The organism is Jeotgalibacillus sp. ET6 (assembly GCF_029667115.1).
Lineage (GTDB): Bacteria > Bacillota > Bacilli > Bacillales > Jeotgalibacillaceae > Jeotgalibacillus.
In genome coordinates this window covers 865,072-922,742 of record NZ_JARUIU010000001.1, presented here as the reverse complement: position 1 = coordinate 922,742, position 57,671 = coordinate 865,072, and the positions used below count along the sequence as shown (strand labels likewise).

General features: G+C 42.4%; 56 protein-coding genes, 2 tRNA genes, 1 riboswitch and 3 other annotated features (2 of these 62 only partly in view). Of the genes, 52 read left to right on the top strand and 6 right to left on the bottom strand.

Annotated features, from left to right (window positions below; genetic code table 11):
- The 5 genes from P6709_RS04680 to thrS form a co-directional block, all read left to right on the top strand.
- On the top strand, window positions 1-331 hold the 3' portion of the coding sequence (locus P6709_RS04680) for a hypothetical protein (protein ID WP_278239713.1). It extends 53 nt beyond the left edge of the window; 331 of the gene's 384 nt are visible here — the last part of the coding sequence; its start codon lies off the left edge, out of view; the stop codon is at window positions 329-331.
- Between the two features lie 68 nt (window positions 332-399).
- Complete coding sequence (gene nrdR / locus P6709_RS04675; protein WP_278239712.1) at window positions 400-861, top strand: transcriptional regulator NrdR; 462 nt, start codon at window positions 400-402, stop codon at window positions 859-861.
- 65 nt (window positions 862-926) lie between these two features.
- On the top strand, window positions 927-2,336 hold the full coding sequence (locus tag P6709_RS04670) for a replication initiation and membrane attachment family protein (protein ID WP_278239711.1): 1,410 nt from the start codon (window positions 927-929) through the stop codon (window positions 2,334-2,336).
- Complete coding sequence (gene dnaI / locus P6709_RS04665) at window positions 2,336-3,271, top strand: primosomal protein DnaI (RefSeq protein WP_278239710.1); 936 nt, start codon at window positions 2,336-2,338, stop codon at window positions 3,269-3,271. The genes P6709_RS04670 and dnaI overlap by 1 nt, the downstream gene beginning before the upstream one ends.
- A gap of 79 nt (window positions 3,272-3,350) precedes the next feature.
- Window positions 3,351-3,584, top strand: a binding site (T-box leader).
- A 66-nt stretch (window positions 3,585-3,650) separates the two neighbouring features.
- On the top strand, window positions 3,651-5,585 hold the full coding sequence (gene thrS, locus P6709_RS04660; RefSeq protein WP_278239709.1) for a threonine--tRNA ligase: 1,935 nt from the start codon (window positions 3,651-3,653) through the stop codon (window positions 5,583-5,585).
- 287 nt (window positions 5,586-5,872) lie between these two features.
- On the opposite strand, the gene P6709_RS04655 is transcribed toward thrS, so the two are convergent.
- Entirely contained in the window at window positions 5,873-6,343 is a 471-nt protein-coding gene (locus P6709_RS04655; protein WP_278239708.1) for a YusW family protein, read from the bottom strand.
- A 189-nt stretch (window positions 6,344-6,532) separates the two neighbouring features.
- Window positions 6,533-6,677, top strand: a sequence feature (ribosomal protein L20 leader region).
- A gap of 77 nt (window positions 6,678-6,754) precedes the next feature.
- On the opposite strand from P6709_RS04655, the gene infC reads away from it, so the two are divergent.
- The 4 genes from infC (at window position 6,755) to P6709_RS04635 (ending at window position 8,309) form a co-directional block, all read left to right on the top strand.
- Window positions 6,755-7,270, top strand: coding sequence for a translation initiation factor IF-3 (gene infC / locus P6709_RS04650; protein WP_041060427.1), 516 nt, complete (start codon window positions 6,755-6,757; stop codon window positions 7,268-7,270).
- A gap of 21 nt (window positions 7,271-7,291) precedes the next feature.
- Complete coding sequence (gene rpmI, locus P6709_RS04645) at window positions 7,292-7,480, top strand: 50S ribosomal protein L35 (RefSeq protein ID WP_104057088.1); 189 nt, start codon at window positions 7,292-7,294, stop codon at window positions 7,478-7,480.
- A gap of 42 nt (window positions 7,481-7,522) precedes the next feature.
- Window positions 7,523-7,882, top strand: a complete 360-nt coding sequence (gene rplT / locus P6709_RS04640; RefSeq protein WP_278239707.1) for a 50S ribosomal protein L20 — start codon at window positions 7,523-7,525, stop codon at window positions 7,880-7,882.
- Between the two features lie 148 nt (window positions 7,883-8,030).
- Window positions 8,031-8,309: a DUF1294 domain-containing protein gene (locus tag P6709_RS04635; protein WP_278239706.1), complete on the top strand. Its 279-nt coding sequence runs from the start codon at window positions 8,031-8,033 to the stop codon at window positions 8,307-8,309.
- A 211-nt stretch (window positions 8,310-8,520) separates the two neighbouring features.
- On the opposite strand, the gene P6709_RS04630 is transcribed toward P6709_RS04635, so the two are convergent.
- The gene (locus P6709_RS04630; RefSeq protein WP_278239705.1) at window positions 8,521-8,928 is read right to left on the bottom strand and encodes a sigma-w pathway protein ysdB; all 408 of its coding nucleotides are present in this window, start codon (window positions 8,926-8,928) and stop codon (window positions 8,521-8,523) included.
- A gap of 137 nt (window positions 8,929-9,065) precedes the next feature.
- Between P6709_RS04630 and P6709_RS04625 the strand changes: the two genes are divergently transcribed.
- The 3 genes from P6709_RS04625 to P6709_RS04615 all read left to right on the top strand — a co-directional run bounded on the left by P6709_RS04625 (window position 9,066) and on the right by P6709_RS04615 (window position 11,251).
- Complete coding sequence (locus tag P6709_RS04625; protein WP_278239704.1) at window positions 9,066-9,551, top strand: dUTP diphosphatase; 486 nt, start codon at window positions 9,066-9,068, stop codon at window positions 9,549-9,551.
- 90 nt (window positions 9,552-9,641) lie between these two features.
- Window positions 9,642-10,727, top strand: a complete 1,086-nt coding sequence (locus P6709_RS04620; RefSeq protein WP_278239703.1) for a M42 family metallopeptidase — start codon at window positions 9,642-9,644, stop codon at window positions 10,725-10,727.
- A 68-nt stretch (window positions 10,728-10,795) separates the two neighbouring features.
- On the top strand, window positions 10,796-11,251 hold the full coding sequence (locus P6709_RS04615) for a small multi-drug export protein (protein ID WP_278239799.1): 456 nt from the start codon (window positions 10,796-10,798) through the stop codon (window positions 11,249-11,251).
- 147 nt (window positions 11,252-11,398) lie between these two features.
- Here P6709_RS04615 and sspI read toward each other — a convergent pair whose 3' ends face one another.
- Window positions 11,399-11,608 (bottom strand): small acid-soluble spore protein SspI, encoded by a 210-nt coding sequence (gene sspI, locus P6709_RS04610; protein ID WP_278239702.1) that lies wholly within the window; start codon window positions 11,606-11,608, stop codon window positions 11,399-11,401.
- Between the two features lie 114 nt (window positions 11,609-11,722).
- Between sspI and P6709_RS04605 the strand changes: the two genes are divergently transcribed.
- The 3 genes from P6709_RS04605 (at window position 11,723) to pheT (ending at window position 16,304) form a co-directional block, all read left to right on the top strand.
- The gene (locus tag P6709_RS04605) at window positions 11,723-12,475 is read left to right on the top strand and encodes a TrmH family RNA methyltransferase (RefSeq protein ID WP_278239701.1); all 753 of its coding nucleotides are present in this window, start codon (window positions 11,723-11,725) and stop codon (window positions 12,473-12,475) included.
- Between the two features lie 54 nt (window positions 12,476-12,529).
- Window positions 12,530-12,763, top strand: a binding site (T-box leader).
- A 62-nt stretch (window positions 12,764-12,825) separates the two neighbouring features.
- Window positions 12,826-13,869: a phenylalanine--tRNA ligase subunit alpha gene (gene pheS, locus P6709_RS04600; protein ID WP_278239700.1), complete on the top strand. Its 1,044-nt coding sequence runs from the start codon at window positions 12,826-12,828 to the stop codon at window positions 13,867-13,869.
- A 20-nt stretch (window positions 13,870-13,889) separates the two neighbouring features.
- Window positions 13,890-16,304, top strand: a complete 2,415-nt coding sequence (pheT, locus tag P6709_RS04595) for a phenylalanine--tRNA ligase subunit beta (RefSeq protein WP_278239699.1) — start codon at window positions 13,890-13,892, stop codon at window positions 16,302-16,304.
- A 112-nt stretch (window positions 16,305-16,416) separates the two neighbouring features.
- On the opposite strand, the gene rnhC is transcribed toward pheT, so the two are convergent.
- Window positions 16,417-17,346 carry a ribonuclease HIII gene (rnhC, locus tag P6709_RS04590; protein ID WP_278239698.1) on the bottom strand — a complete coding sequence of 310 codons (930 nt, stop codon included), beginning with the start codon at window positions 17,344-17,346 and terminating at the stop codon, window positions 16,417-16,419.
- Between the two features lie 110 nt (window positions 17,347-17,456).
- Between rnhC and zapA the strand changes: the two genes are divergently transcribed.
- From zapA to P6709_RS04525, 13 genes are all read left to right on the top strand, one after another.
- The gene (gene zapA, locus P6709_RS04585) at window positions 17,457-17,732 is read left to right on the top strand and encodes a cell division protein ZapA (protein ID WP_442905292.1); all 276 of its coding nucleotides are present in this window, start codon (window positions 17,457-17,459) and stop codon (window positions 17,730-17,732) included.
- Window positions 17,733-17,739: 7 nt separating this feature from the next.
- Complete coding sequence (locus P6709_RS04580) at window positions 17,740-18,279, top strand: CvpA family protein (protein WP_278239696.1); 540 nt, start codon at window positions 17,740-17,742, stop codon at window positions 18,277-18,279.
- A gap of 107 nt (window positions 18,280-18,386) precedes the next feature.
- Window positions 18,387-20,099, top strand: coding sequence for a DNA polymerase/3'-5' exonuclease PolX (gene polX / locus P6709_RS04575; RefSeq protein WP_278239695.1), 1,713 nt, complete (start codon window positions 18,387-18,389; stop codon window positions 20,097-20,099).
- A gap of 12 nt (window positions 20,100-20,111) precedes the next feature.
- Entirely contained in the window at window positions 20,112-22,475 is a 2,364-nt protein-coding gene (locus P6709_RS04570) for an endonuclease MutS2 (protein ID WP_278239694.1), read from the top strand.
- 29 nt (window positions 22,476-22,504) lie between these two features.
- On the top strand, window positions 22,505-22,912 hold the full coding sequence (locus P6709_RS04565; RefSeq protein WP_278239693.1) for a DUF350 domain-containing protein: 408 nt from the start codon (window positions 22,505-22,507) through the stop codon (window positions 22,910-22,912).
- A 305-nt stretch (window positions 22,913-23,217) separates the two neighbouring features.
- Window positions 23,218-24,912, top strand: a complete 1,695-nt coding sequence (locus tag P6709_RS04560) for a long-chain-fatty-acid--CoA ligase (protein ID WP_278239692.1) — start codon at window positions 23,218-23,220, stop codon at window positions 24,910-24,912.
- Between the two features lie 165 nt (window positions 24,913-25,077).
- On the top strand, window positions 25,078-25,659 hold the full coding sequence (locus P6709_RS04555; protein ID WP_278239691.1) for a TetR/AcrR family transcriptional regulator: 582 nt from the start codon (window positions 25,078-25,080) through the stop codon (window positions 25,657-25,659).
- 13 nt (window positions 25,660-25,672) lie between these two features.
- Window positions 25,673-26,446, top strand: coding sequence for an enoyl-CoA hydratase (locus tag P6709_RS04550; RefSeq protein WP_278239690.1), 774 nt, complete (start codon window positions 25,673-25,675; stop codon window positions 26,444-26,446).
- A 26-nt stretch (window positions 26,447-26,472) separates the two neighbouring features.
- Window positions 26,473-27,246, top strand: a complete 774-nt coding sequence (locus P6709_RS04545; RefSeq protein WP_278239689.1) for an electron transfer flavoprotein subunit beta/FixA family protein — start codon at window positions 26,473-26,475, stop codon at window positions 27,244-27,246.
- Window positions 27,247-27,284: 38 nt separating this feature from the next.
- Window positions 27,285-28,259 (top strand): electron transfer flavoprotein subunit alpha/FixB family protein, encoded by a 975-nt coding sequence (locus P6709_RS04540; protein WP_278239688.1) that lies wholly within the window; start codon window positions 27,285-27,287, stop codon window positions 28,257-28,259.
- A gap of 420 nt (window positions 28,260-28,679) precedes the next feature.
- Complete coding sequence (gene trxA, locus P6709_RS04535; protein WP_041059927.1) at window positions 28,680-28,994, top strand: thioredoxin; 315 nt, start codon at window positions 28,680-28,682, stop codon at window positions 28,992-28,994.
- A 151-nt stretch (window positions 28,995-29,145) separates the two neighbouring features.
- Window positions 29,146-30,918, top strand: coding sequence for an excinuclease ABC subunit UvrC (gene uvrC / locus P6709_RS04530; protein WP_278239687.1), 1,773 nt, complete (start codon window positions 29,146-29,148; stop codon window positions 30,916-30,918).
- Between the two features lie 66 nt (window positions 30,919-30,984).
- Window positions 30,985-31,165: riboswitch (Lysine riboswitch) on the top strand.
- Between the two features lie 130 nt (window positions 31,166-31,295).
- Window positions 31,296-32,537 carry an aspartate kinase gene (locus P6709_RS04525; protein ID WP_278239686.1) on the top strand — a complete coding sequence of 414 codons (1,242 nt, stop codon included), beginning with the start codon at window positions 31,296-31,298 and terminating at the stop codon, window positions 32,535-32,537.
- Window positions 32,538-32,781: 244 nt separating this feature from the next.
- On the opposite strand, the gene P6709_RS04520 is transcribed toward P6709_RS04525, so the two are convergent.
- Window positions 32,782-33,225, bottom strand: a complete 444-nt coding sequence (locus P6709_RS04520; protein ID WP_278239685.1) for a DUF2507 domain-containing protein — start codon at window positions 33,223-33,225, stop codon at window positions 32,782-32,784.
- 349 nt (window positions 33,226-33,574) lie between these two features.
- Between P6709_RS04520 and P6709_RS04515 the strand changes: the two genes are divergently transcribed.
- The 12 genes from P6709_RS04515 to P6709_RS04460 all read left to right on the top strand — a co-directional run bounded on the left by P6709_RS04515 (window position 33,575) and on the right by P6709_RS04460 (window position 41,780).
- Window positions 33,575-34,183 (top strand): succinate dehydrogenase cytochrome b558 subunit, encoded by a 609-nt coding sequence (locus P6709_RS04515; RefSeq protein WP_278239684.1) that lies wholly within the window; start codon window positions 33,575-33,577, stop codon window positions 34,181-34,183.
- Window positions 34,184-34,255: 72 nt separating this feature from the next.
- The gene (sdhA, locus tag P6709_RS04510; protein ID WP_278239683.1) at window positions 34,256-36,016 is read left to right on the top strand and encodes a succinate dehydrogenase flavoprotein subunit; all 1,761 of its coding nucleotides are present in this window, start codon (window positions 34,256-34,258) and stop codon (window positions 36,014-36,016) included.
- A gap of 20 nt (window positions 36,017-36,036) precedes the next feature.
- Window positions 36,037-36,801, top strand: coding sequence for a succinate dehydrogenase iron-sulfur subunit (gene sdhB, locus P6709_RS04505; protein WP_278239798.1), 765 nt, complete (start codon window positions 36,037-36,039; stop codon window positions 36,799-36,801).
- Between the two features lie 233 nt (window positions 36,802-37,034).
- The gene (locus tag P6709_RS04500; protein WP_278239682.1) at window positions 37,035-37,502 is read left to right on the top strand and encodes an acyl-CoA thioesterase; all 468 of its coding nucleotides are present in this window, start codon (window positions 37,035-37,037) and stop codon (window positions 37,500-37,502) included.
- A gap of 87 nt (window positions 37,503-37,589) precedes the next feature.
- On the top strand, window positions 37,590-37,814 hold the full coding sequence (locus tag P6709_RS04495; protein ID WP_278239681.1) for a helix-turn-helix domain-containing protein: 225 nt from the start codon (window positions 37,590-37,592) through the stop codon (window positions 37,812-37,814).
- A gap of 119 nt (window positions 37,815-37,933) precedes the next feature.
- Window positions 37,934-38,386, top strand: coding sequence for a MarR family winged helix-turn-helix transcriptional regulator (locus P6709_RS04490; RefSeq protein ID WP_278239680.1), 453 nt, complete (start codon window positions 37,934-37,936; stop codon window positions 38,384-38,386).
- A gap of 17 nt (window positions 38,387-38,403) precedes the next feature.
- Window positions 38,404-39,207, top strand: coding sequence for a glutamate racemase (gene racE, locus P6709_RS04485; protein WP_278239679.1), 804 nt, complete (start codon window positions 38,404-38,406; stop codon window positions 39,205-39,207).
- 146 nt (window positions 39,208-39,353) lie between these two features.
- Window positions 39,354-40,118: a ribonuclease PH gene (rph, locus tag P6709_RS04480; protein ID WP_278239678.1), complete on the top strand. Its 765-nt coding sequence runs from the start codon at window positions 39,354-39,356 to the stop codon at window positions 40,116-40,118.
- Complete coding sequence (locus tag P6709_RS04475; protein WP_278239677.1) at window positions 40,115-40,711, top strand: XTP/dITP diphosphatase; 597 nt, start codon at window positions 40,115-40,117, stop codon at window positions 40,709-40,711. Before rph ends, P6709_RS04475 begins: the two co-directional genes overlap by 4 nt.
- Before the next feature lie 9 nt (window positions 40,712-40,720).
- Window positions 40,721-41,227: a metallophosphoesterase gene (locus tag P6709_RS04470; RefSeq protein WP_278239676.1), complete on the top strand. Its 507-nt coding sequence runs from the start codon at window positions 40,721-40,723 to the stop codon at window positions 41,225-41,227.
- A gap of 106 nt (window positions 41,228-41,333) precedes the next feature.
- Window positions 41,334-41,407 (top strand) — tRNA-Arg (locus P6709_RS04465).
- 299 nt (window positions 41,408-41,706) lie between these two features.
- A tRNA-Arg gene (locus P6709_RS04460) sits at window positions 41,707-41,780 on the top strand.
- A gap of 63 nt (window positions 41,781-41,843) precedes the next feature.
- Here P6709_RS04460 and P6709_RS04455 read toward each other — a convergent pair.
- Window positions 41,844-42,977 carry a CapA family protein gene (locus tag P6709_RS04455; protein WP_278239675.1) on the bottom strand — a complete coding sequence of 378 codons (1,134 nt, stop codon included), beginning with the start codon at window positions 42,975-42,977 and terminating at the stop codon, window positions 41,844-41,846.
- 931 nt (window positions 42,978-43,908) lie between these two features.
- Between P6709_RS04455 and P6709_RS04450 the strand changes: the two genes are divergently transcribed.
- The 12 genes from P6709_RS04450 to hemB all read left to right on the top strand — a co-directional run.
- The gene (locus P6709_RS04450) at window positions 43,909-44,466 is read left to right on the top strand and encodes a sigma-70 family RNA polymerase sigma factor (protein WP_278239674.1); all 558 of its coding nucleotides are present in this window, start codon (window positions 43,909-43,911) and stop codon (window positions 44,464-44,466) included.
- Window positions 44,467-44,685: 219 nt separating this feature from the next.
- Window positions 44,686-44,979 (top strand): hypothetical protein, encoded by a 294-nt coding sequence (locus tag P6709_RS04445; RefSeq protein ID WP_278239673.1) that lies wholly within the window; start codon window positions 44,686-44,688, stop codon window positions 44,977-44,979.
- A 163-nt stretch (window positions 44,980-45,142) separates the two neighbouring features.
- Window positions 45,143-46,114, top strand: a complete 972-nt coding sequence (locus tag P6709_RS04440) for a hypothetical protein (RefSeq protein ID WP_278239672.1) — start codon at window positions 45,143-45,145, stop codon at window positions 46,112-46,114.
- Between the two features lie 153 nt (window positions 46,115-46,267).
- The gene (gene tig, locus P6709_RS04435) at window positions 46,268-47,560 is read left to right on the top strand and encodes a trigger factor (protein WP_278239671.1); all 1,293 of its coding nucleotides are present in this window, start codon (window positions 46,268-46,270) and stop codon (window positions 47,558-47,560) included.
- A 269-nt stretch (window positions 47,561-47,829) separates the two neighbouring features.
- Window positions 47,830-49,101, top strand: coding sequence for an ATP-dependent protease ATP-binding subunit ClpX (gene clpX, locus P6709_RS04430; protein ID WP_278239670.1), 1,272 nt, complete (start codon window positions 47,830-47,832; stop codon window positions 49,099-49,101).
- 197 nt (window positions 49,102-49,298) lie between these two features.
- A complete protein-coding gene (gene lon / locus P6709_RS04425; RefSeq protein ID WP_278239669.1) occupies window positions 49,299-51,623 on the top strand; it encodes an endopeptidase La in 2,325 nt (774 codons plus the stop codon).
- On the top strand, window positions 51,620-52,210 hold the full coding sequence (gene yihA, locus P6709_RS04420) for a ribosome biogenesis GTP-binding protein YihA/YsxC (protein ID WP_278239668.1): 591 nt from the start codon (window positions 51,620-51,622) through the stop codon (window positions 52,208-52,210). The genes lon and yihA overlap by 4 nt, the downstream gene beginning before the upstream one ends.
- A gap of 555 nt (window positions 52,211-52,765) precedes the next feature.
- A complete protein-coding gene (hemA, locus tag P6709_RS04415) occupies window positions 52,766-54,121 on the top strand; it encodes a glutamyl-tRNA reductase (RefSeq protein ID WP_278239667.1) in 1,356 nt (451 codons plus the stop codon).
- 14 nt (window positions 54,122-54,135) lie between these two features.
- Window positions 54,136-54,969 (top strand): cytochrome C assembly family protein, encoded by an 834-nt coding sequence (locus tag P6709_RS04410; RefSeq protein ID WP_278239666.1) that lies wholly within the window; start codon window positions 54,136-54,138, stop codon window positions 54,967-54,969.
- 111 nt (window positions 54,970-55,080) lie between these two features.
- Window positions 55,081-56,013 carry a hydroxymethylbilane synthase gene (hemC, locus tag P6709_RS04405; protein ID WP_278239665.1) on the top strand — a complete coding sequence of 311 codons (933 nt, stop codon included), beginning with the start codon at window positions 55,081-55,083 and terminating at the stop codon, window positions 56,011-56,013.
- Window position 56,014: 1 nt separating this feature from the next.
- Complete coding sequence (locus tag P6709_RS04400) at window positions 56,015-56,800, top strand: uroporphyrinogen-III synthase (RefSeq protein ID WP_278239664.1); 786 nt, start codon at window positions 56,015-56,017, stop codon at window positions 56,798-56,800.
- A 12-nt stretch (window positions 56,801-56,812) separates the two neighbouring features.
- A protein-coding gene (gene hemB / locus P6709_RS04395) for a porphobilinogen synthase (protein WP_278239663.1) crosses the window boundary here: on the top strand, window positions 56,813-57,671 show its 5' portion. 119 nt of this gene lie beyond the right edge of the window; only the first 859 of its 978 coding nucleotides appear in the window; it begins with the start codon at window positions 56,813-56,815; its stop codon lies off the right edge, out of view.

Sequence of the window (57,671 nt, the reverse complement as noted above, 5' to 3'; positions counted from 1 at the left end):
AGATCAGCATAGAGAAGAGGAGCTGCAAACACATTATTTTAAGGCATCTTTTGATAAAGCCTTTAGTGAGGTGGAAAAATTTTATTCTTCACCAGGCTATACCATTACTTCAGAGTCAAAAGAGCACGGTGAAATGATGATTCAGAAATCGAGCAATCCTAAAATGTTTATTATAGCGACCATTGTAAGCACCAGACCTTTACATACTGCCGTGGACATTAAAGTTTCAGCTGAATCCACCATCATCGGCGGAGCGTATCCAAAATTAAAACAGGAGATTTTAAAGTGCTATGCCTACTTAGGCAAGGAGCTTAGAAAAGATCAGCGATGAGCCTTCTTGTGCTTTGACCCTATTTTTATTATGATAGAAGCAAATAATCACGTTGTGGAGCTGGTTTTATGAAATGCCCGTCGTGTCATGAAAATACGACAAGAGTCATTGATTCCAGACAAATCGATGAAGGAAAAGCAATCCGCAGAAGAAGGGAATGCGAATCCTGCCACTATCGATTCACTACCTTTGAGAAAGTGGAAGAGATCCCTTTGATTGTAGTGAAAAAGGATGGAATACGTGAAGAGTTCAGCAGGGAGAAGATCTTAAGAGGCCTTATTCGTGCGTGTGAGAAGCGGCCGGTCCCTTTTGAGGAATTAGAGAAAATATCTTCCTCAATCGAAAGAGAACTCCGTAATCAGGGGATTTCTGAGACGCCTTCCGTCGATATTGGAGAACTCGTAATGGACAGGCTGTCGAAAGTGGACGAAGTTGCTTATGTCCGATTTGCTTCCGTTTACCGGCAATTTAAAGATATAAATGTTTTTATTGATGAATTAAAAGAAATAATTAATAAAGAACGAGCATAAGGGAGCTGAAGCGATGCCTTAGCTCTTTTTTTGTCTATTGCATGAAAAGGAAGGGCCGATTTATCATGACAAATATGTGGAGAGAAGTACAGCCCACAGACGACTACCGTGTTCAATTAAATGGACTGTTACACGAAACGGACAGGTCGATTATTCAGTCTCTTTACCAGCCGCTGGTCGGGTCTTCATCCATCAGTATGTATTTTATGCTTTGGGAAGAAGTACAGCATCATAAGCTTGAAAGCGATCCTGTCACTCATGCAACGCTGCTTGGTATGCTGAATGTTTCAATTGATCAGATCTTTGATGCCAGAATCCATCTGGAAGGGATGGGTCTTCTTAAAACGTATGTCAAAGGTGGAGAATCAAAAGAATTTTTATATCAATTGCAGCCTCCGCTCCAGGCAAATGAATTTTTTGAGGACCCCATGCTCAGTGTTTTCCTTTACAGGCAAGTGGGCAATACTCAGTTTCAACGGCTGAAAAAGAGGTTTTGTGTGCCCTTTGAAGAGCTGACTTCTTACAGAGAAGTGACCCGCTCCTTTCAGGATGTCTACGCATCTGAAGCATTCATGAACAGAATGCCAGAAGACAGCCGTCTGCCTGGTGAAAATGAATCGCTGCTTTTTGCTGGACAGAATCCTGGTATTCAAACTGATTTTTCAACATTTGATTACCATTTGCTTCTCGCAGGTCTGTCTGAAAGAATGGTGCCAAGAAAAGCGATAAACTATAAAGTCAAAAGTATGGTATCAAAGCTTGCCGCTTTATATGGATTAAACGAGATGGACATGAAAAATGTCGTACTCTCTGCAGTTAACGAGGAAAATGAGATTGATTTAGAGGTTTTAAGAAAATCTGCAAGAGATTTTTATCAGCTGAATCGAAGTCAGAATCTCCCCGGCCTTGCATCGGCTGTTAAAAAGCCGGATGCTCCAGCTAACCGTTCCGTCCGTTCAGACTCTGAAGATGGAGAGCTGATGGATTATCTTGAAAAAGCCTCGCCGGTGCAGGTTTTAAAAGATGCCTCTAATGGAGTGGAACCATCCAAATCAGAGCTGGCGCTAATAGAGGACTTGCTTTATAGCAAAAAGCTGCCCCAGGGAGTGGTCAATGTTCTCCTTCAATTCGTCCTGCTTCGAACAGGGATGAAATTAACGAAAGCATTTGTTGAGCAAATTGCCACCCACTGGGCGCGATCGAATATTACAACTGTTGAATCTGCTATGGATTTAGCAAAAAAAGAACACAAGAAATACATGGAGTGGAAAGAAGAAACAAATAATGGCACAAAAAAACGAAAAAGCAATAAGACGATTCGAAAAGAGCAGCTTCCTGAATGGTTTAAAAACAGACAGCAGGAAGAAAGCCCGAATCTATCTGATGAGGAACTGCAGGATCCTGATTTTGAAGAAAAAAAACGCAGGTATTTGGAAAAGCGTCGTCAAAAGAAGCTTGAGGCAGGTGATCAATAATGGATCCAATAAACCGCACACTGAAGAAACTGGCAGGATCTGATCGTTTTCAGGAAAGATACAACGAAATGAAAAAACAAATCACTTCCAATCCTGAAGTGCAGCAGTTTTTTGAAGATCATAAAGAAGAACTTGCACCCAACGCGCTCGATCAGGGGATGATTAAGCTATATGAATTTATTAATCGTTCCCATGCGTGCAAAAGCTGTCCAAGTCTTGAAGGCTGTATAAACACGATGGCAGGATTTGAGCCGAAAATTATTATTCAAAGCGGCCTTATTGACCTGGAGTACCACAGATGTCCAAGGAAGCGGTCACATGATGAACAGCGCCGAACTGAAACCCTTATTCAAAGCATGTACGTTCCCAAAGATGTTTTAAGGGCAACACTCGATGATGTGGACCTTGATAGCGATGACCGCATGCGTGTTCATGAAATGGCGGATGATCTGGTGGACAGATTGATCAAAGATCCGGAGCATTATAAAGGATTATTTATTCATGGTGAATTCGGTGTAGGGAAAAGTTATATCTTAGGAGCTATTGCAAATGAGCTGAAAAAAAATAATCGTGCAAGCTTTATTCTTTACTTCCCAGAGTTCCTTCGGGAAATGAAACAGTCTCTTGGAGATCAGTCTTTTCACAGCAAAATGGATGCGGTGAAAAAGAGCTCCATTCTTATGCTTGATGATATAGGGGCTGAATCATTATCCAGCTGGGCAAGAGATGAAGTGCTTGGTACGATTCTGCAGTATCGCATGGCAGAAGAGCTTCCTACTTTTTTTACATCTAACTTTGATTACAAAGGGCTTGAACATCATCTTACGTATTCACAAAGAGGAGAAGAAGAGCCGGTTAAAGCAGCGAGGATTATGGAGCGGATTAAGTTTCTGACGATTCCGGTTCATATGAGCGGGAAAAATCGGAGAAATTAATTGCATCCCTGAAAAGAGACTTGCTTTTCTAAAGGCTTTGCTCTAAAATGACATCAAACGAAACACATTAATTCCATATCAAAAAGTATTGATAAGGACATGTATGGTTACGACGAATTCCAAGAGAAAAAGGGGCATAGGCTGAAACCCCTTTAATTACGAGTAACTGATTCACCCCCTTTGAACTGTATGAGCGAAGTCACAGTAGTTCATATCGGATGCAGCCCGTTAGCTGAACCAGAGATTCTAATCAGACGATTGATTAGAAAGAAGGGTGGAACCGCGAGTTTGCTTACTAAGCCTCGTCCCTTTCCGGGGATGGGGCTTTTTTGTGTTTAATTTAGCCTGTAAACGGCACCTAAACTAAGGAGTGAGAATAATGTCAGAAGTCATCAACATTACATTTCCTGATGGCAATTCCAAAGAGTACCCGGCAGGAACTTCAATTGAAAAAATAGCTTCGTCTATTTCATCAGGTCTAAAGAAAAAAGCTATTGCAGGTAAATTTAATGGTGCAGTGATTGATTTGCGCACCCCGCTGACTGAAAGCGGAGCGGTTGAAATTTTAACTCCCGACAATGAGGAGTCTTTAGAGATCATGCGCCATAGTACAGCTCATTTGCTCGCACAGGCTGTAAAACGCCTTTATCCGGATGCTAAGTTTGGCGTCGGACCTGTTATTGAAGGCGGGTTCTACTATGATATTGATACAGAATCTTCGATCTCAACGGAAGATCTTCCGCGAATTGAAAAAGAAATGAAAAAAATTATTGGTGATAACATCAATGTAGAACGTGAGATTGTCAGCAGAGAAGAAGCGGTTGAGCGTTTTAAGGCGATTCAGGATCCCTATAAGCTTGAACTGATTGATGCCATTCCGGCAGAAGAAAATGTAACAATTTACAAGCAAAGTGAATTCTTCGACCTTTGCAGAGGAATCCATGTTCCGTCGACAAAGCATATTAAAGAATTTAAGCTGCTGAGCGTTGCCGGGGCATACTGGAGAGGCAACAGCGACAATAAAATGCTGCAGCGAATTTATGGTACAGCGTTCTTTAAAAAAGAAGAGCTCGAGCATCATTTGAAAATGATAGAAGAAGCAAAAGAGCGTGATCACCGCAAGCTGGGCAAAGAGCTTGATTTATTCACAAGCTCACAATTAGTGGGTCAGGGTCTTCCCCTCTGGCTGCCAAAAGGTGCGACGATCCGCCGTACCATTGAACGCTACATTGTCGATAAAGAACTTTCCCTTGGGTATGAGCATGTGTACACACCTGTTCTCGGAAGCGCCGATTTGTATAAAACAAGTGGACACTGGGAGCATTATGAAGAAGGCATGTTTCCTCCAATGGAAATGGACAACGAAACATTAGTGCTGCGTCCGATGAACTGCCCGCACCATATGATGGTGTACAAACAGGACATTCACAGCTATCGTGAGCTGCCGATCCGAATTGCAGAACTCGGCCTGATGCACCGCTATGAAATGTCAGGTGCCCTGTCCGGCCTTCAGCGTGTAAGAGCGATGACATTAAATGATGCTCATATTTTTGCACGCCCTGATCAAATTAAAGAAGAATTTCAGCGTGTCGTTCGTCTTATAGAAGAAGTATATAAAGACTTTGGCTTAAACGAATATAAATTCCGTTTATCTTACCGTGATCCTGAGGACACAGAAAAATATTTTGACGATGATGCCATGTGGAACAAAGCTCAAGCGATGCTTAAAGAGGCAATGGACGAAATGGGCCATGACTATTTTGAAGCAGATGGTGAAGCGGCATTCTACGGACCAAAGCTTGATGTTCAAGTGAAAACTGCCATCGGCAAAGAAGAAACATTATCAACGGTCCAGCTTGATTTCCTGCTTCCTGAACGCTTTGACCTGAATTATATTGGTGAGGATGGAAAGCAGCACCGCCCGGTTGTCATCCATCGCGGCGTTGTCTCAACGATGGAACGGTTTGTTGCTTTCTTAATTGAAGAGCATAAGGGTGCACTTCCTACATGGCTTTCTCCGGTTCAGGTGCAGGTTATTCCTGTATCACCAAGCATCCATTTAGATTATGCCAAAAAAGTGCAGGATGAATTGCGTTTAAATGGAGCCCGAGTGGAGATTGATCTCCGTGATGAAAAAATGGGCTATAAAATTAGAGAAGCTCAAATGAAAAAAATCCCGTACATGCTCGTTGTAGGGGATCAGGAAGCAGAGAAAGAAGAAGTCAATGTAAGAAAATACGGAGAACAAAACTCCGAAACGATTTCATTTGCGGACTTTACCGCTGCATTAAAGAAAGAAACGCATAAAATATAATAGGTTTTAAGGATAGAGGAGCGGCTTCATTTCCGTTTCAGGCTTATATTGTTTGCTAGGCCGGAGGAGAGTCACGTTGGCGGTTTGCACATCTGCAGCGTCTCACCCTGCCGCCTCATGCGGCCGAAGTTTAAGTCATCTGATGCAATAAACCTAAAAGCTGGAATGATTGCCAAGTAACTCAAAAAAATAAATCTGCAGAAATCAAAGAAGGCCCTCATGAATACTAATGATTCATGAGGGCCTTCTTTTATAATTTTGTTTAGACCTTCATTGGTTAGAGGGTATTATTCATTAGTTTGCTCAATTTCTTTCTCAGTACCGTCCTCAAAGGCAACTTCGATCTCGATTGAATCAAAGCCTTCTTCGATTTCGAATTTTTCAATTACTGCCTGTACAATTTCTTCATCAGGAGTATCGGCTGTGAAATCGAATTCGCTTAGCACAGGTTCGATTTCCTGGTAAGCATCATCCCCGGCAAGCGTAAGAGCATTTCTTTGATCCTCATACACAGCTTCCACATTTTTGTCTACCTCATACTCAAGCTCAAAATCATTCTCGGTTCCTTCATAATCAACTTCTAAATCAAATTTAATATAAGGGATCGTAGGAGCTTTTTCTTCTGAATCTGATTCAGCAGCTTCATTTTCCTCCATAGACGGAGCATCTGCCGGTTCCTCCACTGTTTCATCTTCTTGAGCGCATGCTGAAATCAGGATAACTGTTCCCGCCAGCCCGATGGACCATAATTTCTTCATAGTAAAACCTCCTGATGTCTGGTTAGAATCGAATGCCTTTAGTTATAACCTATTTAAAAACTTTTAAACAAAATTAGCTTGCAAGGATTCAGTTCTTCTGATATGATCAAACATGTTGATTAATCGATAGGGATTGACAAGCACTCATCGGTAAGGTACAATCGAAAGAGTGAATTGAATACAAGTTTGTGGTAAAAGAAGAGGCAGCCCGCTTCTCACCTGACTGGCGCATTTAGCAGCTGACAGGTAACACGTGATCCTATTAGACATTGTCTGTCTTTATAGAAAACACTGATGCGGGAAACAGCTTCGTTTCCGGCTTTTTTTGTGTGATCATTTACGAGAAAGCAGTTGAATAGACCCTTTAGCCCCAACCGCGTATTCGCGACATCAATCCGGAGGTGGATTACTATTAGCAAAGACGTATTATTAAATGAAGGCATTCGTGCACGTGAAGTTCGGCTGATCGATCAAAACGGGGAGCAGCTTGGAATTAAATCCAAGAATGAAGCCCTTGAAATCGCAGCCCGTGTAAACCTGGATGTAGTACTAGTTGCACCGAATGCAAAGCCGCCAGTAGCCCGTATCATGGATTACGGCAAATTTAAATTCGAGCAGCAAAAGAAAGACAAAGAAGCGCGTAAGAATCAAAAAATCATAAATTTGAAAGAAGTACGTTTAAGTCCTACGATCGAAGAACATGATTTTAACACGAAGCTTCGCAATGCCCGTAAGTTCCTTGAAAAAGGGGACAAAGTGAAAGCATCTATCCGTTTCCGCGGCCGTGCGATCACGCACAAGGAAATCGGACAGCGTGTGCTTGAGCGGTTTGCTGAAGCATGCAAAGACGTTTCCACCGTTGAAACGAAGCCAAAAATGGATGGCCGCAGCATGTTTCTTATGCTGGCACCAACGAACGAAAAGTAAGTTTTAAGGAGGACAATACTCATGCCAAAAATGAAAACTCACCGCGGATCAGCTAAGCGTTTCAAAAAGACTGGATCTGGAAAGCTTAAGCGTTCACGCGCGTTCACAAGTCACCTTTTCGCTAACAAATCAACAAAAGCTAAACGTAAATTGCGTAAGAGCTCAACGGTTTCAGCTGGCGATTACAAACGCATCAAACACATGATCTAATCAAACTAAAACAGTACAATGATTTATTAGGAGGTTTTTAATATGCCACGTGTTAAAGGTGGAATCGTTTCACGTAAACGTAGAAAAAGAGTTCTTAAACTCGCAAAAGGTTATTTTGGTTCAAAGCATACTCTTTACAAAGTAGCGAACCAGCAGGTAATGAAATCAGGAAACTATGCTTTCCGCGACCGTCGTCAAAAGAAGCGTGATTTCCGTAAACTATGGATCACACGTATTAATGCAGCTGCACGTACAAACGGACTTTCTTACAGCCGTTTAATGCACGGACTAAAGCTTGCTGGAATTGAAGTAAACCGCAAAATGCTTGCTGATCTTGCTGTAGCAGACGATAAAGCATTTGCTCAGCTTGCTGATGCTGCTAAAAATCAACTGAACAAGTAATTGTTTAATCCAGGCTGTCCTTTTTAGGGCAGTCTTTTTTACATCACAAATGCAGTTCTGCTAGTAAGAAATGAAAATCTGATTGATACATGAGCTCAGCTTAACAGCTTCACGAAGCTCACGTACAACCTGCATAAGGAGCTGTAACATGAACCCGGCAACGATCCCTATCATTTTTACAACGTACCTGGCAGTTATGTCGCTTATCGGCTTTTCTTGTATGGGAGCAGACAAAAAAAGAGCACGAAAAAATCAATACAGAATTTCAGAAAACACATTATGGGCTATAACGATCCTGGGAGGGGCTGTGGGCACATATGCCGGGATGAAAAAATTCCGGCATAAAACAAAACATAACTCCTTTAAATTCGGTCTCCCGTTTTTCGCAATTACATATGGCATTGTACTGCTTATGCTGTGGATTTAAAAAAGAGAGGCTGGGACATAACTCATAAAAGTTTAAAAAAGAGGACATATTTATTACTAGTAGTAGGTGAGCGGAGCGGAAGGTGGCGACTCCTGCAGGATATGACGGCAAGCTGAGACTTTACAGGGCAAGGCCCTGAAAAGGCTCAGCGCCGTCCCTGCGGAAAGCGTCCGCCTGAAGCGAAGTGAACCGGTCGTAGAGCTTGAGACACTTATGTCCCAAGCTCCTCTTTTTTTGCTTTTACCATTAATTCTTTTATCGGACTCTTCCAGTCGATTTGTGCCATAGGGTAGCTGCTTTTAATATCTGTTTCAAGAAAAAGAAAATCCTCGACTGTAAAACCGTGAAGCTTGGAAGGATCTTTTGTCCATACGAAAATGGAGAGCACTTCAAAAGACCGATCTGATTCACCGAGGTACTTTTCACCTTGAAAAAGAACACCTTTATACGTGAGAAAAAAATTTTTTCGAACGTTTTTTGCATCGTCGTAAAAATAATACTCTTCTTTTTCGTGAGCCAGTTCAAGTTTTCGTTTGGGATCAAATAAATACTTAAAGCCTTTGTATAATAAATAAATAATAAGTGCTGTAATCACCAAACGAAGAACGATCAATATCATTATGCGATCCCCCTGCCTAAAGTCAGTCCTTTCTTCTGTACGAATTGGATATGAAAAAGGTTTCATTTTTTAAAAGGTTTTGTAGGGTTTCCCGAATCATTTTTTCTGGTACACTGTGAGGGAAAGGACGTGCAAAAATGAACTGGACAAAGCTTTATGACATGCAGCAGCAGCTGGATGCATTCATAGAAAAAGAGAAAAATATTGAAAATCAGAATCTGTTTGATAAAAAAATTGTAGCGCTGTTTGTTGAAGCAGGAGAGCTGGCAAATGAAACACGCTGCTTTAAATTTTGGAGTGAAAAAGATCCTTCAGATAAAGATGTGATCCTTGAGGAGTATGTGGATGGAGTACATTTTCTGCTTTCCCTGGGTCTTGAAAAAGGGCTTAGATATGAAGGGTTTAAAAGAGAAGAGCCAGCTGGAGAACTTACGGAACAATTTAAGGAGTTATATGGCAGTATCCATTCATTTGCAGTAAATGCCGATTATCAGACGTATGCGCAAGCCTGGAAGGTTTATCTCGGCATCGGCCGTTCGCTTGGATTTACAGAAGATGAGGTCATGCAGGCTTACGTGGATAAAAATGAGATTAACATTCTAAGACAGCAGCAAGGCTATTAAAAACATCCAAAGCAGAACAGGTCAATTTTGTGAATGTTTAGACGAAATGGTATAATGCTTAATGGAATGAATGATGGGGAGGCTAAAGAAATGACGAATTTAACTGAGCAGTTGCAAATGCTGAAAGATTTAACGGATGCAAAAGGGATCCCGGGCAATGAACGGGAACCGCGCGAGGTCATGAAAAAATACATAGCTCCATTTTCTGATGAAGTAACAACGGACGGCATTGGCAGTTTAATTGCAAAGAAAACCGGTGAGCAGGGCGGACCCCGGGTTATGGTGGCAGGACATCTTGATGAAGTAGGGTTTATGATTACCCAAATAGATGACAAAGGATTTCTGCGCTTTCAAACGGTAGGAGGCTGGTGGTCTCAGGTTATGCTGGCGCAGCGTGTAACGATTGTTACCAGAAAAGGGGATATCACTGGTGTTATTGGATCCAAACCGCCGCATATTCTGCCGCCGGAAGCACGCAAAAAGCCGGTGGACATAAAAGATATGTTCATTGACATTGGTGCGTCTTCACGTGAAGAGGCAGTTGAATGGGGAATTACGCCTGGCGACATGGTCGTGCCTTACTTTGAATTTACGGTTATGAACAACGAAAAAATGCTTCTTGCCAAAGCATGGGATAACCGTATTGGCTGTGCAATTGCAATTGATGTTCTCCGCGGCTTAAAAGATGCAAGCCATCCAAATGAAGTGTACGGTGTTGGCTCGGTACAGGAAGAAGTGGGGCTGCGCGGAGCTAAAACGGCGGCTTCAGTCATCAAGCCGGATATTGGTATTGCAGTTGACGTAGGCATTGCGGGCGATACTCCTGGTGTTACATCTAAGGAAGCCTCCTCAAAAATGGGGAAAGGGCCTCAAGTTATTTTATATGACGCTTCAATGGTTGGCCATAAGGGCCTTCGTGATTTTGTTACTTCTGTTGCAGATGAGCATGGAATTCCTTATCAATTTGATGCAATAGCAGGAGGCGGAACAGATGCGGGCTCCATTCATCTGGCTGCAAACGGGGCACCATCGATTGCAATCACTGTTGCGTCCCGTTATATCCACTCCCACGCTGCAATGATTCATAAAGATGATTATGAAAATGCAGTAAAACTTATTGTTGAATTAATAAAGAAATTAGATCGTGATCAGGTAAATAAAATTACATTTGATTAATATGAAACCAGACTTCACCTCTTGCGTATAGAAGGAGGTGAAGTCTTTTTTTAGGAGGAACGAACGTGATCTTTGTTGAATATGCGTTAATTTTTTTGGCAGCTGCAACACCATGGCTTGAAATTGCTCTTGTTATTCCTCTAGGGATCGTAAGGGGGCATTCGCCTGTTTTGGTCATGCTCACAGGGTTTCTTGGTAATATGCTGACTGTTGTCCTGCTGGTGGTATTATTTGAACAGGTGAAATCCTATTTTGCGAAAAGGTCAAAAAATGATAAACCGAAGAAAAATAAGAGGCAGGAAAGAGGGCGGAAAATCTGGAACAAATATGGACTGCCTGGTCTGGCTCTTTTAGGACCGATCTTAATAGGAACACACATCGCGGCTTTTATCGGCATGAGTCTTGGCGCTCAAAAATCGTGGACGCTGCTGTGGCTGACCATCAGCATTGGCGTTTGGTCCCTCGTATTTGGAATCGGGACAATGCTCGGATTTGATTTCTTTGTTCAGGGACAGGAAAGCTAAAGAATACTTTATTAAATTTCTCTGCAAATAAATGCAACGTTTTCAAAGTTAAAACACCCGCTGCGGACCACTGTTTGGAGATTCCAATCAGCATTCCATCAACGAGTGCATCAACTGTTTTTCAGCTGTCTTTACCGGCAGCTTTTTTTAATGCTTTAATCCGCCTTCAAGCGTCCCAATCATTTGATCCCGTTCGTCCTTTGAACTTTTATTCCATATAAGCTCAAACAATACACCTAAACCCGGGAGCAGATGCTCATCCTGACGCTCGATTGAATCCACAATGGTAGCTTCTAATTCCTGTGGAGAATTATCCTTCACATTATGGATAACCGTTTTTCTGATATTTAAATCCATACAAAAAACCTCCTATCGCGTAGAGTTCTATTATTTTCCCCAGTCTCTGCTTTTTTATCCGCAATAGCTCGTATATAATGAAGGGACGACTGGATACAGGAAAGAAGGAATATGATGAATTTTTTACAATCACTTCAAAACCCTCAGGTAAAAGCGTGGAAAAAGCTTCTGACAAAAAAAGGCCGGGATCAATCAAATCTATTCCTGGTTGAAGGATTTCATTTAGTTGAAGAGGCAATAAAAGCAAATGCAGTGAAAGAAGTGATGATTCGCGAAGGAGTGGAAATTCCTAAATGGCTCGACGATGATTCCATTCCCGTTACAGGGCTGACAGATGAAATTACAAAAGCAATTGCAGAAACAGAACATACACAGGGGATCTTTGCTGTTTGCATACAGGAATCCCGTCCTCTGACAGAGTTTAATGCTGAGACCATTTTACTCATTGATGGTGTTCAGGATCCTGGAAATATCGGCACAATGATCCGCACGGCAGATGCAGCTGGAATTGATCTCGTTGTACTTGGGAAAGGTTCAGCAGACCCTTATAATGCAAAGGTTTTACGATCGGCTCAGGGCAGTCATTTTCATTTGCCGATTGTAAAGGAGGATTTAACAAACACCATTCAGACCGTAAAAGAACAAGGCATTCCTCTTTACGGAACAGCTCTGCAAAATGCATCCTCCTTTAGGAACGCGCCGTCCGGAGAGTCATTTGCCTTGATTATGGGCAATGAAGGAGCAGGGGTCAATAAAGAGTTCCTCGATCTTACGAATCAGAATTTATATGTGCCGATTCAAGGCAAAAGCGAATCCCTTAATGTAGCAGTAGCAGCCGGAATCCTGCTGTTTCATTTAAAAGGATAAGAAAAAAGGTTTGAAAGCAGACAGAATTAGTTTATACTAATACCATTAATGCTATAAAAAACATTGATGGAGAAAAGTAATCAGGCAAAAGCATGCAGGGAGAGCGCCCCTTGATTGAAAGGGTGCTTATGGGAATGCTTGATGAAGTTCACCTCCAGAGTTGACATCGGGACCACATTGCGTGTAAAGATGCTCCGGCTGCGAATAGCCGTTATCCAATTAAGAGTGAGCAGTTTATTGACTGTTAACTAGGGTGGTACCACGGAATCCAAGCGCTTCGTCCCTAACCTTATAGGGGAGAAGTGCTTTTTTGCGTTCAAAAAATGAATAGAAACAGGGAGGAATTCGTGATGGAAGAAAGATTAAAGCAGCTCAAGCAGGAAGCAACTGCTCAAGTTGAAGAGGCTGTTGATTTAAAGCAGTTAAACGATGTGCGGGTCGCTTACTTAGGGAAAAAAGGTCCTATAACAGAAGTGTTAAAAGGCATGGGAAAGCTTTCAGCTGAAGAACGGCCTAAAATGGGAGCTCTCGCCAATGAAGTGCGTGATGATATCACAAAATCCATTGAAGCAAAACAGCAGCTGCTTGAAAAAGCAGAGATTGAAAAAAAACTGGCAGAAGAATCAATTGATGTAACACTGCCCGGCCGGCCGGTTAACAGTGGAACGCATCACCCTTTAACAAGCGTCATTGAAGACATTGAAGATCTGTTTATTTCAATGGGATACACAGTGGAAGAGGGACCTGAAGTAGAAAAGGATTACTATAATTTCGAAGCGTTAAATTTGCCAAAAGGCCATCCGGCACGTGATATGCAGGACTCATTTTATATCACGGAGGATATCCTGCTGCGCACGCATACCTCCCCTGTTCAGGCGAGAACGATGGAGCGTCATCAAGGCAAAGGTCCTGTGAAAATCATCTGTCCGGGAAAAGTTTACCGCAGAGATAATGACGACGCGACTCATTCTCATCAATTTATGCAGATTGAGGGTCTTGTCGTTGATGAAAATATCCGCATGAGTGACTTAAAGGGTACATTAAATACTTTCGCGAAAAAAATGTTTGGAGAAGACCGTGAAATCCGGCTGCGTCCAAGTTTCTTCCCATTTACAGAACCATCTGTTGAAATGGATATCTCCTGTAAAATTTGCGGGGGCAAAGGATGCAGCGTCTGCAAAGGCACGGGCTGGATTGAAATTTTAGGAGCTGGAATGGTGCACCCGAATGTACTCGAAATGGCAGGCTTTGATTCGAAAAAATACACCGGATTTGCATTTGGAATGGGACCGGAACGAATTGCTATGCTGAAATATGGAATCGATGATATCCGTCATTATTATGCAAATGATCAGCGTTTTCTTACTCAGTTTGGACAAAAAGAAATTAAGTAATATAAAAAGGAGGGTATGAAATGTTTGTATCTTATAAATGGCTACAGGATTACGTAGATCTGTCAGGTATTTCGCCTGAGGAGCTCGCAGAAAAAATAACCCGCTCAGGTATAGAGGTTGAGGGCATAGAGGTTTCCGGTAAAGGCATAGAGAATGTTGTGATTGGTCATGTGCTTTCTTGCGAAAAGCATCCGGAAGCGGACAAACTGAATATTTGCAGTGTGGACGTTGGAGAAGAAGAGCCGGTGCAGATTATTTGCGGGGCAGCCAATGTTGGAAAAGATCAAAAAGTGGCTGTCGCAAAGGTGGGGGCAGTATTACCCGGCAATTTTAAAATAAAAAAAGCAAAGCTCCGCGGGGAAGCATCAAACGGAATGATTTGTTCGCTTCAGGAGCTGGGTGTAGAAGGAAAATTGGTGCCTAAAGAGTTCGCTGAAGGCATTTATAATTTTCCAAAAGAAGCAGTAGTTGGAGAAGATGCGATTGAAGCATTGGCCTTAAATGATTCCATTCTGGAGCTTGGGCTGACACCAAACCGTGCAGACGCCATGAGCATGCTTGGGGTGGCATATGAGGTTGGCGCTATATTGGACAGGAAAGTTCAATTGCCTGAACTTGATTACAGCCAAAGTGAGGGCCGTGCTTCTGACCGGGTCACGATCGAAGTGGAAGCTGAAAAAGAAAATCCGATTTACTTAGCGAAAGTCATTGAAAACGTGAAAATCGGACCTTCGCCTCAATGGATGCAGAGCCGCTTAACTGCTGCAGGAATTCGTCCGCACAATAATGTTGTAGATATTACGAACTATGTTTTGCTGGAATACGGGCAGCCGCTTCATGCATTTGACTTGGATCAGGTGAAAACAAATAAAATTGTGGTTCGTTTAGCGAAGGAAAATGAAAAAATTGAAACGCTGGATGATGCGGTAAGAGAGCTTAAGCCTCATCACCTTGTAATCACAAATGGTGAAGAGCCTGTAGCAATTGCTGGCGTAATGGGAGGTGCGAATAGTGAGGTTTCGGGGGAAACGACAAATGTTTTACTGGAATCAGCTTACTTCGCTCCCGCTTCCGTCCGCCAAACCTCAAAAGACCATGGACTTCGCAGTGAAGCAAGCTCCCGCTTTGAAAAAGGCGTGGATCCAAAACGGGTCGAACTTGCTGCAGAGCGGGCTGCTCAATTACTCTCACTTTATGCAGACGGAGACGTATTAAGCGGTACAGTGGGAACGGACAAAATGGATAAAACAGAAAAGCAACTATCCATTACGCTTGAAAAAATCAATCGTGTCCTTGGCATGAAACTGACTGTTGATGAAGTTCTTGATTTATTCAGAAGACTGCAGATCGAGGCAGCCGCAGATCAGTCCACGATCCATGTATCCGCACCAACAAGACGTGGTGATCTGATAATCGAAGAAGATTTAATTGAAGAAGTAGCCCGTCTTTACGGCTACGACCATATCCCGATGACGCTTCCTGTGCACGAAACGAAACCGGGCGGCTTGTCAGCGCGTCAGCAAAAAAGACGGTTAATCCGCCAGGTGCTAGAAGGTGCGGGGCTCATGCAGGCCGTAACCTATTCATTGACGAATGATCAAAAAGCAAAGGAATTTGCTTTGGATGTACGTGAACCGGTTAAACTGATGATGCCGATGAGTGAAGAAAGAAGCAATCTTCGTTTAAGCATCGTTCCCCAGTTGCTTGAAAGTGTTTCTTATAATCTTGCACGTCAGCAGGACCGAATTGCCTTTTATGAAACCGGCTCTGTCTTTTTAGAAGAAAGCAGCTCGGAGCTTCCTCGTGAAGATGAGCATCTGGCCGGAGCGGTTACAGGCTTGTGGCACTCTCATGCATGGCAGGGAGAGAAAAAACCGGTGGACTTTTACGCTGTAAAAGGAGTACTGGATTTGCTTTGGGAACGACTTGGCGTCATAGAAGACATCCGCTATGAACAAAGCAGGGAAGAACATCTTCATCCCGGCCGTACAGCTGCCATCTATCTTAAGGATGAAAAAATCGGATATATTGGCCAGGTACACCCTTCAAAGCAAAAAGAACTTGATTTAAAAGAAACCTATGTATTTGAAGTGAAGCTTGAATCCGTCTATACCTATGAGACAGCGCCTCTTCACTACTCAGCGATCCCGCGTTTTCCATCGATCGTTCGTGATATCGCACTTGTTGTAAACAGTGAAGTGCTGGGCGGAGACCTTGAGCGCATCATTAAACATGCAGGCGGCAGTCTTTTAAAATCTGTTAAGCTGTTTGACCTTTATCAAGGCGAACATATGGAAAAAGGCAAAAAGTCACTTGCCTTCTCCCTCATTTATATGGACCCGGCAAGAACACTGACAGACGAGGAAGTAGTAAAAGCACACGAAAAAGTACTGCATGCAGTTAAAGAACAGGCTGGAGCAGAACTTAGAGGATAAATAACAAGGAACATCACCGCAAAAAGCCGGCACAGTGTTGTGCCGGCTTTTTGTATATAGCAGTGCTCTAAAGGGATAAAGGGGCCTGGCCCCTTTACTCCTTTAGTGCATTTCACAAACGCTGTGCTTTTTGGGTGTTAGCGAAATGCAGCTTGGCGAAGTGGTTTAATTCGTGCAGCCCTTTTTGTTTAATTAGCTTTGCTGCCATACTATCCACCTTTGCACCGGCTCCTTTGGGCAGAGTAAATCCGGCATCCGTGCTTAAGTTGTCCATTGCGTGCAGAAAGGCGTAGCGGGCAATAATGGAAGCTGCCGCAACGGCTAAATGGATTCCTTCAGCTTTTGTGCTGAAATAAACATTTTCCCTCATGATTTCAGGCTGACTCTTAAGGTGTCGGTAGTAGACATCCTTTTCAGCAAATTGGTCAATTAAAATCCCCTCCGGCTTTTCCGGTGAGATTTTCTTTATAACATGCAAAATGGCCTGGTTATGCAGGACTGCCTTAATCTTTCCCTGTGTCCACCCTTTAGCCTGGCGCTCGTTGTACTTTTCGTTCGGCAGGGTCAGCAGACTGTACGGGATCGTTTGAATAAGCTTTTTTGCAATCTCTATAATGGCTGGATCTTTCAAATGCTTGGAGTCCTTTACCCCGTACTCTTGTAAAAGAGAAATCTGGTCTTTTCGGACGTAGCAGGCTGCAACTGTAATGGGTCCAAAATAATCTCCAGTACCAACCTCGTCAGAACCAATGATGGACATGGTGGAAATAGAGGGTGGAAGAATCGCCTTTGTTTTTGCAGCAGTTGACTCTTTTTTGAGAGGTGAAGATGTAATGGACTTATCAGCCCATTTAGCAGATTCCTTTTCTCCTTCTTTTCCCTGAAACAGCACCTTCCCGGATTTATAAGCTGTAATGGAGTAAGCAGAAGACTTGGCTGCAAAGACCGCCCCCGGGGGAATGGTTTCTTTCAGAATGTGAGAATAGTGTTTTTTCATGTCACTTATTACATTATTCGGCAGAGATAAAACGGCATTTGGCATATGTAAAGCTCCTTTAATTCGTTCAGCCTCGCGATTTTACGGCTGTTAATGATCTTTTCTTTTCATCTTGAAATGGTACGTGTTATGATAATGAATAGGATTCTCGAAGAATGGGGGCTTATACGTTGTCTCAGAATGAAAAAAATCGCATAAGCGTTGATATCTATGGACAATCATACTCCATTGTCGGCAGTGAGTCCACGTCTCATATTCGGCTTGTCGCTTCAATGGTTGATGATAAAATGAGAGAGATCAGCAGTAAAAATCCCTCTCTTGATACATCAAAACTAGCTGTCCTAACGGCTGTAAATGCGGTTCATGATTATCTTAAGCTTAAAGAAGAAATAGAAGAATTAGAGAATGAATTAAAAAAACTAAAGGATTGAATGCTTGATGCTGGATTTGATTTTATTGATTCTGCTGATTATGGGGTTTTTAGTAGGATTAAGAAGAGGCTTTATTTTACAGTTTATTCATATGATAGGCTTTTTTATTGCCTTTTATGTTGCGTATGTGTACTACGATGTTCTGGCTCCAAAATTAACGCTCTGGATACCATATCCCAGTTTTGACAGCCAGTCGGAGCTTGGAATGATTGCAGAGACCGTGAATTTTGAAGGTGCATACTACCGGATCATCGCATTTGCCATTATCTTTTTCGGTGCAAAAATCGTCATGCAGCTAATTGGCTCGATGTTTGATTCGGTTTCACAGTTTCCGCTTTTACGGCCATTAAATGTAGCCGGAGGCGGTGCTCTGGGATTGATTGAGATATATATTGTTCTGTTTGTATTGCTCTATATAGCGGCTATGCTGCCAATTAGTTCAGTTCAAAATGCACTGAGCGGTTCATGGCTTGCTGAATTTGTTTTACAGCAAACACCTATATTCTCCGAGCAAGTAAAAGAATGGTGGCTGGAATCTCGTTCGTAAGCCGGGAAACCTGCTTAATAGGATGCCTGGATCTCCATTTGTGGAGCCAGGCTTTTTATTATGTGCAATGTTTTGCTAAGATGAACAGTGAAGCGGAGGGAACAAAAATGAATAAAAAAGATCTGATAAAATTACTCGAAACGATTGCCGTTTATATGGAGTTAAAGAGTGAAAACTCCTTTAAAATCAGCGCGTTTAGAAAAGCTGCTCTTGCGATCGAAACGGATGACCGCAGCCTGTCGCAAATTGGCGATTTTACAGCTCTTAAAGGAGTAGGAAAAGGCACTGCTGCCGTTATAGAAGAGTACATTGAAACAGGTGAGTCGAGCGTACTGGCTTCTTTAATGAAAGAAGTGCCCGAAGGACTCGTACCCTTGCTGAAGCTGCCGGGACTCGGCGGTAAAAAGATTGCAAAGCTGTATCAGGAATTACATGTGGAAAATATAGATGACTTAAAAAAAGCATGTGAAGAACAAAAGGTCCGAGGGCTTGCAGGCTTTGGAGCAAAAACAGAAGAGAAAATTCTTGCGGTTATTGGTGAAGCAGGCAAAAGACCCGACCGGCTGCCGATTTCATTCATGCTGCCTATTGCGGAGGAGCTGGATGAAATTCTTTCAACAATATCCCAGGTCAACCGTTTTTCAAGGGCGGGCAGTTTAAGGAGAGCAAGAGAAACAATTAAAGATTTGGACTATATCGTGTCTACGACGACGCCTGCTGAAGTCAGAGAAAAGCTTACGGCCATTTCAGGTGTGAAAGAAGTCGTTTCCAATGGAGATACAAAGGTTTCGATTATACTCGACCGCGGCTGGGATATATCAGTGGATATTAGACTCGTAGAGGAAGAATCCTTTGCTACCACCCTGCACCATTTTACCGGATCAAAAGACCATAATGTGAAAATGCGTCAACTGGCTAAAGAACGCGGAGAAAAAATTAGCGAATATGGAGTGGAGTCCGTAGAAACCGGCGAAATAAAGCATTTTTCGACGGAGGCGGAATTTTTTGACCACTTCGGTCTGTCGTTTATTCCACCAGAGGTTCGTGAAGACGGGAAAGAAATAGAGAATCATGAAAAAGCTGCCGGATTAATCGAGAGATCTCATATTAAAGGAGATCTTCATATGCACACAACCTGGTCTGATGGTGCCTATTCTTTAGAAGAAATGATTGAAGCATGCAGAGAAAAAGGCTATGAATATATGGCGATAACCGATCACTCCCACTATCTGAAAGTGGCAAACGGACTTTCGGCTGAAAGGCTTGAAAAACAGCTGGATGAAATTAAAAGGCTGAATGAGAAATATACCGATATTGAAATTCTTTCTGGTGTAGAAATGGATATCTTACCGGACGGATCACTTGATTATGAAGACAGTCTGTTAGAAAAAATGGACATTGTTATTGCTTCAATCCACTCAAGCTTTTCTCAGTCTGAGGAAAAAATTATGAAGCGGCTGCAAACGGCTCTTGAAAACCCTCATGTCGATATTATTGCACATCCGACCGGCAGACTTCTTGGAAGAAGAGAAGGCTACAAAGTGGATGTGGAGAAACTGATTGAAATGGCAGCCAGTACTCAAACGGCACTGGAACTCAATGCAAATCCTAATAGGTTTGATTTAAGTGCCGAATATGTGAAACTTGCCCAGTCTAAAGGAGTGCCGATTGTCATCAATACGGATGCCCATGACCGGACTCATCTGGATTTCATGGAACATGGCGTGCAGGTGGGCAGAAAAGGATGGCTGGTGCCTGACTCGGTTTTAAACACCCGGTCATGGAAAGAGCTGTCCCGCTTTTTGAACAGGCATAAGTAAGGAGGAAATTCATTGAACGCAAAAGCACTTAATACATTGGAGTTTACAAAAATAAAGCAATTAGTAAAAGAATTCGCAGCTTCTGAACTTGGGACCAATCGAATTAATAAAATGGAGCCATCGGTTTCCTTTGACGAAGTTGTCCAGCTTCAGGATGAAACAGATGAGGCAGCAACTGTACTGCGGATAAAGGGCGGCATGCCGCTTGGTGGCATCTTCGATATACGGCCCCACGTAAAACGGACGCAAATAGGCGGCTCGCTCAGTCCAATGGAACTGGTTAAGGTTGCAAGCACCATACGTGCAAGTAAAATGATCCGGAATTTTATAGAGAAATTAGTAGACGATGAGGAATTAAGTCTTCCGATACTCGAAAATAAAAAGGAATTAATGGCGGTGCTGACGCCGCTTGAACATCTGATCTACGATGCCATTGACGAAAATGGAGAAGTGCTGGATTCAGCCAGTGCAGAACTGCGTTCGATCCGTCAGAAAATCCGTTCAAGTGAAAGCAGAATCAGAGAAAAGCTCGAAAGCACCATCCGTTCTAAAAATGCACAAACGATGCTGTCGGATGCGATCATTACGATTCGTAACGACCGGTATGTAATCCCTGTTAAGCAGGAGTACAGAGGTCATTACGGTGGGATCGTGCATGACCAGTCCTCTTCAGGACAAACGGTTTTTGTCGAACCGGAAGCCATTGTGAATTTCAATAATCAGCTTCGCGAACAGCGGCTGAAAGAACAGGAAGAAATAGAACGCATCCTGCTTGAATTAAGTCTCGCAGTCAGTGCAGAAGCCTATGACCTGCTGCTGACAACCGATATACTGGGCGATATTGATTTTATGTTTTCAAAAGCCAAATATGGCAGATCCATTAAAGCAACAAAGCCCGAAGTGAATAATCAGGGAGTCATCCACTTAAATAAAGCAAGACACCCGCTTCTCCCAATGGAAGAAGCTGTGGCAAACGATATCTTTCTGGGCGAAGACTTTACAGCAATTGTCATCACCGGTCCTAACACCGGAGGAAAGACAGTCACGTTAAAAACAATTGGACTATGCACCTTAATGGCGCAGGCGGGTCTTCCGCTCCCCGTGCTTGATGGTTCAAAAATCTCTGTGTTTGAATCGGTTTGGGCAGATATAGGGGACGAGCAATCAATCGAACAAAGCTTAAGTACTTTTTCATCTCATATGGTTAATATTGTAAATATTCTCAAGCAAGCAGACAGCGGCAGTCTGGTGCTGTTTGATGAATTAGGCGCCGGAACCGATCCGCAGGAAGGCGCAGCACTTGCCATCTCGATATTGGACGAAGTGCACAACAAAGGAGCAAGAGTTGTTGCCACTACTCATTATCCTGAGTTAAAAGCATATGGCTATAATCGCGACGGAGTGGTAAATGCGAGTGTTGAATTCGATGTGAACACCCTGAGTCCAACGTACCGTCTCCTAATTGGCGTGCCCGGACGGAGCAACGCTTTTGATATTTCAAAGAGACTGGGTCTTGAAGAACATGTCATTCAGCATGCAAAAACATTTGTCGGTACAGATAGTAAAGCCGTTGAAGCAATGATCGCGTCACTCGAGTCCAGCCGAAAGAGTGCAGAGCAGGATTATGAAGATGCGCATGATTATTTAAAAGATGCGCAGAATCTTCATAAAGATATGCAAAAACAAATGAGCGAGTTTTGGGATAAACGGGATGAAATGTATGAGAAAGCCCGTTTAAAAGCGAACTCACTGGTTGAACAAGCGAAAAGCGAAGCAGAAGAAGTTCTCTCGGACCTTCGAAAACTGCGGCTCGAAAAAAATGCAGATGTGAAGGAACATGAGTTGATCGATGCGAGAAAGAGACTTGAGGGAGCTGCTCCTGCCCCTTCTGCCAAACAGAAAAAAGCGGCAGCTAAAAAACCGTCTGCAAGAGTTCTTGAACCCGGGGATGAAGTAGAGGTCCTCACATTTGGACAACGAGGCATCTTATTGGATAAGGTTTCAGACAAGGAATGGAGCGTTCAAATAGGGATTTTAAAAATGAAAGTGGAAGAAAAAGATCTCGAATTCAAAAAAGCCGAGAAAAAAGCAGAACCCAAGCCCCTGGCGTCTGTAAAAGGGAAAGATTTTCATGTTGGATTGGAACTGGATTTGCGCGGAGAAAGATTTGAAAACGCCCTTCTTAAAGTCGATAAATATATTGATGATGCGCTGCTTGCCGGCTACCCGAGAGTTTCAATCATACACGGCAAAGGAACAGGTGCTTTAAGATCCGGTGTACAGGAAAAATTAAAGAATCACCGTTCAGTTAAAAAAGTACGACTTGGTGAAAGCGGTGAAGGTGGAAGCGGAGTTACGGTTGTGGAATTTAAATAATGATAAAATTTTTTTAAGGTGGCTTAGGTATGGATCACTTCTGGCAGCACCCATTAGTTGAAACCGCAGGATATTACAGTGTTGTTGTTCTGTGCATGATTGTTTTTCTTGCGGTATTTGAAATGGTGACGAAATATAACAACTGGGAAGAAATTCAAAAGGGAAACCTGGCTGTGGCAATGGCGACGGGCGGGAAAGTATTTGGCATTGCGAATATTTTCCGCTATTCCATTGATCAGCACGATACGTTGATTTCCATGATGGGCTGGGGGATTTACGGCTTCGTCCTCCTGCTTGTTGCTTATTTTATGTTTGAATTTTTAACGCCCCGCTTTAAAGTTGACGACGAAATAAAAAACAACAATAAAGCGGTAGGTTTTATCTCAATGGTCATATCTGTTGGTTTATCCTTTGTGATCGGTGCAAGTATTACGTAGAGGGGGACAGGCATGGAAACATTAGCAAAAATATTAATTGCTTGCTGTGCAGTATTTATCGTAATTGGAGTCATTTATTTAGCTATGTAGTAATAAATTGAAAGATACGGTTTTAAACTGACGCAAAACATCAGCAGGGCTTTAGCCTGTGTTTTGCTAAAATCTGATGCACTTTAGGTGTAAAAAATATCAGAAACTGTGTCTTTTTTCTTATCACTAAATTGTAACCGCTTTCCTTTTCGATTATAATAGAATAAGAAATGAGAATTTTCTAATATTTTTATTTTACTAAGGGAGGGAATGACATGGAAAATCAGCCTTGGCTGAATCTTTACCCGGATACAATTCCGACGCATATTGATCTGGAACATAAGCCTGTACATGCTTATTTAACAGAAGCGGCTAAACTTTATCCGGATAAAAAAGCCGTTCATTTTATGGGGAAGGAATTTTCGTACAGGGAAATGCATGAAAGTTCGCTGAAAATGGCGAAATATTTACAGGATATCGGGATTGAGAAAGGAGACAGAGTAGCGATCATGCTTCCGAACACTCCTGCATCTGTCATCGCCTATTATGGAATCCTGTATGCCGGAGCGGTTGTCGTGCAGACAAACCCGCTGTATACAGAAAGAGAAATTGAATATCAGATGAAAGATTCAGGAGCTAAAGCAATTGTTACGCTGGATATCCTTTTTCCAAGAGTTTCATCTGTCTTCAATAAAACTGATCTTAAGCATATGATTATCTCAGGAATTAAGGATTTCCTGCCGTTTCCTAAAAATTTCATTTACCCTTTTATTCAAAAAAAGCAATATGGCATGACCGTAAAGGTTGAGCATAGCGGAAGCAACCATTTACTTACAGAAATCTTGAAAATATCTTCACCTGATCCCGTTGAACACACACTCGACTTTGAAGAAGACATTGCCATCCTTCAATATACGGGAGGTACGACAGGTCATCCAAAAGGAGTTATGCTCACCCACAAAAATTTAATTGCTAATGCCTCCATGTGCGATGCCTGGCTGTATAAAAACAAAAAGGGTGAAGAAATAATATTAGGAATTCTGCCGTTCTTCCATGTGTATGGAATGACGACTGTCATGATTTTATCCGTTATGCAGGGCTATAAAATGATTCTCCTGCCAAAGTTTGATGTAGATACAGTACTGAAAACGATTCACAAGCAGCGTCCTACAATTTTTCCGGGTGCGCCGACCATTTATATTGGCATTTTAAATCACCCCGAACTGAGCAAATATGATCTCACGAGTGTGCAATCGTGTATAAGCGGTTCCGCCCCACTGCCAGTAGAAGTGCAGGAAAACTTTGAAAAACTGACAGGAGGAAAGCTGGTCGAGGGATACGGATTGACTGAGTCATCACCTGTCACGCATTCCAATTTTATATGGGATCAGAAAAGAATAAAGGGAAGTGTAGGTGTTCCTTGGCCTGATACGGATTCAAAAATTATTTCTATGGAAACCGGCGAACCCCTTCCACCGGGAGAAATTGGTGAAATTATCGTGAAGGGCCCGCAGGTCATGAAAGGCTATTGGAATCAGCCGGAAGAAACAGCTGCCATCTTAAAAGACGGCTGGCTTTACACGGGTGATCTCGGCTACATGGACGAAGCAGGATTTTTCTATATTGTGGATCGGAAAAAAGATATGATTATAGCAGGCGGATTTAATATTTATCCCCGTGAAATTGAAGAAGTTATGTATGAGCATCCAGCGATTCAGGAAGTAGTTACTGTAGGCGTTCCTGATGCTTATAGAGGAGAGACAGTGAAAATTTTCGTTGTCCTGAAGCAAGGCCATGAAGCCACTGAAAAAGAATTGGATGATTTTGCCCGTCAGCATCTTGCTTCCTATAAAGTTCCACGCATTTATGAGTTTAGAGAAGAACTTCCAAAAACGGCAGTAGGAAAAATTCTTCGAAGACAGCTTGTGGAAGAAGAAAAGGAAAAACAATCAAACCAGAAGTTAGGATAGTTATGACGGGAAAGAGTGAAGAAATCCACTCTTTCCAAATATAAATTAGTTGGTTTATACTTGACTAATAGAATGCCAGTTAGTAAGATGAAATTATGAATGATCATTCATTCATAATTTCTTTTTTGGTTGAATTTTGATTACAGGTTGAAAGGTGATGACCCATTGAAAAAAGATAAGCCCAAATATAAGCAGATTATAGACGCAGCCGTTGTGGTCATCGCAGAAAATGGCTATCACCATTCCCAGGTCTCTAAAATTGCCAAACAGGCTGGAGTAGCCGATGGCACCATTTATCTTTATTTTAAAAATAAAGAAGACATTTTAATTTCTCTATTTGAAGAAAAGATGGGGCAGTTTGTGCGGTCGATCCGCGGCAAAATGACCGGTGAGGAAGATGCCATTAAGCAGCTTGAAATTCTGATCAGGAGCCACTTTCAAATGCTTGCAGACGATCATCACCTTGCGATTGTCACACAGCTTGAACTAAGACAGTCCAATAAAGATATTCGTTTGAAAATTAATAAAGTACTAAAAGAATACTTATTAGTTGTGGATGAAGTTTTAAATAATGGCGTCCAGAGCGGCTTACTGACTGAAAATTTAGATATTCGTTTGGCAAGGCAAATGGTCTTTGGTACGATTGATGAGGTGGCCACCACCTGGGTAATCAATGACCAGAAATATAATATTACAAAGCTTGCTCCGGGCATTCATTCATTGCTTGTGAACGGGTTGAAAAAGTAAAGGGGGAAAGCCGATGAGCTTTTTAACGTGGGAAAACGATCAGCTGGTATCCATTGCTTCTATCGAACGTCCTCCTGCAAATGCTCTTGCCAGTCAGCTAATTGAAGAAATTGATCAATGGCTGACTGCAGTGGAGCATGATCCTGAAGTAAGAAGCCTCCTAATCCATGGAAAAGGGCGCTTTTTTTCAGCAGGAGCAGATATAAAAGAATTTACTCAAATTGAAGATGGAGCCGCTTTTAGTGAACTGGCAAGAAGAGGACAGTGGGTATTTGAACGGATGGAAAGCTTTTCAAAGCCCATTATTGCTTCCATCCATGGTGCTGCTCTTGGCGGCGGGCTCGAATTGGCAATGGGATGTCATATCCGCTATGTAAGTGAAACTGCAAAGCTCGGACTGCCGGAATTGCAGCTTGGTCTTGTGCCTGGATTTGCAGGCTCTCAGCGTCTTCCGAGATTTGTGGGCTTTGCAAAGGCAGCAGAAATGCTTCTGACAAGTGAACCGATTTCCGGTATTGAAGCTGTCAGGTGGGGACTTGCCAATCAGGCTTTCCCTGAAGAAGAAGTTTTCGAAAAATCGAAAGCGCTTGCATTGAAATTGGCACAAAAAAGTCCAATTTCAGTCAAAGCAGCACTGGATTTGCTTCAATACGCAAAAACAGCAGACTTTGAAGAAGGCGTGCAAAAAGAAGCAGACTGGTTCGGAGAAGTGTTTGTCTCAAAAGACGCAAAGGAAGGGATTGACGCTTTTATTCAAAAGCGCAGTCCGGTGTTTAAAGGAGAATAAAGCATACTTAAATGGAGGGATTGTAAATGAATATCTACGTATTGATGAAAAGAACATTTGACACAGAGGAAAGAATCTCGATCAGCGGCGGGAAAATAGCCGATGATGGTGCTGAATTCATCATTAATCCTTATGATGAATATGCGATTGAAGAAGCGATTCAGCTCAAGGACGCACACGGAGGAGAAGTGACGGTTGTGTCTGTTGGATCTGAGGAAGCGGAAAAGCAGCTGCGGACAGCACTTGCAATGGGTGCAGATAAAGCAGTCCTGATTAATATTGAAGATGACGTGGAGGAAAGCGACCAGTTCACAACTGCCCGTATTCTTGCAGAATACTTAAAAGATAAAGAAGCTGATTTAATCATTGCAGGCAATGTAGCAATCGACGGAGGATCCGGTCAAGTAGGACCGCGGGTTGCAGAACAGCTGAATATCCCATATGTTACCACTATTACAAGCATTGAAATTGATGGGCAAACTGTCACAATTGTACGCGATGTAGAAGGGGACTCAGAAACGATTGAAACATCTCTCCCGCTTCTTGTTACTGCACAGCAGGGATTGAATGACCCCCGTTATCCATCGCTTCCGGGTATTATGAAAGCTAAGAAAAAACCGTTGGATGAAATTGAATTGGATGATTTAGATCTGGATGAAGACGATGTAGAACCAAAGACAAAAACAATCGACATCTATTTGCCTCCTAAAAAGGAAGCAGGACGCATTTTAGAGGGAGAAATTGATGATCAGGTAAAAGAACTGGTTCAATTGCTTCATAAAGAAGCCAAGGTGGTCTGAGTAACTTAAATTAATCATCATTTCCAGGAGGGACAATCATGACGAAAAAAATAATTGTGTTGGCAGAATCACGTGAAGGAGCACTTCGGAATGTATCGTTTGAAGCCATAGCAGCTGGCAAAAAAATCTCAGACGGCGGAGAAATTGTAAGCGTTTTATTAGGAGATGACGTTTCCACTCATGGCCAGGAGCTGATTGCTTACGGTGCTGATAGAGTCGTTACTGTACAAAATGAAAAACTGAAGCAGTATTCTTCAGATGGCTATGCTCAGGGTTTGCTTGCCGTATTAGAATCAGAAAATCCTGATGGACTTGTTTTTGGTCATACAGCACTGGGAAAAGATCTTGCACCAAGAATTGCAAGCAAGCTTGGCAGCGGACTTATTTCAGATGTGACAGCGATAGAGGAGGGCGGGGATGAACCTGTCTTTGTACGGCCGATCTACAGCGGTAAAGCTTTTGAAAAGAAAGTTGTATCAGATGGTCTGGTCTTTGTGACAATACGTCCGAATAATATTGATCCCCTTCCGAAAGAAGAAAGCCGGTCAGGGGAGGTCACTTCACTGGATGTGGAGATAAAAGATCTGCGGACCATCATTAAAGATGTGGTTCGAAAAGCGACAGATGGAGTTGACCTTTCAGAAGCCAAAGTAATTGTTGCCGGTGGCCGCGGAGTAAAAAGTGAAGAAGGATTTGAACCGCTGAAAGAACTTGCTGACCTGCTGGGTGGAGCAGTTGGAGCATCACGGGGCGCATGTGACGCGGAGTACTGCGATTACTCTCTTCAAATCGGACAGACTGGAAAAGTTGTTACACCTGATCTGTATATTGCCTGCGGATTATCCGGAGCGATCCAGCACATGGCCGGCATGTCCAACTCAAAAGTCATTGTCGCAATTAATAAAGACCCGGAGGCTAACATCTTTAAAGTCGCAGACTACGGAATCGTTGGAGATTTGTTTGATGTAGTCCCTTTACTTATTGAAGAATTTAAAAAAATTAAAGCATCCTGATTTATCTTGTAAAAGAGGTTGGGATAAAACTCAATAAAGTTTAAAGGACGAGTTAGTAACTATAAATAGTAAGAGGTGAGCGGAGCGGAAGGTGGCGACTCCAGCAGGATATGACGGCTAGCTGAGACTTTGCGGGGCAAGGCCCTGGAAAGTCTCAGCACCGTCCCTGAGGAAAGCGTCCATCTGAAGCGACCGAACCGAACCGGTCAAAGAGGCTGAGGCACTTTTTGTCTCAGCCTCTTTGCTATGGAGAGACATAATAATCGTATTAATAATAATGCAGCAGGAAAATGGGAAAGATACAGATGTTCTGAAAGCCGCTGTAGATTGATTTTTAACCATGCAGGCAAAAAAGTGGATTCCCCCATAATGGGGTGCTATACTTTGTCTATATTCGGCATTATAAAGGAGGAAATAAACATGGCAATTGCACATGCAACTGATCAAACATTTACAACTGAAACTGGAGAAGGCTTAGTCCTCGCAGATTTCTGGGCACCTTGGTGCGGACCATGTAAAATGATTGCTCCTGTTCTTGAAGAACTGGATGCAGATATGGGTGAAAAAGTTAAAATTGTTAAGCTTGATGTGGATGAAAACCAGGAAACTGCGAGCAAATACGGCGTAATGAGCATCCCTACGCTAGTGGTGCTTAAAGACGGAGAAGTAGTAGACAAAGTCGTTGGTTTCCAACCGAAAGAAGCACTTGAAGAGCTTCTAAACAAGCACGCTTAATAAACCAGACCAGGCAAACAATGCCTGGTTTTTATTTTGTCTTATTTTCTTCATAATTTTTTCGAACATACGACCCCCTATTTTTGCATTTATCTCCGCCATTCCTTATGATTAAATAAGTAAACCATTTTCACACACAGGAGGGCTAGTGATGAATGATCTGCTGAAGAATAAACTTGCTGTCCTGCCTGATCAGCCTGGTTGTTATTTAATGAAGGACCGCCAAAATACCATCATCTATGTAGGAAAAGCAAAAGTATTGAAAAATAGAGTGCGTTCTTATTTTACGGGATCTCATGATGGGAAAACGCAAAGGCTTGTCTCCGAAATTGAAGACTTTGAATATATTGTCACCTCATCTGATATAGAGGCATTAATTTTAGAGCTTACCTTAATTAAAAAGCATGATCCTAAATACAATGTGATGCTGAAAGATGATAAATCCTATCCTTTTTTAAAAGTAACTGCAGAAAAGCATCCACGGCTGCTCATTACACGCAAAGTAAAAAAAGATAAGGGGCGCTATTTCGGCCCATATCCGAATGCACAGGCAGCGAATGAAACAAAAAAACTGCTCGACCGGATGTATCCGCTAAGGAAGTGCAGCACCCTTCCGGACCGTGTATGTCTTTACTATCACCTGGGTCAGTGTCTGGCTCCGTGCGAATTTAAAGTGGAAGATACCGTATATCGGCAAATGACAGATGATATTGCCAGGTTCTTAAACGGGGGATTCAAAGAAGTGAAAAGCGACCTTCAGAAAAAGATGGAGTCTGCTTCAGAGAATCTGGAATTTGAAAGAGCAATGGAATATCGCGATCAAATAAACCACATTGAAGCGACGATGGAAAAACAGAAAATGGCTATGAATGACTTCACGAATCGCGATATATTCGGCTACAGCGTTGACAAGGGCTGGATGTGTGTTCAGGTCTTTTTTATTCGCCAGGGCAAGCTGATTGAACGGGATGTTTCCTTATTTCCGATCTATGATGAACCTGAGCAGGAATTTTTAACCTTTATCGGACAATTTTATATGGAACCGAATCACTTTAAACCAAAAGAAGTGCTTGTACCATCGCAAATTGATGCGGAAATGGCAGAAAAGCTGCTTGAAGTTCATGTCCGGCAGCCTGTACGGGGTCAGAAAAAAGACCTGCTGCAGCTTGCAGAAAAAAATGCGAAATTTGCTCTTTTAGAAAAATTTTCTCTTATTGAACGGGATGAAAATAGGACGATCAAAGCAGTCGAACAGCTTGGTGAGGCTATGAATATTCACCCGCCACTGCGGATTGAAGCGTTTGATAATTCAAATATTCAAGGAGCGGATGCGGTGTCCGCGCTTGTTGTTTTTATTGATGGAAAGCCTGCAAAAAAGGAATACCGGAAATACAAAATTAAAACCGTACAAGGGCCGGACGACTATGCTTCTATGAGGGAGGTCATCAGAAGGCGGTATTCGAGGGTGCTGAAAGATGGGCTTCCACTGCCTGATCTTGTGTTGATTGATGGCGGGAAAGGACAGATCGAAGCGGCACGGGAAGTGCTTGAGGATGAACTGGGGCTGGACCTTCCACTTGCCGGTCTGGCTAAAGATGACCGGCATCAAACCTCTAATCTTTTGTTTGGTAGCCCGCTTGAGATGGTTCCGCTGAGCAGGCGGAGTCAGGAGTTTTACCTTCTTCAGCGAATTCAGGATGAGGTGCACAGATTTGCCATTACCTTTCACCGGCAGCTGCGCGGGAAAAATTCAATTCAGTCAGTTCTCGATGAAATTCCGGGCATTGGTCCTCAGCGTAAAAAGAAACTGCTTAGACATTTCGGCTCTGTGAAAAAGCTGAGAGAAGCTACACTCGAAGAAGTAGTGGATGCAGGGATGCCCCCTATGCTGGCTGAGGAGATTGTGAATAAACTTAAAGATTAGATTGATTCAAAAAAACCCTTTTGCTATAATAGGACAAAGTTAATATACACTCACTTTTCTTTTTAAAGTGGGGATAGAGGTGCGAAAGCCAAAAGTATCTGTGCGGAGGAAGATGAATCCGGTGAAGCACAGAAAAAGGGGCAATCGCCGAAGTCTGCACTCCTTTCATCAGGAAGCAAACTGGTTCTGTATTTAAAAAATGCAGGGCTGTCAAGATGATCTTTCATCTTGGAGAGCTATCTCACCTGAGCAGCGATGGACATTTTAGTTCAAAAGCAATGGGGATACTCTTCCCATTGCTTTTTTTGTGCATTAATAAGCAGCTGGACCATACGGTTGTTCAGGAATGAGAAATAATATGTGAGAAGAGGCTTGCAATGAGTTTAATTGTACAAAAATTTGGCGGAACATCGGTAGGATCAGTGGAGAAAATACAGCATGCTGCGACTAGAGTCATTCAGGAAATCCAAAATGGTCACCAGGTGGTGGTCGTTGTTTCTGCTATGGGAAAAACAACAGATGATTTGATACGCCTCGCAGCAGGGATTACCGACTCTCCCAATAAGCGGGATATGGATATGCTTTTAACGACAGGAGAGCAGATGACCATCTCGCTCCTTTCAATGGCATTGCAAAGCAAAGGCTGTTCAAGTGTTTCTATGACTGGATGGCAGGCGGGCATTCAAACAGAAGCGGTGCACAGCAAGGCCCGAATAACACATATTGAAACGGCGCGCATGAAGGAAGAACTGGAAAAAGGCAAAGTAGTCGTAGTAGCCGGTTTTCAGGGAATGGACGAGAATTTTGAAATTACTACTCTGGGCAGAGGAGGCTCGGATACAACGGCGGTGGCTTTAGCATCTGCCTTATCAGCTCAGCGCTGTGACATTTTCACAGATGTAGACGGAGTTTATACCTCTGACCCCAGATTTATAAAAGGCGCCAGAAAGCTTGAAGGAATTTCCTATGATGAGATGCTTGAGTTAGCGAATTTAGGAGCAGGCGTCCTGCATCCCCGGGCGGTAGAATATGCAAAAAATCATTCTCTGCCTCTTACAGTGAGGTCAAGCATAGAGGAAATTGAAGGTACGCTGATCGAGGAGGAATCGAAATTGGAAGAAAATCTGGTTGTCCGCGGAGTCGCTTTTGAAGGCGATATCGTACGAATGACAGTTTATGGACTGGAAAATGAAGTGACAGGCATTTCAGCTATCTTTTCCGTGCTGGCAGATAATCATATTAATGTGGATATCATTATTCAGAGCCGGACAGAACTGAATTCAACTAATCTGTCTTTTTCTATTAAAGAAGCTGAGCTGGAAGAAACACGCAGCGCTCTGCTTCAAAACAAGGAACGACTGGGCTTTTCAAAAATCGAACATGAAGCCGGACTTGCGAAAGTTTCGATCGTCGGCTCAGGGATGGTATCAAATCCCGGAGTAGCTGCGCAAATGTTTGAGGTTTTAGCTGAACAAGAAATTGCTATCAAAATGATCAGCACCTCTGAAATAAAAGTATCAACAGTAGTGGAAATGGATAAAATGATTCCTGCTGCTCAAGCGGTTCATGACAGTTTTTCATTAGCATCCCTCCAGCCTAAGCCGCAGCTGACAAATTAAAAATAAAGAGCTTGGGACAATAGTGTCTCAAGCTCTTTATCCGGTTCGCTGCGCTTAAGGCGGACGCTTTCCGCAGGGACGGCGCTGAGCCTTTCAAGGGCCTTGCCATGTATAGTCTCAGCTTGCCGTCAAATCCTGCTGGAGTCGCCACCTTCCGCTCCGCTCTCCTACTACTATTAATAACTATATCCTCATTTTTAATACTTTTTTTAAGTTTTGTCCCAATCTGTTCATATTGATCTTATTATTTGATCTTCCTTGACGGAAGACCATAGGGATCCTTAGCATCCCATTTAAGCGTGAATTGGATAATGGCATTTTTTTGGCGCTGGCCAATGGCTTCGGTCTGGCATTGCTTCATCATAGCAAATTGCTCCGCAAGAAAGCCTGCTTCAAGTGTAAAGTGCTGTGCTTGTTTATTTTCAATCCTGTTTTTCAGCAGCTCCCCCCCAAGTTCAAGGGTCAATTCGTCATTTCGCTGTTTTAAGATCTTGAGACTGCCCCAATCAGCTTTTTCAAAAAAGTGTATAAGTTCCCCTTCATTTTGACAGGGGTGTTTGCGGGCAAGGTTTTTTCCTGCCCAGTAAAGTATTTCATTTGTATGATTTCCAAGCAACTCCGGCAGCAACTCGTCCCGAATGAGAGAATAACCGAAGGATCCTGCAGTGATTTCGTTTTCTTCAGACATGATGTGACCTCACTTTCCACTCTTCTATTATACGAGTTTACTTGTTAAAGTGTAAGAGACACGGGGTGAAATAATGGAATTGTCCCCTTATATTTTCATAAAGAGGGCCAAAAGTCACTCATTTTAGCTGTAAGCGTTATAGTAAAATAACAAAGTTAAATGTCCACAAAAAGTTAACATTCAGAATTATTTTTATGTATACGTTTTCTTGACGGTCAATTCTTATCGGAGTACAATTAAGTTGTCACATAAATGTTATATTGTGCGAAATAGCTTGATTATCGTCGAAATGTTTGAAAAAATTTGACGAGATTCATAAGCTGGTATTTTTTGGAGGGGGTAACGTTCGATGGCTAATAGTCGAGAGTTTTACTGGAGGAGGCTGCATTCTTTACTGGGGGTTATTCCTGTAGGGATCTTCCTGATTCAGCATCTGATTGTGAATCATTATGCTACAAGAGGTGTAGAATCATTCAACAACGCAGCGCATGTAATGGAAGGCTTGCCTTTCAGATTGATCCTGGAAATTTTTATTATCTTTGTTCCGCTTTATTTTCACGCAATTTATGGCGTGTATATTGCTTTTACATCAAGAAACAATCCGCGTCAGTATGGAACTTTCAGAAACTGGATGTTTATTATGCAGCGCGTAACAGGCGTATTTACACTGATTTTCGTAACTTGGCATATCTGGGAAACTCGTATTGCCGCAGCGATGGGAGCAGACGTCAACTTTGGAATGATGGAGTCAATTTTATCTGATCCATTTATGCTGGCATTTTATATAGCAGGTGTCGTATCAACTACCTTCCATTTCGCTAATGGGCTATGGTCATTTTTAGTAACATGGGGTGTAACGATCAGTCCAAGTTCACAAAGAATTTCCACTTATGTGACGATAGGTATTTTCCTGGCACTTACAACCATCGGGATTCGTGCAATCCTGGCATTTGTTTAATACACGTATTTTACACATATAAATCGTTGAGCAAACGCTCAGTCAGCGGATAAAAGTAAGGAGAGTGTCTAAATGAGCAAAGGCAAAATTATCGTTGTCGGCGGAGGACTTGCAGGTCTAATGGCAACGATCAAAGCAGCGGAAGCCGGCATGGCAGTGGATCTGTTTTCACTCGTTCCGGTTAAACGTTCACACTCCGTTTGTGCACAAGGCGGAATCAATGGGGCAGTGAATACTAAAGGAGAAGGAGATTCCCCGTGGGAACACTTTGATGACAGTGTTTACGGTGGAGACTTTTTAGCAAACCAGCCTCCTGTAAAAGCAATGTGCGATGCTGCTCCCGGCATCATTCATTTGTTAGATCGTATGGGAGTTATGTTTAATCGTACACCTGAAGGCCTCCTGGACTTCAGACGTTTTGGGGGCACTCAGCATCACCGGACAGCTTTTGCAGGCGCAACAACCGGGCAGCAGCTTCTTTACGCGCTTGATGAGCAGGTGCGCCGTCATGAGGTAGCAGGCCTTGTTACAAAATACGAGGGCTGGGAATTCCTTGGCTCTGTATTAGATGATGACGGAATCTGCCGTGGAGTGGTTGCGCAGAATCTTTCCAGTATGGACATTCAGTCATTCGCTGGTGATGCTGTCATCATTGCAACCGGCGGACCAGGAATCATTTTTGGGAAATCAACTAATTCAGTCATTAATACAGGCTCAGCAGCTTCCATTGTGTATCAGCAGGGCGCGTATTACGCGAATGGAGAATTTATTCAAATTCACCCAACGGCGATTCCGGGAGACGACAAGCTGCGTCTCATGAGTGAATCAGCACGCGGAGAAGGCGGACGTGTCTGGACATACAAAGACGGCAAACCATGGTATTTCCTCGAAGAGAAATATCCTGCTTATGGGAACCTGGTGCCTCGTGATATAGCCACACGTGAAATTTTCGATGTCTGCGTTTTCCAAAAACTCGGCATTAATGGTGAAAACATGGTTTACCTGGATCTTTCTCATAAAGATCCAAAAGAACTTGATATAAAGCTTGGCGGCATTATTGAAATCTACGAAAAGTTCATGGGCGACGATCCAAGAAAGCTTCCGATGAAAATCTTCCCTGCTGTTCATTATTCGATGGGCGGACTTTGGGTAGATTACGATCAGATGACGAATATACCAGGTCTATTTGCTGCAGGAGAATGTGATTACTCTATTCATGGTGCAAACCGGCTGGGTGCAAACTCTCTTCTTTCCTCCATCTATGGCGGTATGGTAGCTGGCCCTAACGCGGTGTCTTATATTAATGGTCTTGAAAAAACAGTCGAAGATATATCACCGGAGGTTTTTGAACGCCACGTAAAAGAAGAGCAGGATAAGTGGGATCACCTCATGTCGATGGACGGTGAAGAAAACGCTTATGTAATTCACAAAGAGCTGGGTGAATGGATGACGGATAATGTAACGGTTGTCCGCTATAATGACAAGCTTGAAGAAACAGATGCAAAAATCCAGGAGCTTCTTGAGCGCTTTGAAAATATTAATATTAATGACACAAATAAATGGAGCAACCAGGGAGCTGTCTTCACACGCCAGCTGAAAAATATGCTTCATCTTGCACGAGTGGTAACGATTGGTGCACTTCAGCGTAATGAAAGCCGCGGCGCCCACTTTAAACCTGATTTTCCGGAACGTAATGATGAAGAGTTCCTAAAAACGACGATGGCGAAATTTAATCCGGCCACTAATTCTCCTGAGATTCATTATGAAGATGTGGATACATCCCTGATTGAACCTCGTAAACGGGATTATTCGAAAAAGAAAGGAGCTAAGTAATCATGACTGCAACTGAAACGATGAAAGAACAAAAAATGATTCGATTCGAAATATACAGACAAGATGACCTTGACTCCACTCCTTATATGGAAGAATTTGAAATTCCTTATCGTGCCAATATGAACGTAATTTCTGCTTTAATGGAAATCCGGCGAAATCCCTTCAATAAAAAAGGGGATAAGACAACACCTGTTGCGTGGGACATGGGCTGTCTGGAGGAAGTGTGCGGAGCCTGCTCAATGGTTATTAACGGGACTCCGCGGCAGTCTTGTACTGCTTTAGTTGATCAGCTTGAACAGCCGATTCGTCTTGAGCCGATGAAAACATTCCCGGTCGTCCGTGACCTGCAGGTTGACCGCAGCCGGATGTTCGATTCGCTGAAAAAGGTAAAAGCGTGGATCCCGATTGATGGCACGTATGACCTTGGACCTGGCCCGAGAATGCCGGAAAAAAGAAGACAATGGGCATATGAATTGTCAAAATGCATGACTTGCGGTGTTTGTCTTGAAGCCTGTCCAAACGTAAACAGCAAATCAGACTTTATCGGACCGGCCCCTCTTTCGCAGGTACGCTTATTCAATGCACATCCAACGGGTGCTATGAACAAAAACGAAAGACTTCAAGCGATTATGGGGGACGGAGGACTTGGAGACTGCGGAAATTCCCAAAACTGCGTCCAAGCTTGTCCAAAGGGCATCCCGCTTACCACTTCAATTGCTGCCCTTAACCGCGACACTAACTTGCAGATGTTCCGAAACTTCTTCGGAAGCGACAACGAAGTTTAAGGCAGGAAGCCGCAATTAATGAAACATAGAAGAGTGAACTAACGAATACCCATTCGTTAGTTCACTCTCTTTTTTTGTCTCTCTACTTTCTGAGTAAGCAAGTGTTTTTGCAGACGATGCCTTTCTTCATTTAGGATCATGACAGCAAGGACAATGGTGGCGGATGGGAGGGGGATAAGCTATACTGAAAGAAAATGAATAGGTATTCATGTTTTAGGAGGGAGAATGTAACAATGAAGAGCAGTTACATAGTTAACCTGGAAGAATGGAAAAGTGAATTCAGCTTTTATTATGAAGTAAAGGTTCGCTTTTCTGAGACAGATCTTTTTGGTCATATGAATAATACAGTTCCATTTATCTACTTTGAACAGGCAAGAATCGAATTTTTAAAGGAACTCGGTTTTATGCAAAAATGGATGCAGCCTGATCATGACAGCATCCCGGTTGTGGCAGATTTGCAGTGTGACTTTCTGCAGCAGGTTTATTTCGATCAGCGTATAAGATTATATGTTAAAGCGGCGGGTATAGGCCGGTCTTCAGTGGATCTTCACTACTGTGGTATAAATGAAAAGCAGGAGGTTGTATTTACGGGCAGGGGAACAATGGTCCAAATTTATAAGTCCACCGGGAAAAGCAAACACTGGAGTGAAGAGCAGAGGAATGCCATGGAGGAAAAAAGAAATCCTTCATATGTAAAATAGATTCGCAAATCAACGCACTCCTTGCAATGTTGACTCATAAACTGGATAAACTGGCTTCAGTTTAGCAAGTGAGGAGGAAGAAATCCGATGAGTCGATCACAGTACAACAGAGCATCCATCTTAACAAAAAGAGAACGTGAAGTTTTTGGTTTGCTGCTTCAAGATAAAACCACCAAGGATATTGCTGGTGAGCTGTTTATTAGTGAAAAAACCGTGCGCAATCATATTTCTAATGCGATACAGAAATTAGGTGTGAAGGGAAGGGCGCAGGCAATTGTGGAGCTGCTTAGAATGGGTGAACTGACATTGTAAAAGGGGATTTTCCCTTTTTACAATTATACATATGAGACGGTCAGAAAAAGATTCTTGATATTTGCACTAAAAACGGTCACAATCAAAGTAGAATTAATTTGAAGGAGTGTCGAGGGCTGATGGAAAAGAAAGGTACTCAGGAGCTTCATCCTGCTGGAGTGATGGCAGGAATTGAAAAAGACCTGCGCTATATTTCCGGTATTATAAAACAAAAAGGCCGGGAAATTCTAAGCCAGTATACAATTACGCCACCACAATTTATAGCCTTGCAATGGCTTTTTGAAGCAGGAGATATGACAATTGGAGAACTTTCGAGCAAGATGTACCTGGCCTGCAGCACAACAACTGATCTTGTAGACCGGATGGAAAAAAATGAACTGGTAATGAGAGTGAAGGATGAAAATGACCGCAGGGTTGTCCGTATTCATTTGCTGAAAGAAGGCGAGCGGATTATTGAAGAAGTGATCAAAAAACGACAGCAGTATTTAAATGAAGTACTTATCGATTTTTCCGGAGAAGAAGTAGAACTTCTTTCCAAAGGGCTAAATCGCTTGCATAACGAAATGAAATAAAGAGTGAGGGGCTTTTTTTGAGCAGATCAATTGGTGTAATGGATTCAGGTATCGGAGGGTTAACAGTCGCAAAAGAGATTATGCGTCAGCTGCCCAATGAGAACATCGTTTATATTGGGGACACGGCACGTTGTCCATACGGGCCGAGACCGAGTTCAGAAGTAAAAACATATACATGGGAAATGGCCCGTTTTTTATACAATCAAAACATCAAGATGCTAGTCATTGCCTGCAATACAGCAACTGCGGTGGTTCTTGAAGAAATTCAGACAGCGCTTGATATACCGGTGATCGGAGTTATTTCTCCCGGAGCACGCTCTGCTGTAAAATGGACTAAAAACGACCGGATTGGCATATTAGGGACATCAGGAACGATTAAAAGCAGAGCTTATGAGACTTCCTTAGCTGATCTGAGACCTTCTGTTATATCTTTTCCGCTTGCCTGCCCGAAATTTGTGCCGCTTGTTGAAAGTGGAGAGCATGCTGGGGCAATGGCAAAAAAAATTGTAGCAGAAACACTGGTTGAGCTGAAAAACACCAAAATTGATACATTGATACTGGGATGCACGCACTATCCTCTGCTTCAGCCGCTGATTGAGCAGTATATGGGAGCTTCTATCACCGTCATTTCCTCAGGGGATGAAACGGCCAGAGAAGTCAGTGCAATATTGGCTTACCGGGGTGAATTGAATGCCAGGTACGAAAAAGAAAGCCACCGTTTTTATACGACCGGATCATCCAAGATTTTTGGACAAGTAGCCAAGGAGTGGCTGCAGGATGATGAGCTGATGATTGATATGATTCAATTGCCGAGGGAGTAATGTCCCGCGGCTTTTTTTTTTCATGAAATGTGTTGATCTAAATCATGTTTCAGTAATGGCAGACTTTGATATACTATGAAAGACTTAACGCCAAAGACTAAACCCCATTGGATTTAAATCGTTTAGCTGGCAGAGGAGGACATGGAATGAGGATTGACGGCCGAAAAGAAAATGAACTTCGACCTATTACAATTGAAAAAAACTACTTAAAACATCCTGAGGGATCTGTATTAATCTCGGTTGGCGATACAAAGGTAATATGCACAGCCAGTATTGAAGAACGCGTCCCGCCTTTTATGAGGGGACAGGGAAAAGGCTGGATAACGGCTGAATATGCAATGCTGCCCCGTGCAACAGGCCAAAGAACCATACGCGAATCTTCAAAAGGGAAAGTACAGGGCAGAACGATGGAGATTCAGCGTTTAATTGGAAGGGCACTCAGATCGGTTGTGAATCTTTCTGCTCTGGGAGAGCGGACCATCTGGATTGACTGTGATGTTATACAAGCAGATGGCGGGACGAGAACCGCTTCCATCACAGGTGCATTTGTAGCCATGACCTTGGCTGTTTCCAAGCTTGTTGAAAATAAAAAAATTGCTACCTTTCCGATTACGGATTTTTTGGCCGCGACTTCAGTCGGCATCAGTGAAGAGCATGGTATTATTCTCGATCTGAACTATGCAGAAGACAGTACCGCCAATGTCGACATGAATATGGTGATGACAGGGTCAGGAGAGTTTGTTGAACTGCAGGGAACAGGTGAGGAATCCACTTTTTCACATGCCCAGCTTTTAAGTATGCTTGAAGCAGCAGATCTTGGAATCCGAAACATCATTGCAGAACAGCAAAAGGCATTGGGTTCTGCTGCATCATTCTTTTCATCAGGGGCATCGAAGGTTGATCCAGTATGAAAAAAGTGCTGATTGCAACTGCAAACAAAGGGAAAGCAAACGAATTTAAAAATCTTTTTGCTCCTCTTGGCTACGAGGTAACGACATTGCTGGATTATCCTGAAATGGACGATATAGAAGAAACAGGTGAGACGTTTGAAGAAAATGCGATTTTAAAAGCTGAAGCAGCCTCCAGCCAGTTTAACGTCCTCGCTATTGCAGACGACAGCGGATTATTAATTGATGCTTTAAATGGAGAACCGGGTGTTTATTCTGCCCGTTATGCAGGTAAAGAAAAGAATGATGAAGAAAATATTAAAAAAGTCCTTCGAAATCTCCAGGGCATTCCTCCTCATAAAAGGACGGGGCGTTTTCATTGCACACTTGCGATTAGTATTCCGGGCAAAAAAACGTTCACAGTCACTGGAGAATGTGAGGGCAGGATTACCAATGAAAAAATGGGAGAAGGCGGATTTGGGTACGATCCAATATTTTGGATTGAAGATGAATCCCGCACTCTTGCTCAAATGACAGGAGAAGAAAAAAGTGCAATCAGTCACAGAGGCAACGCACTTAAAAAGCTGAAAGAAATACTGCCTAAAATTGTTAACTGAGGTGATAGGATGAAAATACTTGCAGTAAGCGATAACCATGGAGACAGAGAACGGATAGTGGAGCTTAAAGAACGCTACAAAGACAGCGTTGACGTTATGCTGCATTGCGGTGATTCGGAGCTTCCTTTTGATTCGCCGGAAATGGAAGGGTTTGAAAGAGTCCGCGGAAATTGTGATATGGATTCAGCTTATCCGGATGAAAAAGTTGTAAAAGTAAAAGGTACTACGTTATTTGTCACTCACGGTCATTTATACGGCATCAAGCAGTCTCTGGATAAAATTCATTATAAAGCATCCGAGGAAGAAGCAGAGATTGCATTTTTCGGGCATTCTCATTCTCTCGGAGCAGAAGTTATAGATCAGCGCCTGTATATTAATCCAGGCAGTATATTGCTCCCACGTGATCGTAAGGAGGCTTCATATGCCATTGTGGAAAAAAATGAAGATGAAGTTTCGGTTCATTTTTACGATGAATTGCATAATGAACTCACCTCCTGGAGCGGACAATTAACATGAGAAAAAGAGGCGCGAAATACGTGCGCCTTCTTTTTTTGAAAAAATCGTTGACTTTCATTTATTCTGCTACTATAATAATAATTGTCCTTAAAAAATACTACATACTGTCCCAGTAGCTCAGCTGGATAGAGCAACGCCCTTCTAAGGCGTCGGTCGGGAGTTCGAATCTCTCCTGGGACGCTACATGTTTCGGTTCATAGCCAGGATAAACCCTGGCTTAGGACGCGAAAAAAATGCTATCACACTGTGGTAGCATTTTTTCATTTAAACTTCTGCACATTTGTTTTCATACTGGTTTACTATATTGAAAATTCCACTATATTCTTCTATAATGTGTGAAGGAATTGATGCAGATCTAATAGCGCCTATGGGTGCATTAGCATCAAGTCTCTTTGAATTACAAATTTTTTTCTGAGTAAACTTCAACCTGTCTTACTTCTTTCGAACCCCTTTGATTGGCTGGTAAGGAATAGAAATATGTCCCAGTAGCTCAGCTGGATAGAGCAACGCCCTCCTAAGGCGTAGGTCGGGAGTTCAAATCTCTCCTGGGACGCTGAAAAACTGAGAAAAGCCTGTTGCATTTTGTATGCAGCAGGCTTTTCGTGTTTTACTGTAACTAGTTCAGCCATTGCATCACATGCTCAACCGTTTCTTCGTATGTTTCTCCTGCTATTGACGTTGCACCGGCTTCTTTCATGGGAACAGCAATATATTCTCCATTTTCACCTCTGATTACCTGTGTGGGCTCAATGAATGGATTTGACAGCTGGATGGTTGTTTGATCATTGGCAACGGTTTTCGTTACATCTAAAGTAGCGACTCCGCCTACATCTGTAAACTCGAAATTTTGACCGGAATAGAAATTTCCAAGTGAATAAAATACTGCTGTATCGCTTCCATCGGGCTGCTGCAGTATGTCGATAGGCTGCAGTACATGAGGATGGTGGCCGAAAATGATATCCACCTGCTCATCTGCCAGAACCTGCGCAAGGGAAGTTTGATAACTGTTAGGCAGACGTTCGTACTCGTTGCCCCAATGCATATGTACAATTAACACATCTGCTTGATCGCGAAGAGCTTTTACTTCTGTTCGTATCCGATTTTCTTCGATAAGTGCTACTGAGTCTTCAAACCCTGCAGGAACGGGAATGCCGTTTGTGCTGAATGTATAGGAAAGAATGCCGAACGTGACGCCGTCGACATCGATTATACGATGATCTGCTCTGTCCTCAGCATCACGATAAGCGCCTGCATAAGGTAAACTGAGTTCATCGTATAGATCAAGTGCGCTCATTAACGGGGGTATTCCGCGGTCAATCGTATGATTATTAGCCGCAATAATCATATCGACTCCGACTTCTTTCAGTTCGACCACAATCTCCTGAGGGCTGTTGAACGAAGGGTAAGCTGATAGGCCGAACTCTGTGCCCCCGGGAACCGATTCCTGATTAGCCATTAAAAAATCCGGAGACGACAAAAGCGGCTGAACGGCTTCTAATGGTGGTCCAAAATCAAATACCCCAGGCTGTGTTTCCTGTCTTTCGTAAACCCTATCATGTAAAAGAACGTCGCCTATTGCTCCTATATTCACTGTTGTTTCTGTGTTATGCCAGGAAGGAGATACCGCTTTAGATAAAAGCTCTACCGGACGAGCCGGCATGGAAACAGTCGTTTGAGTAATACTTTCCTGACACGCTGATAGAATGCTAAATGACATCAACACCGTTAGAACTGGTTTTATAGTACGCATATTTATCTCCCGTTTCTCTAAATAATTACATTCATATTACCATAGGAGTAATATAAATATCATAAGTTTAAGTAAATTAAATCCATTTAATTGTATTTAAGGATTCAGCCTACTGTAACTCTTTTTGAAAAGAGATGTAAATTGAAGAAATGACAGGAGTTTCGTAACTAAATAATCAGATTGAAATCCATTGAACGACAAAGATTTTGAATTGGACATGGTAAGATGAATGCGTACATATAGAAGTTAAGTTAAAACAGCGGTAGATCTAATTTATTCATTTAACTTAACTTGTTCGCTATCGTAAAAAGAATCGGGAATTATTTAATTCAGATGGTCTATAAGCTATTAAAAATAATTGTTTTTTTCCCATGTTTTAAATGAGTTCAATCTACTGTTATATATGATTTTAATTATATGTACTACACTTACGATGGTTTAAAATAAACCTTAAACCCGCCTTATAAAAGGCTTTTTTCCCAATGTTTGCTCGACATCATTCGACTTAGGGATAAAATACTGTGCGTTATAATGAAAGAACAAATGTACGGGCGGACAGTCATATCCTTTTAAGATTTCTTTACGTCGGGGATATGCCATTTACAGCTGCAGGAAGTGTGTAGCTGCGTGAATGCGCAAAAAATGCGCAGGCAGCGGCATCTTGCAGTCGGTAAATGAACAAAATTTACAGCCTTAAAACTGAATTCCTGTGTGTAAGATCATCCTCATGTCTACGAACATTTATATCCATACTGTGGAGTTAAAATAGCGGCGTTCTTCTATTTCAGAAGGGCGTCGTTTTTATATAAATTTGTATGAAGCCTGTTTATTTCTTACTTAAAATCCTTTTGATAACAAATTATTAAAAAAATTCCGCATATTAATTTGAGGGAGGATATACAAATAAGAACCTACAAAGGAGATGATAAAAATGCTGGATGTTAAAAACTTAATAATGGAGTATCAGTTAACGGGCAGTGAGGAGTCCTTTAATGAACTTTATGAAGTGTATGCACCTAAAGTATTCAGGTATGCACGAAAGCAATCATTTCAGCGGAAGTTAGTGTGGGAGGATGTGGAATCAGAAGCAAATCAAACCTTTTATCAGGCAGTCAAAGTGTATGACATCCGAATTGGAGATTTTGAGCCATTCCTCTTTTTAATGCTCCGTCGCAGGATGGCGAATATCAGTCAAAAAGAAAACACTTATGACGCTTATCTGAAACAGCTTGCAGAAGCAGAGTGTGAGCAGGTCGAGGATACAACAGAGAATTGGGTTATAAAAAAAGAGCAGCGCCAACTGCTCGAGGATCTCATTGCGAACGCTACCGTATCAAGCCGCCAAGCTCTGATAGCATTCGCAAAGTCATATTCATTCCGTGAAGCCGCCAAGCAACTCGGAACAACTGATAAAACGGTTAAAAATCGAATCTTAAAAATTGCAGAAAAGCGCCAAAACCTTTGGCTGGCCGATTACTTAACCGCTTAATCGAACACCGGATGACCGCCCGATGAAGAATGTGCAACTCTAAACAGAAACACATCCCATAATTCATTATACACAGGAGAGCCCAGTTTTAAACCGTTGATCTGGCAAAATAGTAAAACAATGCTTTGATCCTACAAACATATATTCGCAGGTTGCGTGAATGATAGATTGCTAATGAATGTACAGTGCAACATCAAAATGATACCGGGGGTGCAGGATATGAATGAGCAATTTCAAAGTGAAGAACTGAAAAAAATGTCGGAAGAAATTAGAAAGCTTGAAAACTGGATAGTGCGGCTTGACGAAAAACAGACGACAATATTGAGAATTGAAAAGCTTGCTGACGATGCCTACCAGCTTGCAGATCAGGCAGAAGGGAAAGCGAAGGAAGTCGCAAAAGACGGTCAGGTGAATACCAGAGACCTGCAGGCGCTGGAAACCCGTTTTAAATGGTCCATCGGTCTTGTTGCTCCGTTTTTCATGTGGGTAGTGGGAGAGATTTTTTCAAAATAAACGATTATACGAGAGGTCTTTTCAAGCCGGTAAATTCAAGAAGAGGCTTCTCTTATTCAACACCCATAAATTGTTTTATTAATTGTACAGCTTTCCGTTTTGGTTTTTAGCAGTACTCATGCTAAACTCAAATCACTTACAATATCGGAAGGGTGTATGATCCGTGGCCAAACGTCCAGGTAAAAAGAAATCAGACGATCAAAAAGTTGTCCCTTTTCCGCAGTTAAAAGACAGACTAATAGAAAAAGGACTTGAGAAGCTGCAGGAACAGCATCATGCAGAAGCTATACAATTGCTCAAAGATGCCTATGCTTTGGATCAGGAGGATTCTGTCACTCTGACCTCTCTTGCGGTCGCTTTATATGAGGATCACAAATGGACAGAAGCAAAAGAACTGTGCGGTAAAATGCTTCATGAAGGAATAGGAGACTATGAGGAAACCCTTGAGTTATACATTATGAATCTATTTCAACTGAGGGAGCATGACGAGATTGCAGAGACAATTCAGACTGTCCTGGATGAAGGCGTGCTTTCTTATGAGCGAAGAGATCGCTTTGAGCATCTGCTGTCCATCAGCCATAAGCAGGACCAGGAGGATCAGCTTGAAGAAAACTCCTTTCAATCTTTCATTCTGCAAAAAGATCTTGAGCAGCAAATGGTGCAGGTGGCAAACCTTTCAAAACAGAACATTCACCCTATAAAGGAATCTCTGATTGATGCCATACAACTAAAGCAAACACACCCTTTTATTAAAACCATGCTGCTGAACATTTTAAGAGAACAAGGAGTGCAGGCCAGTGTTCTTATAGAAAAATGGGGAAGAAAAAAAGAGATAAACCCCTCAACGTTAAACGAGCCGTTTGAATCAGAACGATTTGAAGAGGTGCTGACACGTATTCAAAATGAAGCGGGTCACGAAGATCCGAATCTTGTTGAATTGGCAGTTGACTTGATGAGAAGACATCTTTTTCTTCTTTATCCGTATTCGTGGGCAGAGCAGGATCCGTCCATTATTGCCAAAGCGTACTTGCACTTAGGTGAAAGGTATATGGGACTTGAGATGGAATGGAATGAGCTCGAAACGAACGGGATCGCAGACGAGATTGAAACATTAGAAATGGTTCCCATTATATGAACTGATGCGTAGCTGTTGAAAGAGTGTTATCCTATGTTATAATACAATGGTTGCATAATGGAGCTTATGATGCCAAAAAGCACAAAGTCAACGTATCACCGCTGAAAAAGCGTGACCATTAAATTACTATAGATGTGTTGGAGGGAATTGAGTATGTCAGCAAAATGGGAAAAACAAGAAGGAAATGTTGGAGTATTAACTGTAGAAGTTAATGCTGAAACTGTAAACAAAGGATTAGATGATGCATTTAAAAAGGTCGTTAAGCAAATTAATGTACCTGGCTTCCGTAAAGGAAAAATGCCGCGTCAGATGTTTGAAAAACGTTTCGGTGTGGAATCTCTTTATCAGGACGCACTTGACCTGATTCTTCCTGAAGCCTATGCAAATGCTGTAGAGGAAGCTGGCATTCAGCCGGTAGACCGTCCAGAAATTGATGTAGAGCAAATGGAAAAAGGCAAAGAGCTTATTTTCACTGCGAAAGTTATTGTGAAGCCTGAAGTTAAATTAGGTGAATACAAAGGACTTGAAGTGGAAAAAATGGAAACAGAAGTAACTGAAGACGATGTTGCAGCTGAATTGAAAACTCTTCAGGAGCGCCAGGCAGAGCTTGTTGTGAAAGAAGAAGGTGCAATCGAAAACGGCGACACTGTTACTCTTGATTTTGAAGGATTCGTTGATGGAGAAGCGTTTGAAGGCGGACAAGCGGAAAACTATTCTCTTGAAATTGGTTCGGGTTCATTTATTCCGGGCTTTGAAGAACAGCTTGTTGGTCTTTCTGCCGGAGAAGAAAAGGATGTTGAAGTTTCTTTCCCAGAAGAATACCATGCTGAAGAACTTGCCGGAAAACCTGCAGTGTTCAAAGTGAAAGTTCACGAAATTAAAGCTAAAGAGCTTCCATCTCTTGATGATGAGTTTGCAAAAGAAACAGACGACGAAGAAGTGGAGACACTTGATCAGCTTAAAGAAAAAACAAGAGCCCGCCTGGAAGAAGAAAAGAAAAACACTTCTGAAGCAGCTCTTCGCGATTCTTTATTGGAGCAGGCATCTCAAAACGCAGAAATTGATGTTCCAGAAGCAATGATTACAACTGAAGTCGACCGTATGCTTCAGGAATTTGAACAGCGCCTGTCTTCTCAAGGCATGAACCTTGAGCTTTACTTCCAGTTCAGCGGCCAGGACGAAGAAGCTCTTCGAGGTCAAATGAAAGAAGATGCAGCGAAACGCGTTCGTACAAATCTTACTCTTGAAGCCATTGCAGAAGCTGAAAACATCACAGTAACAGAAGAAGATGTTGAAAACGAACTAAGCAAAATGACTGAGCAGTTTGGTATGTCAGTTGAGCAGATTAAAACGGCTCTGGGCGGATCTACAGAAGTACTTGAAAATGATCTGAAAATGCAAAAAGCGATCGATTTTCTTGTTGACAACAGTCAAACAGTTGCATAATTTTACGTAAGGTAATAATATATATAGAAATGCAGGGCGCGAAGGTATTCGTGCCTTGTTTTCTACATACATATCAATTTTACATAGTCCTTTGGACAAAGCACACATCTGCATATTGTACAGTTCATGATATTTCCGTCTCATTAACCGCTGTGTTACAATTTTAATATAAGCTGTTTTTGCATGAAGGTGTACAGAATAAGAGCATAATACTTGTCATAAATGTGCATCACAAGTATGATATGAGTTTGAAATAAGGGGTGAACGTAATGTTTAAATTTAATGATGAAAAAGGACAGCTTAAATGTTCTTTTTGTGGAAAAACGCAGGAGCAGGTTCGTAAATTAGTTGCGGGTCCAGGCGTATATATTTGTGATGAATGTATCGAGCTTTGCACAGAAATCGTAGAAGAAGAGCTGGGTACGGAAGAAGAAGTGGAATTTAAAGATGTTCCCAAGCCGAAGGAAATCCTGGGCATACTTGATGAATACGTGATTGGCCAGGAAAGAGCAAAGAAATCTCTTTCTGTAGCTGTATATAATCATTATAAACGGATTAATTCAAACAGCAAAGTGGACGATGTAGAGCTGTCAAAAAGTAATATTTGCCTGATTGGACCGACTGGTTCAGGTAAAACGCTTCTGGCGCAGACCTTAGCCCGCATATTAAATGTACCGTTTGCAATTGCAGATGCAACGTCTCTGACCGAAGCCGGGTATGTAGGGGAGGATGTTGAAAATATCCTGCTCAAGCTGATTCAATCGGCTGATTACGATGTAGAGCGTGCTGAAAAAGGTATTATATACATTGATGAAATTGATAAAGTGGCCCGTAAATCCGAAAATCCGTCTATTACCCGGGATGTTTCAGGTGAAGGGGTGCAGCAGGCATTGCTTAAAATTCTTGAAGGAACAACAGCAAGCGTTCCCCCACAAGGTGGACGAAAGCATCCTCATCAGGAATTCATCCAGATTGATACAACCAACATCCTCTTTATTTGTGGAGGAGCATTTGACGGGGTGGACCAGATTGTAAAACGGCGTCTTGGTCAAAAAGTCATTGGTTTTGGATCAGATCCAAACAAAGGCGATGTGAAAGAAAGAGAACTGCTTGCTAAGCTTGTACCTGAGGACCTTTTGAAATTCGGATTAATCCCTGAGTTTATCGGCCGTCTTCCGGTCACAGCTACTCTTGAACAGCTTGATGAAGAAGCGTTGGTTTCTATTTTGACACAGCCAAAAAATGCTTTAGTGAAGCAGTACCAGAAAATGCTTGAACTTGACGATGTAGAGCTTGAATTTGAAGAAGGTGCACTTCTTGAGATTTCCCGCAACGCCATTGAGCGCAAAACAGGAGCTCGGGGACTTCGCTCCATTATTGAAAATATCATGCTTGATGTCATGTTCGATCTGCCTTCCCGTGAAGATATAAAAAAATGTATCATCACCCAGGAAACAGTTGAACGCAATGAACGTCCTATTCTTGTCCTAGAAGATGGTACAAAAATCGGCCCAAGTGATGAACAGAAAACTTCTGCTTAAAATTGAAGGAATATAGAGGCTGACTCGTTAGACCCACTATCGAGTCAGTTTTTTTTGCCATTATAAGCATGATCATGGATGCTGACCCCTAGAAAAGGGTACAGTAACTACATCATTTAATTTATTTTAATCGAGTAAACAAATGTACCTGACATGAAAAATGAATCAGGTCTTACAATAACGGAGGTGCAGTTTTAATGTCAGAAAAGAACAACCATACCGTACCGCTGCTTCCCCTGAGAGGACTGCTTGTGTACCCGACAATGGTCCTGCATTTGGATGTAGGCAGAGAACGGTCTGTGCAGGCTCTTGAAAAAGCAATGATGGATGACCACTTAATTTTTCTTTCCACCCAAAAAGATATGACAGTAGATCAGCCTGAACAGACAGACCTTTATTCTATGGGAACTCTAACGAAGGTAAAGCAAATGCTAAAGCTGCCAAACGGTACGATTCGTGTGCTGGTAGAAGGATTGGAACGTGCGAAGATCACATCATTCCTTGATGAATCAACCCACTACACAGTAGAAGTGGAAACCGTTCCGGATTCGCCAGATAAAACAGCTGAACTGGAAGCACTAATGAGAACGCTGACCGATTACTTTGAACAGTACATCAATCTGTCCAAGAAAGTATCCACAGAAACGTTAAACACGGTGACCGACATAGAAGAACCGGGAAGACTTGCAGATATTATTGCATCTCATCTTCCGTTAAAGCTAAAGCTGAAACAGGAGCTTCTTAATACAACAGATATTAAAAAAAGAATTACACGTGTTATTGAAACCATTAATAACGAAAAAGAAGTGCTGAGTCTTGAGAAGAAAATAGGGCAGCGCGTTAAAAAATCAATGGAACGCACTCAAAAAGAATATTATCTGCGTGAACAGATGAAAGCGATCCAGAAAGAATTAGGAGATAAAGACGGCAAATCAGGTGAAGTAGCGGATTTAGCCGAAAAAATAAAGAAAGCCGAAATGCCGGAAAATGTGCTTAAAATAGCAATGAAGGAGCTGGATCGATATGAAAAAATCCCTTCTACTTCTGCAGAAAGCTCAGTAATTCGAAATTACATTGACTGGCTTATTCAGGTCCCGTGGACCAAATCAACTTCGGATGATCTGGACATTAAACGTGCTGAAGAAATTTTAAACCGCGACCATTATGGACTTGAGAAAGTGAAAGAACGCGTTTTAGAATATTTGGCAGTGCAGCAGCTGACGAAGTCTCTTAAAGGACCGATTCTTTGCCTGGCAGGACCTCCTGGAGTTGGTAAGACAAGTTTGGCGCGCTCTATTGCAGAATCCATTGGCCGCAAGTTTGTTCGTGTATCGCTTGGAGGAGTGCGGGATGAGTCAGAAATACGTGGACACCGCAGGACGTATGTTGGAGCAATGCCGGGGCGTATTATTCAGGGAATGAAAAAAGCGACCACCGTAAATCCGGTATTTCTACTGGATGAAATTGATAAAATGTCAAATGATTTCAGGGGAGACCCTTCTTCAGCCATGCTTGAGGTGCTTGATCCTGAACAAAACAATTCATTCTCCGACCATTACATTGAAGAGCCCTACGATCTTTCAAAAGTGCTGTTTATCGCCACAGCAAACAATCTGTCAACTATTCCTGGGCCATTGAGAGACCGGATGGAGATTATCAACATTGCGGGTTACACAGAACAGGAAAAGGTCAATATTGCTAAAGATCATCTGCTTCCTAAACAGTTAAAGGAGCATGGTTTAACAAAAAGCAAGCTTCAGCTTCGTGACGATGCAGTACAGGAAATTGTGCGGTACCATACACGGGAAGCCGGTGTCCGCGGCTTAGAACGCCAGCTTGCCACCATCAGCAGGAAAACAGCAAAAATTATCGTCAGCGGAGACAAAAAACGGGTTGTCGTGACATCAAACAGTCTCGCTGATTTTCTCGGTAAACGAAAGTTCCGCTACGGTCAGGCAGAAACAGAGGATCAGATCGGAGTTGCAACTGGACTTGCTTACACAACTGTTGGCGGAGACACGCTCCAAATTGAAGTGTCCTTATCACCCGGAAAAGGAAAGCTTGTCCTGACGGGAAAACTTGGCGATGTCATGAAAGAATCGGCACAAACTGCCTTTTCATTTGTGCGCTCCAAGGCCAGAGAGTTAAATCTTGAAGAACAATTCCATGAAAAATATGATATACACATACATGTGCCAGAAGGTGCTGTACCAAAGGATGGTCCTTCTGCCGGAATCACGATCGTGACAGCTCTCGTTTCCGCTTTAACCAATCGCCCGATACGAAGAGAAATTGGCATGACTGGCGAAGTAACCCTTAGAGGAAGAGTATTGCCAATCGGAGGATTAAAAGAAAAATCTCTGAGTGCTCATCGCGCAGGCTTAACGACGATTATTATTCCAAAGGATAATGAACGGGATATAGATGATATTCCGGAAAGCATACGTAACGAATTAACCTTTATACTTGTTTCACATGTGGACGAAGTACTTGAACGGGCATTAGTTGGTGATGAAAAATGAAAATAACTAAATCAGAGATCGTTATAAGCGCAGTTAAACCAGAACAATACCCAGAGGGCGGACTTCCTGAGTTCGCTCTTGCTGGGCGTTCAAATGTTGGCAAATCTTCATTTATCAATAAGATGATCAACCGGAAATCCCTTGCTAGAATTTCATCAAAGCCGGGGAAAACCCAGACACTGAATTTTTATTTGCTTAATGAAATGCTTTATTTTGTTGATGTGCCTGGCTATGGTTACGCAAAGGTATCAAAAACAGAACGTGCAGCTTGGGGGAAAATGATTGAGACATACATGACTGACCGCCAGCCATTAAAAGCTGTTGTTCTGATTGTTGATTTGCGGCACCCTCCAACAAAAGATGATGTGATGATGTATGACTTTTTAAAGCATTTTGATATTCCATGTCTGATTGTTGCAACCAAAGCTGATAAAATTCCTAAAGGAAAATGGCAAAAGCACATGAGTATAACGAGACGTGAAATGCAAGTAGAAGACGGTGACGAATTAATTATGTTTTCATCTGAAACCGGATTAGGAAAAGAAGAAGCATGGAGATTTATTACGAAACAAATGAGTGATTCATAATTTATCAGAAATATAGCTATGGAATAAAATATGGCTGGTGTAAATGGGGCGGCTTCAGCAGAATATAACTGCAAGTGATGCTTTGAAGGTCATATCCCTTGAAAGCTCACCGGCTTTCCTGATGAGTTCCCTTCAAAAACGCAGCGAACCGGTCAACTAGGCTGAGACATGATGTATGTCCAGCCTCTTTTTAGTACCATTTTCAGAAGATCCCTTCCACACTATTATTGTTTAATTAAAAGGAATAATGATCTGTCAGAAAAAATTACATAAGGATGGGTTTAATGATTTCATCCTAGGCAATAATAGCTATACGAGGTAAGGTCTTGGAAATTGAGCCGATCTGTTGAAACAATCTTTACACTTTGGTACTCTAGAAAAGAGATAACTGTCACATAATGGTGCGATGCAGGCAGTATTCCTGTGCATTATGTGAAAACGTGACCAACAGTGTCGAAAGTGGTTTCAAGGGATGTTCACATTTGAAACAATGGCACAGATTTTGACGTGTTATAATAGAAGTAATGATTAAATGGTGGGGGTGTCATTCAAAACATGCACATTATAGTGGTAGGGTTGAATTACAAAACGGCCCCTGTTGAGATAAGAGAGCGTCTTTCTTTTCAGGAAGCGGATCTTCAGCATGCAATGGAGTCTCTGCAGACTAAAAAAAGCATTCTGGAAAACGTGATTGTATCTACGTGCAACCGTACAGAAATTTACGCAGTCGTGGATCAGCTTCATACAGGTCGTTATTATATAAAAGATTTTTTAGCAAATTGGTTCGGCATAAGTAAGGAAGAGTTCAGTCCTTATTTATTTATATATGAAAAAGATGGTGCGATGGAGCACTTATTTAAAGTGAGCTGCGGCCTGGATTCGATGATCGTCGGAGAAACACAGATTCTTGGCCAGGTTCGCAAAAGCTTTTTTACTGCCCAGCAGGTGGGTGCTACGGGCACAGTTTTTAATGAATTGTTCAAGCAATCCATCACACTTGCGAAAAAAGCTCATTCTGAAACAGATATTGCGTCAAACGCCGTTTCTGTTTCGTATGCTGCTGTAGAGCTAGCTAAGAAAATTTTCGGTGACTTAAATAAAAAGCATGTTCTGATTCTTGGTGCAGGGAAAATGGGAGAACTGGCCATACAAAACCTGCAAGGCAGCGGTGCTACCAAGATTACTGTCATTAATCGTACTTTTGAAAAAGCTCAGGCGCTGGCAGCTAAGTTTGAAGGACAGGCCAAAGAAATGCGTGAGCTGCAGTGCGCGCTGATGGAAGCTGATATTTTAATTACTTCCACCGGTTCAAAAGATGCACTGATTGATAAAGAAGCGATGACATATGTAGAACGGATGCGAAAAGGCCGTCCATTTTTCATGGTGGACATTGCAGTTCCACGGGATCTTGATCCTGCAATCAATGAGCTTGATAATGTATTTCTATATGATATTGATGATTTGGAAGGAATCGTTCAAGCGAATCTTGCAGAGCGAAAACAGGCCGCTGAAGCGATTGAAATCATGGTGGAAGAAACGATCGTGAATTTTAAGGAATGGCTTAATATGCTTGGTGTGGTGCCGGTTATATCTGCACTGCGTGAAAAAGCCCTGGAAGTTCAGGCTGAAACCATGCAAAGCATAGAGCGGAAAATGCCAAGTTTAACCGAGCGGGAACGTAAAATCCTGAACAAGCATACTAAAAGCATTATTAATCAGCTGTTAAAGGATCCGATTTTACAAGCGAAGGAACTGGCGGCTTTACCGGATGGAGATGAAAAGCTGGAGCTTTTCATGAAAATTTTTAACCTGGAAGATCAGGTAAAAGGCTCACTCCATACTTCTGATGAAGAAGCAAAAGAATCAGACTGGTTGGCAAAGCCTGAACCGCAGCTTTCCTTACAGCCCTGAGCGGGGGATTACAGATGTTTGAATTGTCAATGACTCGTCTCCATGAGGTTATGATTATCCTTTATTCCTTAAGTGTCCTGCTCTATTTTATGGATTTTCTACAAAAGAACCAGAAGGCAAATCGTCTTGCCTTCTGGCTTTTAGCAGTTGTTTGGGTGCTTCAAACAATCTTTTTAATTTTATACATGATTAGAACGGGAAGAGTCCCTGTTCTTACCCTTTTTGAAGGGATTTATTTTTATGCGTGGGTGTTGGTTACACTGTCATTAGCGATTAATCGCCTGATGCGTGTAGACTTCACCGTTTTTTTTGTCAATGTGATCGGTTTTATTTTTATGGCTATTCACACATTTGCCCCTATACAGGCATCAACCAATGCTGCTGCAGAAAGACTGATGTCAGAGCTGCTGCTCATTCACATCACGATCGCATTATTATCATACGGGGCATTTTCTCTCTCTGTTGTTTTTTCCATTCTCTATCTCTTGCAATATCGGATGCTGAAACAAAAGAAATGGGGACAGAAGCTTCAGAGAATAACAGATTTATCAAGGCTGGAAAAAGGATCCTTCATTCTAAACGTGATTGGGTTCCCGATGCTGCTGCTCAGCTTAATTTTAGGTGTTCAGTGGGCAATCATCACGCTTCCCTATATGATCTGGTATGACGTCAAAATCGTAGGCTCCTTCTTCTTATTGGCTATCTACGGGGTATTCCTGTATGTGAAGGTAGGAAAGGGTTTATCAGGAAAAACATTGGCAATGCTGAATATAGCAGCATTTCTGTGCCTTCTGATCAATTTCCTGCTGGGAGGCAGATGGTCTTCTTTCCATTTTTGGTACTCATAATGATTAATTAGGTGTGCTGGCTGCGATGAAGCAGGGTGAGCAGGCAGTAAAGGAACAGGCAGTAGGTGGCGAGTCCGTCACTGCCCTTGTACATAGGAGGAATTAAGTAAAATGCGAAAAATTATTGTAGGTTCAAGAAGAAGCAAACTGGCAATGACACAAACTAATTGGGTAATAGATCAATTAAAGGCGCTGGATCCATCGACTGATTTTGAGATAAAGGAAATTGTAACAAAAGGGGATCAGATTCAAAACGTCATGCTGTCAAAAGTAGGCGGAAAAGGGTTGTTTGTTAAAGAAATCGAGCAGGCGATGATCGATGGAGAAATTGATATGGCCGTCCACAGTATGAAGGATATGCCGGCTGAACTTCCTGAGGGGCTTGTGATCGGAAGTATACCGGATCGCGAGGATCCACGGGACGCCTTAATAACAAATAGCGGACAGACTCTTTCACAGCTGCCGGCAGGCTCCATTATTGGAACCAGCAGTTTAAGAAGAAGTGCTCAAATCCTTATGAATCGTCCGGATTTAAAGATCCAATGGATCAGAGGGAATATCGACACGCGTCTGAATAAGCTGAAAACAGAAAATTTTGATGCTATTATCCTTGCTGCTGCAGGCCTGTCAAGAATGGGCTGGTCCGCTGATATTGTAACAGAATTTTTAGAGCCGTCTGTCTGCCTTCCGGCTATCGGTCAGGGCGCCCTGTCCATAGAGTGCCGTGAAGATGATGCTGAGCTGCGGCTGCTTCTCGATCAATTTACAAATCCAGAAACAGAAGTGACAGTCATAGCTGAACGCGCTTTTCTTCATAAAATGGAGGGCGGCTGTCAAGTTCCTATAGCGGGCTATGCGACTCTGCAGGATGATATGATTTCTTTAACTGCACTGGTTGCTTCTCCTGATGGAAAAACCGTTTATAAAGAAGTGGTAACCGGTAAAGATCCAATGGAAATCGGTCATGAAGCAGCAGCTATTCTAACGAAACAAGGTGCGAAGGCACTGATTGATCAGGTGAAAGCTGAACAAGAAGGACAGTAAAATGAAGAGCTCATTAAACGGGAAGACCATATTGCTTACCAGGCCCTATCTCTCCGCCCTGGAGGATCAAGAACTGGCAGCTGAGCGGCAGGGTCGTTCAATAATTGTCCCGATGATTGAGACACAAGCAATCAAAAGCGGTAATGAACATGAAATCATTCGAAAACTTCCTTTATATTCCTGGGTGGTATTGACCAGCAGAAACAGTGCTGTATATACCATCAACTGGTTTAAGAAACAAAACTCTGAATGGCTGAAATCGATCAAAATAGCAGTCATCGGAGAAAAAACAGCGAATTACGTAAAAAGTCAGGGTTACTCTATTGCTTTTTGTCCAAAAAGCTTCCGGGCGGCAGATTTTATTAAGGAATTTCCTTATGACCTGGCAGACGAAGGTCGCGTCCTTTTTCCGCAGGGTAATCTAGCCCGGCCCACGATCCTTAATGCGTTCCAGCAGCGCGCAATTCAGTGTGATAAATGGGTGCTTTATAAAACCATTAAACCTGAGGAAAGCAGAAGAAAATTGGTGAAAGCTTTTAAACAAAATGACTTTTCGGTTATCACATTTGCCAGCCCTTCTGCTGTCCGGAATTTTGTCGGCATCGTCGAGGAGGATGATCATCTCTTTCAAGCCTTGAAGCAAGGAAAATGGATCATTGCCAGTATAGGACCGACAACGACAGAGGAATTAGTGAAATGTAGACTGCCGGTTCACGTTGAACCCGGGGTATATACAATGGAGGCGATGATAGAAGCCATCGCTGCGCATATAAATAAGGAAGTTTAGGAGGAATCAGAAATGAAAGAAATACAATTCGATCGGCACAGACGTCTCCGCACGTCAGAATCACTCAGATCCATGGTGCGGGAAACCTGGCTTCGTAAAGAAGATTTGATTTACCCTTTATTTGTTGTAGAAGGTGAAAATATTCATAACGAAGTTTCTTCCATGCCTGGTGTGTATCATATTTCTTTGGATGGGGTTATCAAAGAAATGACTGAGCTTGTCCAATTGGGCATTAAATCAATTATTCTTTTTGGTGTACCGAAAGAAAAAGATCCGCTTGGCGGACAGGCTTACCATGATCATGGGATTGTGCAGGAGGCGACCCGCCTGATTAAAAGCGAGTTTCCTGAATTAGTCGTTATTGCTGATACCTGCCTGTGCCAATATACAGATCACGGCCACTGCGGAATTATCGAAAATGGTTCAGTCCTAAATGACCCCACTCTTGATTTATTAGCCCGGACAGCTGTCAGCCAAGCAAAAGCCGGTGCTGATATTATTGCCCCATCGAATATGATGGACGGCTTTGTTGCAGCGATCCGCAGCGGCCTGGATGACGCAGGTTTTGAGGATGTACCAATCATGAGCTATGCAGTTAAATATTCTTCAAGCTTTTACGGTCCGTTCCGGGATGCTGCTCACAGTTCTCCCCAGTTTGGCGACCGCAAGACCTATCAAATGGACCCTGCTAACCGCCTTGAGGCGCTGCGCGAAGCAGAAAGTGATGTAAATGAAGGAGCGGACTTTTTGATTGTTAAACCTGCCTTGTCCTATCTTGATATAATGAGAGATGTAAAAGACCGGTTTCCGCTTCCTGTCGTTGCCTACAATGTAAGTGGTGAGTACTCGATGATAAAAGCAGCTGCACAAA

What these genes read in the sequence shown, in the direction of transcription:
- P6709_RS04515 (WP_278239684.1), top strand. Translation starts at nt 33,575, where the DNA reads ATGGCTAATAGTCGAGAGTTTTACTGGAGGAGGCTGCATTCTTTACTG.
- hemA (WP_278239667.1), top strand. Translation starts at nt 52,766, where the DNA reads ATGCACATTATAGTGGTAGGGTTGAATTACAAAACGGCCCCTGTTGAG.
- P6709_RS04630 (WP_278239705.1), bottom strand. Translation starts at nt 8,928, where the DNA reads ATGATATTGATCGTTCTTCGTTTGGTGATTACAGCACTTATTATTTAT.
- P6709_RS04670 (WP_278239711.1), top strand. Translation starts at nt 927, where the DNA reads ATGACAAATATGTGGAGAGAAGTACAGCCCACAGACGACTACCGTGTT.
- polX (WP_278239695.1), top strand. Translation starts at nt 18,387, where the DNA reads ATGAATAAAAAAGATCTGATAAAATTACTCGAAACGATTGCCGTTTAT.
- trxA (WP_041059927.1), top strand. Translation starts at nt 28,680, where the DNA reads ATGGCAATTGCACATGCAACTGATCAAACATTTACAACTGAAACTGGA.
- P6709_RS04620 (WP_278239703.1), top strand. Translation starts at nt 9,642, where the DNA reads ATGACGAATTTAACTGAGCAGTTGCAAATGCTGAAAGATTTAACGGAT.
- P6709_RS04475 (WP_278239677.1), top strand. Translation starts at nt 40,115, where the DNA reads ATGAAAAAAGTGCTGATTGCAACTGCAAACAAAGGGAAAGCAAACGAA.
- P6709_RS04455 (WP_278239675.1), bottom strand. Translation starts at nt 42,977, where the DNA reads ATGCGTACTATAAAACCAGTTCTAACGGTGTTGATGTCATTTAGCATT.
- thrS (WP_278239709.1), top strand. Translation starts at nt 3,651, where the DNA reads ATGTCAGAAGTCATCAACATTACATTTCCTGATGGCAATTCCAAAGAG.
- P6709_RS04410 (WP_278239666.1), top strand. Translation starts at nt 54,136, where the DNA reads ATGTTTGAATTGTCAATGACTCGTCTCCATGAGGTTATGATTATCCTT.
- P6709_RS04625 (WP_278239704.1), top strand. Translation starts at nt 9,066, where the DNA reads ATGAACTGGACAAAGCTTTATGACATGCAGCAGCAGCTGGATGCATTC.
- P6709_RS04400 (WP_278239664.1), top strand. Translation starts at nt 56,015, where the DNA reads ATGAAGAGCTCATTAAACGGGAAGACCATATTGCTTACCAGGCCCTAT.
- rpmI (WP_104057088.1), top strand. Translation starts at nt 7,292, where the DNA reads ATGCCAAAAATGAAAACTCACCGCGGATCAGCTAAGCGTTTCAAAAAG.
- tig (WP_278239671.1), top strand. Translation starts at nt 46,268, where the DNA reads ATGTCAGCAAAATGGGAAAAACAAGAAGGAAATGTTGGAGTATTAACT.
- P6709_RS04540 (WP_278239688.1), top strand. Translation starts at nt 27,285, where the DNA reads ATGACGAAAAAAATAATTGTGTTGGCAGAATCACGTGAAGGAGCACTT.
- lon (WP_278239669.1), top strand. Translation starts at nt 49,299, where the DNA reads ATGTCAGAAAAGAACAACCATACCGTACCGCTGCTTCCCCTGAGAGGA.
- P6709_RS04490 (WP_278239680.1), top strand. Translation starts at nt 37,934, where the DNA reads ATGGAAAAGAAAGGTACTCAGGAGCTTCATCCTGCTGGAGTGATGGCA.
- rnhC (WP_278239698.1), bottom strand. Translation starts at nt 17,346, where the DNA reads ATGCCAAATGCCGTTTTATCTCTGCCGAATAATGTAATAAGTGACATG.
- P6709_RS04520 (WP_278239685.1), bottom strand. Translation starts at nt 33,225, where the DNA reads ATGTCTGAAGAAAACGAAATCACTGCAGGATCCTTCGGTTATTCTCTC.
- P6709_RS04495 (WP_278239681.1), top strand. Translation starts at nt 37,590, where the DNA reads ATGAGTCGATCACAGTACAACAGAGCATCCATCTTAACAAAAAGAGAA.
- yihA (WP_278239668.1), top strand. Translation starts at nt 51,620, where the DNA reads ATGAAAATAACTAAATCAGAGATCGTTATAAGCGCAGTTAAACCAGAA.
- sspI (WP_278239702.1), bottom strand. Translation starts at nt 11,608, where the DNA reads ATGGATTTAAATATCAGAAAAACGGTTATCCATAATGTGAAGGATAAT.
- P6709_RS04525 (WP_278239686.1), top strand. Translation starts at nt 31,296, where the DNA reads ATGAGTTTAATTGTACAAAAATTTGGCGGAACATCGGTAGGATCAGTG.
- P6709_RS04545 (WP_278239689.1), top strand. Translation starts at nt 26,473, where the DNA reads ATGAATATCTACGTATTGATGAAAAGAACATTTGACACAGAGGAAAGA.
- P6709_RS04580 (WP_278239696.1), top strand. Translation starts at nt 17,740, where the DNA reads ATGCTGGATTTGATTTTATTGATTCTGCTGATTATGGGGTTTTTAGTA.
- rplT (WP_278239707.1), top strand. Translation starts at nt 7,523, where the DNA reads ATGCCACGTGTTAAAGGTGGAATCGTTTCACGTAAACGTAGAAAAAGA.
- rph (WP_278239678.1), top strand. Translation starts at nt 39,354, where the DNA reads ATGAGGATTGACGGCCGAAAAGAAAATGAACTTCGACCTATTACAATT.
- dnaI (WP_278239710.1), top strand. Translation starts at nt 2,336, where the DNA reads ATGGATCCAATAAACCGCACACTGAAGAAACTGGCAGGATCTGATCGT.
- P6709_RS04565 (WP_278239693.1), top strand. Translation starts at nt 22,505, where the DNA reads ATGGATCACTTCTGGCAGCACCCATTAGTTGAAACCGCAGGATATTAC.
- P6709_RS04500 (WP_278239682.1), top strand. Translation starts at nt 37,035, where the DNA reads ATGAAGAGCAGTTACATAGTTAACCTGGAAGAATGGAAAAGTGAATTC.
- P6709_RS04550 (WP_278239690.1), top strand. Translation starts at nt 25,673, where the DNA reads ATGAGCTTTTTAACGTGGGAAAACGATCAGCTGGTATCCATTGCTTCT.
- sdhB (WP_278239798.1), top strand. Translation starts at nt 36,037, where the DNA reads ATGAAAGAACAAAAAATGATTCGATTCGAAATATACAGACAAGATGAC.
- P6709_RS04445 (WP_278239673.1), top strand. Translation starts at nt 44,686, where the DNA reads ATGAATGAGCAATTTCAAAGTGAAGAACTGAAAAAAATGTCGGAAGAA.
- pheS (WP_278239700.1), top strand. Translation starts at nt 12,826, where the DNA reads ATGGAAGAAAGATTAAAGCAGCTCAAGCAGGAAGCAACTGCTCAAGTT.
- P6709_RS04560 (WP_278239692.1), top strand. Translation starts at nt 23,218, where the DNA reads ATGGAAAATCAGCCTTGGCTGAATCTTTACCCGGATACAATTCCGACG.
- sdhA (WP_278239683.1), top strand. Translation starts at nt 34,256, where the DNA reads ATGAGCAAAGGCAAAATTATCGTTGTCGGCGGAGGACTTGCAGGTCTA.
- hemC (WP_278239665.1), top strand. Translation starts at nt 55,081, where the DNA reads ATGCGAAAAATTATTGTAGGTTCAAGAAGAAGCAAACTGGCAATGACA.
- nrdR (WP_278239712.1), top strand. Translation starts at nt 400, where the DNA reads ATGAAATGCCCGTCGTGTCATGAAAATACGACAAGAGTCATTGATTCC.
- pheT (WP_278239699.1), top strand. Translation starts at nt 13,890, where the DNA reads ATGTTTGTATCTTATAAATGGCTACAGGATTACGTAGATCTGTCAGGT.
- clpX (WP_278239670.1), top strand. Translation starts at nt 47,830, where the DNA reads ATGTTTAAATTTAATGATGAAAAAGGACAGCTTAAATGTTCTTTTTGT.
- zapA (WP_442905292.1), top strand. Translation starts at nt 17,457, where the DNA reads ATGGGGGCTTATACGTTGTCTCAGAATGAAAAAAATCGCATAAGCGTT.
- P6709_RS04470 (WP_278239676.1), top strand. Translation starts at nt 40,721, where the DNA reads ATGAAAATACTTGCAGTAAGCGATAACCATGGAGACAGAGAACGGATA.
- P6709_RS04655 (WP_278239708.1), bottom strand. Translation starts at nt 6,343, where the DNA reads ATGAAGAAATTATGGTCCATCGGGCTGGCGGGAACAGTTATCCTGATT.
- P6709_RS04635 (WP_278239706.1), top strand. Translation starts at nt 8,031, where the DNA reads ATGAACCCGGCAACGATCCCTATCATTTTTACAACGTACCTGGCAGTT.
- uvrC (WP_278239687.1), top strand. Translation starts at nt 29,146, where the DNA reads ATGAATGATCTGCTGAAGAATAAACTTGCTGTCCTGCCTGATCAGCCT.
- P6709_RS04605 (WP_278239701.1), top strand. Translation starts at nt 11,723, where the DNA reads ATGAATTTTTTACAATCACTTCAAAACCCTCAGGTAAAAGCGTGGAAA.
- P6709_RS04450 (WP_278239674.1), top strand. Translation starts at nt 43,909, where the DNA reads ATGCTGGATGTTAAAAACTTAATAATGGAGTATCAGTTAACGGGCAGT.